The following is a 54,791-nucleotide window of genomic DNA, read 5'->3' on the forward strand; positions in this document are numbered from 1 at the left end:
CGCGCGCACCGGAAACTGCGACCAGCGCCGCAGCGGAGCCGAGAAGAAGGCTCTTGATGTTCATTTTCTGACCTCCAGTCAAAAGTTAAAAAACGGGTCTGGGTATTCTTTGCTGAAGGACAGCGTTCCCTGCCCCATCCCCACTACCGAAAAAGATGCGCACCGCGCCGCTCCTTCGAACTCGACATTACCCATGAGGCGGCGGCGTTCAACCACCATCGTACCGGCAAAAGGGCTGTGCGGGTGCTATCCCCAAACGTTGTTGCACAAATGACACGATTTGGCCTCACTCAGAAAGCTCCCGTTAACCATCGCCTCGCTTGCGAGCCCTTGCAATCCGGCCGATTCCGGCGATAGCCCGTCGGAATTGCGACGATGCGCCGAGTCGCCGGCCAACGGATTGCCGCAGAATCGCCGCATCGCGAAAGCGCCGTTTCGACAGAAGCCGGTTTTTTCAATGATAATGGCGCAGGCTTGTTGATTGTGCCGGCGCTTTTCTTTATCCACCGGCGCAACGGAGAGGTGGCCGAGTGGTCGAAGGCGCTCCCCTGCTAAGGGAGTAGAGGTCAAAAGCTTCTCGTGGGTTCGAATCCCATCCTCTCCGCCATTCTGATTTGCGCCTCGCGCTTCGCAGGGCAAGTCCGGCGAATTCTTCTCGTGACTCCCTTGCAAAGCCTGGTTTCGAAGCCTTCCCGGCCTCGTCATCCCAGGGCGAAGCAGGAGCGAAGCGACGTCGCGAAGACCCTGGGATCCATGCCATGACATCAGCCAAAGAATGCAGCGGCTCAGGATGGCCGTTCGACGAGTGCAGTCGCCAAGGGGTGCGCTGAACTGAAACAGAGCTTGCACCGTTGCGACACGTAAACATCACGGCATGGATCCTGGGGTCTGCGCTGCGTCGCTTCGCTCCTTGCTCCGCCCCAGGATGACGAAGGGAGAAATGCCTCGGCCAATCTCCAGAGTGTGCGATCGCCACCGACAAAGGGGGCCAATCTGTCAAAACTTCCTGTGTCAAAGAGCTAATTAGCAGCGCCTTTTTTGGCGCGCTCTTCGCCCAAGAACGTCTGCGGGGATGTTTTCCACGACCGGCGCAAAATCCCACGATTCTCCGAAAAATGCAGCAATAACAATTCGCTACCGTAGAAACAGCCGTCGCCGATCCGCTGTTTTGTTCGATTCTGACTGGAGGTCAGAAAATGAACATCAAGAGCCTTCTTCTCGGCTCCGCTGCGGCGCTGGTCGCAGTTTCCGGTGCGCGCGCCGCCGACGCCGTCGTCGTCGCCGAGCCGGAACCCGCTGAATACGTTCGCATCTGCGACGTCTACGGCGCTGGCTACTTCTACATCCCCGGCACCGAAACCTGCCTGCGCATCGGCGGCTATGTCCGCTACGACATCGGCGTCGGCGACGTCGGTACGTTCACTGGTGCAACGTCCGGCGACTACGAGGACGGCGGCGAGAACGACACCTACTGGAAGCGTGCTCGCTTCACGCTGAAGACCTGGACCGGCCAGGAAACCGAGCTCGGCACCTTGAAGACCTTCACCGAGACCCGCTTCAATTTCGGCAACAGCCAAGGCAGCGCCGATTTTGTCAACACCCCAGGTGGCCCGATCTTCTTCCCCAACGAGGCCGGCAACACAGGCGTTTCGCTGAACTTCGCCTGGATCCAGCTCGGTGGTCTGCGCGTCGGTAAGGACGAATCGGCCTTCGATACGTTCATCGGCTACGCCGGCAACGTCATGAACGATACGCTGGTTCCCTATGGCGGCTTCGACACCAATGTCGTCCAGTACTACTTCGATGCCGGCAACGGCTTCTCCGCCGTCGTCTCGCTCGAAGAAGGCTACGGCGACTTCACGATCGACAGCTACGTTCCGCATGTCGTCGGCGGCGTGAAGTGGACGCAGGGCTGGGGCGCGATCACCGGCGTCGTTGCTTACGACAGCAACTACGAAGAGGTGGCCGGTAAGGTTCGCCTTGACGTCACGCCGATGGAGAACCTGTCGCTGTTCATCATGGCCGGCTACGGCACGGACGACAACTACACGGATACGTCATATGTATTCGACGCCAACGGTCGCGGCATGTACAAGCTGTGGAGCGGCAATTGGGCAGTCTGGGGCGGTGGCACCTACACCATCAACGAGAAGACCTCGTTCAACACCCAGGTCTCGTATGACGAGGGCAAGAATCTCGGCGTCGTGGCGAACATCGCCTATGACATCGTCCCCGGCCTGACGATCACGGCGGAGGCCTCCTACTTCAGCTTAGGCGAGGATTCTGTCTCCAACTGGACCGGTGCGGACGACGACGACAGCTTTGGCGGCCAGCTCCGCTTCCAGCGCTCGTTCTAAGGGCTGGGCTTAAAACAAGTGAAATTCCAGCCCGGGCGCTTCAATGCCCGGGCTGTTTTGTTTCGTGACCTGGATCAAGGCAAACAGAAGGAACAGGGGGTAACGGTAGCTGAATAAGGTCCGTGGGAAGATTTCGTGGGATTCGTTGATGGCGGATGAAATCACAACTGCGTGATCAAAACTCTTGAAAGGACGCTCCCAGGCAGATAGGGCTGACCTATCCACTCCGGGGGTGTGGCAAGACAATGACAAACGAAGCGATTCAAGAGGGTGCTCCCTCTGACCATTTTTCGATGTTTTCTTCTCAAAACGCAAAAATAAAATACAGTTATAACAAGATCAGAGAAGTAAAGTCGTACAAGGTCGGGGAGCTGTTTTCAGCATACCGAGACATACTTTGGGATGATGGGCGGCATAAATACAATGTCAGCTCCTTCATCGGCGAAATAGACGAGATTCTCCTTGGGGAGCGTTTCAGCGCCTTTGACCAGAGTACCCTGGACAATCTTATCGGCACCTTGCGCCAGCGCGGCAACAGCAACGCAACCATCAATCGAAAGATGGCTGCTCTCAGCAAACTGCTGCGCAAGGCTCACAAGATGGGGGATATCCACAGCCTGCCCGAGTTCCGCCGCCAGAAGGAGCGGGCGGGACGGATTCGCTTCATCGAGCGGGATGAGGAAGCCCAGCTGTTCGCCGCCATAAAGAGACGCAGCGAGGACGCTTACCGGCTTTCGGTCTTTCTCGTCGACACCGGCTGTCGCCTCGGCGAGGCGCTGGGCTTGATCTGGAATGATATCCAGGAGCATCGCGTCAGCTTCTGGATCACCAAATCCGGCCGCAGCCGCACCATTCCACTCACTGCCCGGACCAAAGAGGTGATCAAGCTGCCGGTCACCGAGGGCCGTCGGCCCAAAGGTCCTTTCACCAAGCTCAGCCAGGCGCAGTTTCGCGCCATCTGGAACGATGCGAAGGCCGAGGTCGGTCTTGGCGCCGACGAACAGGTCGTGCCGCACATATTGCGCCACACCTGCGCCTCGCGTCTTGTCCAGGGCGGCATCGACATCAGGCGTGTGCAGATGTGGCTTGGCCACCAGACGCTTTCGATGACCATGCGTTACGCGCATCTTGCCACGAACGACCTCGACGGCTGCGTCGTCGTGCTGGAAACGCCTCGGTGCAATGGATCGGAGGCGGAAAGCCCTCTGTCTTCTGCGGAACCAAGGAGCGAGCCGGTCGCGGCGAAAGCCTCGTCCAAGGCGCCCCGGAAAAATTCGAAGTCCGCGTAAGCCAAATTCAAGTAAAAACCTCCAGGATCGAAGTCGATCCTGGAGGTTTTACTTTGAGCCGAATTGTTGTTCGGCCGTATCCAGAAAAGCGGCGATGGCGCCGGGCAGGCCGCCGGTCTCGAGGAAAGGCGCATGGCCCTGGTCCTCGACCGTGATCGTCTCGATACAAGGGTGACGCTTTCGCATCTGTTCGAGCGTCTCGGTGGACAGCAGCTTCGAATTGGCGCCGCGGATAGTGAGCATCGGCATGGCCGTCAGTGCCTCGAACTGTGGCCACAGTGCCGGCAACGGCTGGGTGAGATCGAGACCCGCCAGCGTGTCGACCAGCTTCGGGTCGAAATCCGGCACCAGCCCGTCATCCGTCTCTCGGTAGAGGGCCGATACCATGCGGTCCCAATCCGCCTCGGTCAGGGCTGGAAAGTCGCTGCCATGCGCGCCGCGCAGGGCGCCGACCGCCTCGGCATGGGTTTTCGGCTTTGGCGCGCGCTCGAGATAGGAGCGGATATGGGCGAGGCCGCCGGCCTCGACCACCGGGCCGATATCGTTGAGAACGATGGCCCTCAGGATGGTCGGTCGCATCGCGCCGAGCACATGAATGATCAGCCCGCCACGTGACGTGCCGATGAAGCCCGCTTCCTCGATATCAAGCGCCGCCAGCCCGGCGAGAACATCACCGGCCTCGACGCCGACATTGTAGTGGCCGATATCGGGGTCGTAGGCGGACTGCCCGCGCCCGCGATAGTCGAAGGCGACGATTTTGCGCGGATTTTTCGCTCGTCGCGACAGGTGCAGCGCCAGCTCATGAAAGTCGCGGCTATTGCGGGTGAGGCCGGGCAGGCAGACGACCGGCCAGCGTCCGGAGTTCGCTTCGCCGTAGATACGGGCGTGGAGTTGCAGCCCGTCCGGCGAAGCGTAGAAGAAGTCGGAAAAACCGCTCGACATTTGGACTCGATTCCTCGCCGTTGCCGGATCGTCCCGACTGCTACAGGCGAGGGCAGGTAGGGTCAAATCGACTTAGCCGTCGGCAGGACAGAGGGGGCGCGAAGGATCGCCAGCCTCTGGCTTAACCTGCCTTCCTTGGTTCAACTCCGCCCGTTCACCAGGTCGCCCACAATGTCGTATTTGCCGGAAATACGCATCTTGTAGACTTCGTAATTCTCCATCACGCGCTGGACGTAACTTCTTGTTTCCGTGTAGGGAATCCGTTCGATCCAGTCGACGACGGCGTCGATGTCCTTGCCGCGCGGGTCGCCGTATTTCGCCACCCACTGGGCGGCGCGGTTGGGGCCGGCATTGTAGCCGGCAAAGGTCAGCACGTAGGAGCCGTCGAAGCGGCCGAGCTGCTCGCCGAGGAAGGCGGCGCCCAGCGTCGCATTATAGCCGGCGTCGGTGGTCAGCCGCGCTTGCGAGAAAATCATTCCGGCCTTCTTTGCCAATTGCTTGGCGGTCCCCGGCATCAGCTGCAGCAGCCCGCGCGCGCCGGCGCTGGAGACGGCGCCGATGTTGAACTCGCTTTCCTGGCGGGCGATCGCATAGGCCAGCGCCTTGCCCGAGCCGGAAATGTTGGCGGTGTCGGGAATGACGCCGAGCGGATGCGACAGCGCGCCGACATCGATGCCGCGCGCGCCGGCGATCTTGCCGACTTTCAGCGCCAGGAAATGATTGCCCTGCTTTTCCGCCATCATGGCCAGCAGCGCCAGCTCTCCGGGACTGCTTAACTGTCCGGCGAGGTCGCGGTAAAGCGTGTCGGCATAGCGCTCATAGCCCGCCTCCTGCAGCCGCCTGATGGCGCTGACAGCTTCGCGGCCGGCGAAATTGCGGCGGTCGGTGGTATCAGGCGAGGGATAGGCGATGTTGAGCACCTGCCGGCCGACGCGCTCGCCGGCGAGTTGGCCGTAGAACGTCGTGCCATAGGCGGCGGCACGGGTGAAATGATCCTTCGCATTGCCGGGACCACCGACTTCGGCTGCACGGCCGAGCCAATAATAGGCGCGCGACAGCGATATCGGCCCCTGAGTGAGATCGGCGATCCGCGCGAAATGCTTGGCAGCGGTATTGGGGTCGTTGAGGCCGCGCAGCGCGTACCAGCCGGCATGGAACTCCGCATCCGCCGCATTGGCGGCACTTTCGGCGGCATGTGCTGCTACGATCCTGTAGGCGGTCTTCATGTCGCCCTGGTCGACCAGTTCGCGCGACAATACTCGACGCTCGGCCCACCAGGCATCCGGGTCGGCCAGCGCGTTGCGGTCGCTCGGCGCCTTCATCACCATTGCGACGGCGTCGGAAAGCTTGTCTTGCTTGCGCAGATATTGGGCTTGCGCAAAGAAATAGCCGGCCGAACGCTGCGCGGCGGGCACGGCCTTCAGCAGTTTGGCCGCGTTCTTGTCGCCCTTGGCCGCCGCCGCCCAGGCGTCGGCCAGTTGCTGGGCGTCGGCAAGGCCGGCGACGCGCAGCGCGGAATTGACCCGGTCGGCATAGAACATGCGCTCCATGCGGAAGCGGTGGTCGGCTGCGGGGATCAGCTTGCCGAATTCCTGGATGATGTCAGCTTCGTCCTTGGCTTCCAGTTTTTCGATGCGCCAGAAAGGCGACAGCACCGAGCGCGCCGCCTTGACGTCGCCCCGCGACACATACGAGCGGGCGAGGATCACCACGCCCTCGACTGTTTGCGGCTGGCTGCCGCCGAATGCCTGCACCACGATCTCAGGCGCGGGGTTCTCGCGATAGAGCGCGCGCTCGCTGTTCTTGCGCAAGGCGATCATGCCCGGCCAGTTCGGCAACATCTTCGCAGCATCGGCGATGTCGCCGCTTGGCACCTTGTCGCCGCCATAGAGCGCGATCGCCCAGGCAAGGATGTGCCGGTCGAGCGACTTGACCGGCAGAGCCTCGCGCACTTGACGCGCTCCGGCAACGTCGTTTGCCGCCAGCGCGTCAAGGCCGCTCTTCAGCCTGGCGACGCTGGCGGATGGGGATCTCGTATCCTGCAGGCCCGTACCCTGCAGGTGGGGCATCGGAATGGCCGACGTGACCTGCACATCGATCTTGCCGGCGGCCACGCCGCTCGGCATCAGCAGGAGGATTGCGCCAAGCAGCGCAAAAAAATGAGGCTGCTTGGTCGGCATGGTCTTCATCATTTCCTGTCTACACATTACCAACAGGCACAGATCAACTGAAGCCTAGTTGGCTGCTATGAAGAGGCCGTAAACAAAGCGCTACCAAGGTCGTTCAAATTGCGCTTGCTGGCACTACTGCCATGCTTGCCGCGCAACGGTGTCGAGACTATGGTGCGCCGCTTCGCTTTCGGCTAGAAGGCGCGCACGACAAACCCGAGAAGTCAAAACCCGAGAAGTCCCAAGGAGTTGGACGACATGCTGAGAGGCTCGCTTACCGCGCTCGTGACACCGTTCGAAAAGAGCGGTCGTTTCGACGAGAAAGCCTTTCGCGCCCTCGTTGCCTGGCAGATCGCCGAAGGCACGACCGGTTTGGTTCCTGTCGGCACGACAGGCGAGTCGCCGACCCTGTCGCATGACGAGCACCGCCACGTCGTCAAGGTGTGCATCGAGGTGGCCAAAGGCCGCGCTCCGGTCGTCGCCGGCGCCGGCTCCAACAACACCGAAGAGGCGGTTGGCCTGGTGCAATATGCCGAGAAGGCGGGCGCCGACGCGGCACTGGTCGTCACGCCTTATTACAACAGGCCGACGCAGCGCGGCCTCTATGAACATTTCGCCGCCGTCGCCAGGGCGACCAGTCTGCCGATCATCATCTACAACATCCCGCCGCGCTCGGTGATCGACATGATGCCCGAGACGATGGGCCGGTTGGCTCACGACTTCAAGAATATCGTCGGCGTCAAGGACGCCACCGGCAAGGTCGAGCGGGTTTCCGAGCAGCGTGCGACCTGTGGCAAGGATTTCATCCAGCTTTCGGGCGAGGATGCCTCGGCGCTCGGCTTCAACGCCCATGGCGGCGTCGGTTGCATCTCGGTGACGTCGAATGTCGCACCTAGGCTGTGCGCCGAATTCCAGGAGGCGACGCTTTCCGGCGACGGCGCCAAGGCGCTGGATTTGCAGGACCGCCTGCTGCCGCTGCACAAGGCGATCTTCATTGAACCCGGCGTGTCCGGCGCGAAATATGCGCTGTCGAAGCTCGGCAAGGTCGAGAACGTGCTGCGCTCACCGCTGGTCACCGTCGAGCAGTCGACCGCCGAAAAGATCGATGCGGCCATGAAGCACGCCGGCTTGATTAACTAGCGAGCCCGTTTGGAAATTCTACTCCTGCGGCCATCTGAAGGCGTCACCTGCGCTTCCGGTGCTCACGTACTATATGTACGCTCCGCTCCGGGTCTCGGTGCCACCATCATCTGACTCGCAGGAGCGAGTTTCGAAACGGACTCTAGACGTCATGAATCAAGTCAGAAAAGCCGATCCCAACAACAAGACCGTTGCGGAAAACCGCAAGGCACGGTTTTCCTATGAGGTGCTCGACACGATCGAGGCCGGCCTGGTGCTGACCGGCACCGAGGTGAAGTCGCTGCGCCAGGGCCAGGCCAACATCCAGGACAGTTACGCCTCGGTCGAGGGCGGTGAGATCTGGCTGATCAACTCCTATTTGCCAGAATATCTGCAGGCCAACCGCTTCAACCACGAGCCACGCCGGCGCCGCAAGCTGCTGCTCAACAAACGCGAGATGGCCAAGCTGTCGCAGAGCGTCGATCGCGAAGGCATGACGCTGGTGCCGCTAAAAATCTACTTCAACGACCAGGGCCGGGCCAAAGTGCTGCTCGCCGTTGGTCGCGGCAAGAAACTGCACGACAAGCGCGAGACCGAAAAGCAGCGCGACTGGTCGCGCGAGAAAGGCCGGTTGCTGAAGGAGCGTGGGTAGGCTGGGAACCACTCTTTTGAAGAACCGGATCGTTCTTTGGGGTGCGGCCAGCCTGATCCTCGTGTGCGTCGTCGCGGCCGTCGGCTATTTCTACTTCCAGACGTTTTCTCCGGACCGAAGCAAATATCCGGTCAGAGGTATCGACGTTTCCCATCATCAGCGGCAGATCGACTGGCGCCGTGTTGCCGCCGACGATGTCGCCTTCGCCGTCATCAAGGCGACCGAGGGCGGCGACCATGTCGACGACGCCTTCGCCGCCAATCTGCGTGAGGCGCGTGCGGCCGGGCTGGCGGTCGGTGCCTACCATTTCTTCACCTTCTGCAGGCCTGGCGCCGATCAGGCGCGCAATTTCATCTCCGTCGTGCCGCGCGATCAATCGCTGCTGCCGCCGGTGGTGGACATAGAATTTGTCGGCAATTGTCCGCGGCGGCCATCGCCCGAAGAATTGAATGTCGAACTCTCGGCTTTCCTGCGCCCTGTCGAGGCAGCTTTCGGCAAGACAGCGATCCTCTATGTGACCGACGAGGCTGCGCGGGTCTATGCCGGTCAGATCGTCGGCCGACCGCACTGGGTTCGTTCGCTGGCGCTGTGGCCAGGTCATGACGACTGGATCTATTGGCAGTACCACGACAGGGGTCGCGTCGACGGCATCAGTGGCGATGTCGATCTGAATGTCCTTCAGGGCGGGCAGGAGAAATTGGCCGAGCTGTTTGCGCCACCGCCCGAATCTATCTCTCCAGAAACGCGGCTATATCACTGAACACGTTGACGAACATCGTTTCCGTCAGCACGCCGGTGTTGGTGTTGTAGCGCGAGCAATGATAGCTGGAGAACAGCGTGACGCCATTGGTTTGCTGCTGTCCGCCGTGGCGGAAGGGATAAGCGGCAACACGCCCACCCAGCGCCCGCACGGTCGACTGGTGCGCGATCGAGCCCAGCGCCAGCACGGCGCGCAGGTTTTTAAACCGCGCGATCGTCGGCACCAGGAACGTCCGGCAGGTGGCAATCTCGGCGCCGACCGGCTTGTTGTCCGGTGGCACGCAGCGCACCGCATTGGTGATCGCCGTGCCGACAAGCTCCAGCCCGTCATCGGGCCGCGCCTTGAATTGGCCGCGCGCAAAGCCGTGCGCGATCAGCGTGTTGTAGAGCAGGTCGCCGGCGTAGTCGCCGGTGAAGGGACGCCCCGTCCTGTTCGCCCCACGCAGGCCTGGCGCCAGCCCGACGATCAACAGTTTAACGGCATCCTCGCCCTCGGGCGGCAGGAAGGTCGGCACCGGCGCATTGAACCAGGACGGCTCGCGCTGCCGCCATTGCGCGATAAAATCATGCAGCCGCGGGCAGAGCGGGCAGTCGCGATCAGGCTCGGGGGATGCGACCAAGGGAGCGGTCAAGACCGCCGCCGTCAATAGTCGTCCTCGTCGACTTCGGCCGGCTCGGGCCGGCGCACCGGCCGCTCGGACGGATCGCGGCCGACCTCGCTCTTCAGCGTCATCAGGTCGATGAAATGGTCCGCCTGGCGGCGCAGATCGTCGGAAATCATCGGCGGCTGTGAAGCCATGGTGGAGACGATCGAGACCTTGCGCCCGCGCCGCTGCAGCGCCTCGACCAGCGTGCGGAAATCGCCGTCGCCGGAAAAGATGACATAGTGGTCGACGACATCGGCAAGTTCCAGCGCATCGACCGTCAGCTCGATGTCCATATTGCCCTTGATCTTGCGGCGGCCGGTCGAGTCGGTGAACTCCTTGGCCGGCTTGGTCACCACCTTGAAGCCGTTATAGTCGAGCCAGTCGATCAGCGGCCGGATCGAGGAATATTCCTGATCCTCGACCAGCGCGGTGTAGTAGTAAGCACGCAGCAGGTAGCCGCGCTTCTGGAAGCTCGACAAAAGCTTGCGGTAGTCGATGTCGAAGCCGAGCGCGCGCGACGTGGCGTAAAGATTGGCTCCGTCGATGAAAAGAGCGATTTTTTCACGAGGGTCGAACATGGAAAATATTCCTTTTCGAAAATAAGCGGCCGTCTAAATGCGCGTGACTATCGGTCGGCTTGAAATAACCGGCTGACCTTCGTCATTCGAGATAACGCCGGTTTTACGGCAATCCAAGGATATGATGCTGCATAGCAAGCAATTGTGATCGGTGCCGTATCGTCGCAGGCGACGCGCGCCCAGACCACGCCTTGGCCGGCCCCGGACTTGACCCGGACCTGGCCCCGGACTGATATTGCCAAAAAGCTTGTATTTTGGCGGCGTTCAGGTTATGGACCGCGCCTGTTTTCCATTAAATCCAGGCATGAAAGGGGCAGCTCATGGCCCGCGTAACCGTTGAAGATTGCATCGACAAGGTCGACAACCGCTTCGAGCTCGTGCTCCTGGCCGGCCACCGTGCCCGTCAGATCAGCCAGGGCGCGCAGATCACCGTTCCTCGCGACAACGACAAGAATCCGGTCATCGCGCTGCGCGAGATCGCCGAAGAGACGCTGTCGCCCGACGATCTCAAGGAAGACCTGATCCACTCGCTGCAGAAGCATGTCGAGGTCGATGAGCCGGAAGCCGATGGCGAGGCGATCGCCGACCAGACCGGTGCCGCCGCTGTGGCTACCGATGCCGACGACACCGAGGACAACATCACCTTCGACCGCATGACCGAGGAAGACCTCCTGGCCGGCATCGAAGGTCTGGTACCGCCGGAAAAAAGCGACGATTATTAATCTTCGCAACGACTGCCGACACTTTCGCGTCGGCGGTTTCGTGGTTATCTATGACATGCGCCGTACGCCAGTGCGGCGCATGATTCATTTCAGCACTGCGAGATCCCGCCCATGATGCGTCAGTATGAGCTTGTCGAGCGCGTCCAGCGCTACAAGCCTGACGTCAACGAGGCGCTGCTCAACAAGGCCTATGTCTACGCCATGCAGAAGCATGGCCACCAGAAGCGTGCCTCCGGCGACCCTTATTTCTCGCATCCGCTCGAAGTCGCCGCCATCCTCACCGAAATGCACATGGATGAGGCGACCATCGCGGTTGCGCTGCTGCACGACACGATCGAGGACACCACGGCGACCAGGGCCGAGATCGACGAGCTGTTCGGTCCGGAAATGGGCAAGCTGGTCGAAGGCCTGACCAAGCTGAAGAAACTCGACCTCGTCTCCAAGAAGGCCGAGCAGGCGGAAAACCTGCGCAAGCTCTTGCTGGCGATCTCGGAAGACGTTCGCGTGCTGCTGGTCAAGCTTGCCGACCGCTTGCACAACATGCGCACGCTCGACCATGTGCCTGAAGCCAAGCGCCTGCGCATCGCCGAGGAAACGATGGATATCTATGCGCCGCTGGCCGGGCGCATGGGCATGCAAGGCATGCGCGAGGAACTCGAGGAGATCGCCTTCCGCTTCATCAATCCGGAAGCCTACCGCGCTGTCACCGCGCGGCTCGCCGAAATCTTCGAGCGCAACAAGGATGTGCTGTCCGAGATCGAGAAGGCGCTGTCCGCGCTGTTCGAGAAATATGCGATCAAGGCCGAGGTCAAGAGCCGCCAGAAGAAGCCGTGGTCGGTGTTCCGCAAGATGGAAGCCAAGGCGCTGTCCTTCGAGCAACTGTCCGACATTTTCGGCTTTCGCGTCGTCGTCGATACCGTCGAGGACTGCTACCGGGCGCTCGGCGCCATCCATACGACATGGTCGATGGTGCCAGGCCGCTTCAAGGACTACATCTCGACGCCGAAGCAGAACGACTACCGTTCGATCCACACCACCATCGTCGGGCCGTCGCGCCAGCGCGTCGAGCTGCAGATCCGCACCTACCAGATGAACAAGATCGCCGAATATGGCGTTGCCGCGCATTCGATCTACAAGGACAGCGGCGGCAAGGTGAACGGCACCGCCCATGCGATCTCGAAGGAGACCAACGCCTATGCCTGGCTGCGGCGCACCATCGAGCAGCTTGCCGAAGGCGACAATCCCGAGGACTTCCTCGAAAACACCAAGCTGGAACTGTTCCAAGACCAGGTATTCTGCTTCACGCCCAAGGGCATGCTGATCGCGCTGCCGCGCGGCGCCACGCCGATCGATTTCGCCTACGCCGTGCACACCGATGTTGGCGACACCTGCGTCGGTGCCAAGGTAAACGGCCGCATCATGCCGCTGATGACCGAACTGAAGAATGGCGACGAGGTCGAGATCATCCGTTCCAAGGCGCAGGTGCCGCCGGCGGCGTGGGAATCGGTCGTCGTCACCGGCAAGGCGCGCTCGGCGATCCGCCGCGCCACCAAGAATGCCATCCGCAAGCAATATTCGGGTCTCGGCATCCGCATACTGGAACGCGCCTTCGAGCGGTCCGGGAAGACCTTTACCAAGGAGAGCCTGAAGTCGGTGCTGCATCGGCTGGCGCGCAAGGACATCGAGGATGTGCTGGCTTCGGTCGGCCGCGGCGAACTTGCTTCCACCGATGTCATGAAAGCGGTGTTTCCCGACTACAAGGACGAGCGCGTCACGCTGGCCGCGCCCAAGCAGCGCGAGGAGGGCTGGTCGAAGATCCGCAACGCCGCCGGAATGCTGTTCCAGATTCCGGGACGCGCGGCACGCAAGGATAAGGACCAGCCAAGGGACGGCGCCGTGCCGATCCGTGGCGTGCGCGGCGACCTGCCGGTGCGCTTCGCGCCGGAAGGTGCTGTGCCCGGCGACCGCATCGTCGGCATCGTGCAGCCGGGAACCGGCATCACGATCTATCCGATCCAGTCGCCGGCGCTGCAGGCTTTCGACGACCAGCCCGAACGATGGATCGACGTGCGCTGGGACATAGACGAGCGCACCAAGGAGCGGTTTCCGGCGCGCGTCTCGGTCACCGCCATCAACGCGCCGGGCTCGCTGGCCGACATCGCGCAGGTCGTTGCATCCAACGATGCCAACATCCATACATTGTCGATGGTGCGCACCGCGCCTGATTTCACTGAAATGCTGATTGATCTCGAAGTCTGGGATCTGAAGCACCTGAACCGGCTGCTGTCGCAGCTCAAGGACAATTCGAGCGTCAGCGATGCAAGGCGCGTGAACGGCTAAAAATCACTAGCGTGCTGGAGACAAGCGTGTTGGAGACAGGGCAGAGATGAACACCGACGAAGTGCTGGGCATTTTCCGTGAAGCCGGTGCCGTTTTGGAAGGGCATTTCATCCTGACGTCGGGTTTGCGAAGCCCGGTCTTCCTGCAGAAAGCACGGGTCTTCATGCATGCCGACAAGACCGAGCGCCTGTGCAAGGCGCTGGCCGAAAAGATCCGCGCAGCTGTGTCCGGCAAGATCGACTATGTCGTCGGCCCGGCGATCGGCGGGCTGATCCCGGCCTACGAGACTTCGCGCCATCTTGGCGCACCGGCGATCTGGGTCGAGCGGGAAGGGGGCGAGTTCAGGCTCCGCCGCTTCGAGATCGCCAAGGGTTCGCGCGTCGTCATCGTCGAGGACATCGTCACCACCGGACTGTCGATCCGCGAGACCATCGATTGCCTGCGCGCGCTTGGCGCCGAGGTCGTTGCCGCCGCCTGCATCATCGACCGCTCGGCCGGCAAGACCGATGTCGGCGTGCCGTTGATAGCGCTCGCCGAATATGAGGTTCCGGCCTATCCAGCCGATAGCCTGCCGCCCGAGCTCGCCGCCATTCCGGCGATCAAGCCGGGCAGCCGCAACATATAACGGAGGCGCTGCCGTGATCGCCGGCATCGATCATTTCGTGCTGACGGTTCGCTCCGTCGATGACACCTGCGCCTTTTATCAGCGCGTGCTCGGGTTCAGGCGTCTCGACACACCGAACCTGCCGACGGCACTGCTTTTCGGAACGCAGAAGATCAACGTGCATGAGGTAGGGCGCACCTTCGAGCCCAAGGCGAAAGCGCCGACTCCGGGCACCGCAGATTTCTGCCTGGTCGCCGCCCGTCCGCTCGCCGAGATATGCGCCAGTCTGGAGGCCAATGGCGTTGCCGTCGAAGTCGGGCCGGTCGAGCGGATCGGCGCCCGTGGCCCGATGATGTCGGTCTATTTCCGCGACCCGGACGGCAACCTCGTCGAGGTCAGCGACTATGGGCTGTAGATAGCTTGCGGGTTGCTGCTGATCTCCGCGCCGAACTCGCCTCCTCAAATCCGCCGCGATTGTACTGTGTTCGAAACGGCGAAACGCCGGCGCCGCAAGGTCGCTGCAAGCGGGCGCCCGACGAGTTCCGGTTGTTCTGCGGCCGGCGTATCGCTATATCAAGGTCGTTGTTGCCTTTCGACGGCCGCAAAGCGCAAGATGTGGCTGTCACGCCCGGCCCGGGATGGTCAGAGCGGCAGCTTTGGATATCAGGACAGGAACAGAGTGCTTTTTCGACGCCGCAATCCTGATGGTTTTCTCGAGCGGGTGCGTACCTATCTGTGGCCACGCCGCTCTTTCTCGCGTTCGCTGCGATACTTTTCCAAGCGCATCCTGCGGCTGAAGGCCACTCCGCACGCCGTGGCCGCCGGTGTCGCGGCGGGCGTGTTCGCATCATTCTTTCCGCTCGGCTTTCACTTCATCATCGCCTTTGCCGTCTCTTGGCTAATCGCCGGGAATCTGGTCGCGGCAGCGCTCGGCACGGTTGTCGGCAATCCGCTGACCTTCCCGCTGCTGTGGGGCGCGTCGTGGGAGACCGGCAAGCTGGTCCTGCACGAGCGCCTGCCGGCGCATGGGCCGCCCGCGCATCTCGGCGAGATGCTGCACAATCTTTCGTTTTCGCAATTGTGGGGACCGGTGCTGAAACCGATGACCGTCGGCGCCGTGCCGCTTGGCCTGATCTTCGGCCTCTTGTTCTACGGCATCACGCGCTGGGGCATGGCCACCTTCCGCGAACAGCGGCGCATGCGCCTGGCGGACAGAGCTGGAACGGCCGGACGGGAAGTTCCTGCCGAATGATCATTGGCATCGGCAGCGACCTGATCGATATCAGACGCATCGAAAAATCGCTGGAGCGCCATGGCCAGCGCTTCATTCAGCGCATCTACACCGAGGTCGAACAGGTCCGCTCCGAAAGTCGCGGCGCCCGCGCCGCCTCCTATGCCAAGCGTTTCGCCGCCAAGGAAGCCTGCGCCAAGGCGCTGGGCACCGGTATGGCGCAAGGTGTTTTCTGGCGCGATATGGGCGTCGTCAACCTGGCCAGTGGCAAGCCGACCATGGCACTGACCGGCGGGGCGGCGGCGCAACTGGACAAAATCCTGCCTGAACGGCACAGGGCGGCAATCCATCTCACCATCACCGACGACTTTCCGCTTGCTCAAGCCTTTGTGATCATCGAGGCGTTGCCCGTCGAAGAAGCGCCATATTGATTGCATCTGACCACCGGCATGACGTTGCCCAGCGCGCGCCGAGCCCCTATACCAACCAACGCATAATCGAGGACGACATGAGCGTGGCTGAAAAATCCCAGAAGAAATCCGGCGGGCTTGGCGAAACCGTCAGCGTCATCGTCCAGGCGCTTTTGCTCGCTCTGGTCATCCGCACGCTCCTTTTTCAGCCATTTTCTATCCCGTCCGGGTCGATGCGGCCGACCTTGCTCGAAGGCGACTATCTCTTCGTCACCAAATGGTCCTATGGCTTCTCCCGCTATTCGCTGCCGTTCGGGCCGGACCTCTTTTCGGGCCGCATCTGGGGCGCCGAGCCGAAGCGCGGCGACGTGGCGGTGTTCAAGTTCCCGCCGGACCCCTCCGTCGACTACATCAAGCGCGTCGTCGGCCTGCCGGGGGACAAGATCCAGGTCAAGGACGGCCAGCTCTTCATCAACGGCGTTGGCGTGCCGCGCCAGAAGGTCGGGCAGATCGACAATCGCGACATCACCGAGGAGAGCGGGCCGGTCGACGTCTATCGTGAGACTTTGCCGAACGGCGTCAGCTATGACACGCTCGACCTGACGCCGAACTCGATCGGCGACAACACCCGCGAATTCGACGTGCCGCCCGGCCACTATTTTATGATGGGCGACAACAGGGACAATTCCTCGGACAGCCGCTTCACCGTCGGTTTTGTGCCCGACGAGAACCTGGTCGGCCGCGCCAACCTCATCTTCTTCTCGATCGGTGGCAGCGCCAGCCCGCTCGAAATCTGGAAATGGCCGTCGCTGATGCGCGCGTCGCGCCTGCTCCATTTCGTCAATTAGGATCATGGCCGCGACAAAACGGTTGACCGCGGACGCGCTCGCCAAAGCGCTCATGGAGCGCACAGGCCACGCCTTTGCCGACCACCAGCGCTTGCAGCGTGCGCTGACCCATGCCAGCGCCCGCAGCAGCCATGCCGGCATCGACTATGAGCGTTTCGAATTCCTGGGTGACCGCGTCCTCGGCCTGGTCGTCGCCGACATGCTGCTGGCGGCGTATCCGGACGCTGCCGAGGGTGAGCTTTCGCTCAGGCTCAATGCGCTGGTCAATGCCGAGGCGCTGGCGGAGATCGCCGAGGAGATCGGCCTGCCGGAGCTGATCCGTGCCGGCTCGGACGTGCGCGGCCTCGACGGACGCAAGCGCGTCAATCTACGCGCCGATGCGCTGGAATCGCTGATCGCCGTGCTCTATCTCGACGGCGGGCTGGAGGCAGCCAGCGCCTTCATCCACAAATACTGGCGGCCGCGCTCGCAGGCCATCGGTGCCGCCCGCCGCGATGCCAAGACCGAACTGCAGGAATGGGCGCATCAGGCGGCAGGCGCCGTGCCGGTCTACATAATTGACAGCCGCGAGGGACCGGACCACGATCCGCTGTTCACCATCAGCGTCAAGGTCGGCGCCTATCCGCCGGCGACCGGCAGTGGGCGCTCCAAGCGCGAGGCCGAGCAGGCCGCCGCCACCGCACTGCTGTTGCGCGAAGGCATCTGGCTAAATAAGGGGAGCGCGGCATGACCGCCACCGACGACGTCCCGCCGGCAACAGAAGCCGCCGTCACACACTCCGGCTTCGTCGCGCTGATCGGCGCGCCCAATGCGGGAAAATCGACGCTGGTCAACCAGCTGGTCGGCGCCAAGGTGTCGATCGTCACCCACAAGGTGCAGACGACGCGCGCCATCGTGCGCGGCATCGCCATCCACAACAACGCACAGATAGTTTTCGTCGACACGCCGGGCATTTTCAAGCCGAAGCGGCGATTGGACACGGCAATGGTGACGACCGCCTGGGGCGGCGCCAAGGACGCCGATATCGTGCTGTTGCTGATCGACGCCGAGCGCGGCATCAGGGGCGACGCCGACGCCATCCTCGAACGGCTGAAGGATGTCCGCCAGCCGATGGTGCTGATCCTCAACAAGGTCGACCGGGTCAAGCCCGAGGCGCTGCTGGCCCTGTCCGCGGCAGCCAACGAAAAGGTGCCCTTCAAGCGCACCTTCATGGTCTCGGCGCTAACTGGGTCGGGCTGCAAGGACCTGCTCGACTATCTCTCGGAAACCCTGCCTGCCGGCCCCTGGTATTACCCGGAAGACCAGATCTCCGATCTGCCGATGCGACAGCTGGCGGCCGAGATCACCCGCGAAAAGCTCTATCTCAGGCTGCATCAGGAACTGCCCTATTCTTCCCACATCGAAACCGAGAAATGGGAAGAGAAGAAGGACGGCTCGGTGCGCATCGACCAGACCATCTATGTCGAGCGTGACAGCCAGAAGAAGATCGTCCTCGGCCACAAGGGCGAGACGATCCGTGCCATCGGCCAGGCGGCACGCATGGAGATATCAGGTATCCTCGAACAGAAGGTGCACCTTTTCCTGTTCGTCAAGGTGCGCGAGAACTGGGGCGACGACCCCGAGCGCTACCGCGAGATGGGGCTGGAGTTTCCGCATTAGAGCATGTTCCCGAAAAGTGGGAACCGGTTTTCGAAAAAGATCATGCTCAAGCAAGAAGTCACTATCGACACAGCTCTGGTGAGCCGGCTGGTCGCCACCCAATTTCCCCGCTGGAAGGATCTTGCCGTCAGGCCGGTTGCATCAGGCGGATGGGACAACAGGACCTTTCATCTCGGAGACGATATGCTCGTGAGGCTGCCGAGCGCGGCGGCCTATTCCTTGCAAGTGGAAAAGGAACATCGCTGGTTGCCACGGCTTGCGCCTCTTCTGCCGCTGCCTGTCCCGGTTCCCCTGGCGATGGGAACCCCGGCCGACAACTATCCCTGGCATTGGTCCGTCTACCGCTGGATCGAAGGCCGCAATTCGCGGCCAGCCTGGCCCAGTTCCTGGTCGCCCTGCAACGGATCGATCCCGCCGGCGGACCGGCGCCAGGGCAGCACAACTTTTTTCGAGGCGGACCACTGAGCGTCTATGACGGTGAAACCCGGCAAGCCATTGCAGCCCTCGGCGGCAAGATTGACATACGTGCCGCGAGCACGGTGTGGGAAGCGGCGCTTGCCGCGACTTGGCACGGCGCGCCCGTCTGGTTCCACGGTGACGTCAGTTGGGGAAACCTGTTGGTCAGGCAAGGCAGCTTGAGCGCCGTGATCGACTTCGGGACTTCCGGCGTGGGCGATCCCTCGTGCGATTTGGCGATTGCGTGGACACTCTTCGAAGGGAAAAGCCGAGAGGTGTTTCGCGCGGGTCTTCAGGCCGATGAGGCAACCTGGGCGCGAGGCCGTGGTTGGGCGCTATGGAAAGCGCTGATCACGGTCGCTGGACATATAGACATCAATCCAGTCGAAGTTGAAAAGTCGCGACGCGTGATCGATGAAGTGCTTGCCGACCACCAGCGCGCGGACGGCTGAAAGCCTAATCTTGATTTCGCCACCGAAGCGGTGACAAGCTCCGTTCATGGAATGGCGCGACGAGGGAATCATTCTCGGCACCCGCAAGCATGGCGAAACCAGTGCCATTCTTGAGGTCATGACGCGTGCGCATGGCCGCCACCTCGGCCTCGTGCGCGGTGGCCGCTCGCGCAAGCAACAGCCCGTTCTGCAGCCCGGCAACCGTGTCGACCTTTTGTGGCGGGCGCGGCTTGACGAGCATCTCGGCACCTTCCAGGCCGAGGCCATCGAGATGAATGCCGCCCGTCTCATCGACAGCGCCGTCGCCATCTATGGGCTGCAGACCATGGCCGCGCATCTGCGCCTATTGCCCGAGCGCGACGCCCATGGCGGCCTCTACGAGACGCTGGCCGTGATGATCGCCCACCTCGACGATGCGGATGTCGCCGGCGAGCTGGTGGCGCGCTTCGAGCTGCTGGTTCTCGACGAGCTCGGTTTCGGCCTCGATCTCAGCCAGTGTGCCGCGACCGGCACCAGGCAGAACCTTGCCTATGTCTCGCCGAAATCCGGGCGTGCCGTGTCGCGCGCGGCAGGCGCGCCATGGCGCGATAAGATGCTGGTGCTCCCCGCCTTCCTGCAGCGCGGCTCCGGCCTGCGCGCCGATCCGGCGGCGATCGAGGACGCCTTCCGACTGACCGGCTTCTTTTTTTCCCGCCATGTCTACGAGCCGCGCGGCATAGAGGCTCCCGGCGCCCGCGCCGGCTTCCTCGCCGCCTTGCGCAAGCACCACGCGCCCGGCAAGACCCTGATCGAAGAACCCGCCGCCGGAGAAATCACCAGATGAGCGAAGTGGAGCTCTATCCCGGCCGGGTCTCGCCGCTCGGCCTCGGCACCATTCCGCACGGCGACATTCTCGAGTATACCGGCCTGGAATTGCTCCAGCGCATCATCGACAACAAATACCCGGCGCCGCCGATTTCCTTCCAGCTCAGTTTCGACCTGACCGAAGTGTCGGAAGGACGTGCGGTGTTCCGCGGCATGCCGAACGAGCGCTATCTCAACCCGCTGGGTGGGGTGCATGGCGGCTGGGCCGCGACGCTGCTGGATTCGGCTCTTGCCTGTGCGGTGCAAACGCTGCTCGACAAGGGCGAGGCCTATACGACGGCGGAGTTCAAGGTGAACCTGACACGGCCGATCACGCCGAGGACCGGCGAAGTGGTGTGCGAGGGCAGGGTGGTGCACAAGGGCCGCACCCTAGCGGTCTCGGAAGCGACGCTGAAGGATGCCAACGGCAAGCTGCTGGCTTTCGGCACCGAAACATGCTCGATCTTTCCGGCCGCCAATCTGGCGGCGCGCTGACCCGGCCGGCCGTCTGGCCGCCGCATTTGTCAGTAATTACTGGCCTGGTTTGGGGGAACCGCCATGTTCGAAAGCCTGATCGGCCTAGTCGCGATCATCGCGCTGTTCGTCATTATCTCGCGCCAGCAGAGCCGCATCGGCCTGATCGAGCGCGAGCTTGGTGCGCTGCGCAGCCTCGTGCTTTCGGGCGCGCATGTGGCCCCGCCGCAGCCCAAGCCGGTAGAACAGGCCGCAAACGACAGCAAGCCAGCGGGCGCGGCAGTTGCGGCAGTGACCGACATTGCCCCGCCATCGGCGGGCGAGGCTGAGGGAAAGCCGTCCACAGAGGTTGAAGCCGGCGAGACTGCATCCGGACCGTGGGCTGCGGGCGAAGCGGCGCCGGCTGGATCTGCACCTGCGCAACCGGCCGCAGCGACGGCGAAAGCGGCTCAAAAACCCGACATTGAAACGGCGCTCGGCACCCGCTGGGCAGTCTGGGTCGGCGGCATCGCGCTGGCGCTGGGTGGCTTGTTCCTGATCCGCTACACCATTGAGGCGGGTATCTTCGGTCCCGGCGTGCGGCTGAGCATGGCAGCAATGCTCGGGCTGGTGCTGGTTGCCGTCGGCGAGTTCATCCGCCGTACCGGCTTCAGGGTGCCGGTGCAGGGCGTCGCCGGCGCCTACATTCCGGCGATCCTGACAGCGGCCGGTGCTTTCATCCTGTTCGGCACGGTTTATGCCGCGCATGGCGTTTACGGCTTCATCGGGCCGGCGCTTGCTTTCACGCTGCTCGGCGCCATCGGTGTGGCGACCATCGCAGCCGCCCTCATCCACGGCCAGGCGCTGGCCGGCATCGGCCTGCTCGGCGCGGTGGTGACGCCGATGTTGGTCGCTTCGCAGGCGCCCAATCCCTGGGCGCTGTTCGGCTATCTCGCGATCGTGCTAGCCGCCACCAGCGTCATCGCCCGCCTGCGCGACTGGAAATTGTTGATGGCGGCAGCGTTCGTCGGCACTGGCCTCTGGACCGTTCTCTACATGACCGATGCGCCGGGCGCCAACCTGCCTGTCATCCTCTTTATCAATGCGGTGACCTTGGCCGTGCTTGCCTTCGTCTGGCTCGGCCGTCGCGGTGGCGAAGCTGAACCCGCGGGGGGCTTCGACTGGCCGTCGATCGCACCGGGCTTCTTCGTCGGCCTTTCGGCGATGGCGCTGTTCGTCGACCCGGCATACGCTGCCAGCGATGCTCTGCCGGGAGCAGCCCTTATCACAGCCCTGGTCGCGGTGGCGCTCTATAGGCCGCTGGCGCTGGCGCTTCTGCATGCCGCAGGGCTGGCGACGGTGCTGGTCTATCTCGGCATCATTCCGCCAACCTCGATTGCTTCAGACCTTTCCGGCGGCCTGGGTGTCGATGGTCTGACGGCGGCAATATCCGATACGCTGATGCTCAGGATCGGCATCGCACTCGGGCTTGTCTTCATCGGTGCCGGCTTCTGGGCGGCGCGCAGATTTGCAGCATCGGCTCACATCCGCGCCGCCTCATGGGCGGCATGGGGCGTTATCGCACCGCTGGTCATTTTGTTGGCGCTCTGGTTCACTTTCGGCAATCTCGACCGCGATCTTGCCTACGCGGCGGTAGCAGCCCTTCTGGTCGTGGTCTTCGCCGTCGGCGGCGAGTGGATCGCGCGCGGTGAAGAGCCGCCGCTGCAGGGCGGGGCGGCCGTCTCGTTCGCGCTTGGCGGAGCAGCAGTCGCCGCCTTGCTGATGCTCTACATGGCCTTCGGATCCGGCTGGACCACCATCCTTCTGGGTGCCGCGGCCATCTTGCCGGCACTGGCCACCCGCTGGCGCGCCTATCCGGTGCTCGGCTGGATTTCGGTTGGCGCGGTCATCGCGGTGCTCGGCCGTGTCGCCTTCGATCCGACAATCGTCGGCGCCGAATTCCTGTCGACGACGCCGGTGTTCAACTGGCTGCTGCCGGGATACGGCGTGCCGGCGCTCGCCTTCGGCTTTGCCGCCTGGCAACTCGCTCGCACCACCAATGGCCAGCCGCGCCTTGCCATGGAAGCGGGCGCCGCGCTGTTTGCGCTGCTCACAGTTGCCATTCTGGTGCGCCATGCCATGCATGGCGGCGTCATCGACACAGGGGCTGCGACGCTCGCCGAACAGGCGATCTACACGTTGATCGCCATCGGCGCCGGCGCCATCCTGGTCGCCATCGACATGCGCTCGCCAAGCTCGGTGCTGCGCTATGGTTCGCTTGCCGCGGGCGTGGTCTCGGTCGCCTTCATCGTCGTCCAGCATTTCCTGGCGCTGAACCCGCTGTTCACTGACGAATCGACCGGCCGAATCCCTGTGTTCAACCTCCTGTTCCTCGCCTATCTCTTGCCGGCGTTCGCTGCCGGTGGCCTCGCGCTCTATACCAGAGACAAGCGGCCGAAATGGTACGCCGCGATGCTGGCTCTGGTGGCGGCTCTGCTTGCATTCACCTATGCGACGCTGTCGGTGAGGCGACTGTTCAAGGGCGAGTTCATCGGCCTGTGGAGCGGCCTCGGCCAGCTCGAAACCTACACCTATTCCGCACTGTGGCTGATCATCGGCGTGGCGCTGCTCACCGCCGGCGTCTGGCTGAAGTCGCAGGTGCTGCGCGTCGCGTCGGCCGCGCTGATCTCGGTCGCCGTGCTGAAAGTCTTCCTCTTCGACATGTCGGAGCTCGAAGGCGTGCTGAGGGCGCTGTCCTTTATCGGCCTCGGCGCGGTCCTGATCGGTATCGGCCTGTTCTACCAGCGGCTGCTGACGCGCGCGGCCAAATCCGAACCCGGATAGTATTCAGGCAAGATCGGTCTGCAAGAAACCATTGCCCTTGTAGAGCAGGGGTACCCGGTAGGCCTTGGCACATGCATAGCTGAAGCAGTCGCCGAAGTTCAGCTTGGCGGGATGGCCGACATATCGACCGTAGTCGCGGGCGGCTTTGACTGCGAGTTCGCGAATGGCGGTATCCAGCGGAACTTCCACGGCCTTGAGTTCGGCCAGGAAGCCAATGACAATCGTTTGGCATTGATCGATCAGAGCAGGCGGTGTCGGAGCTTGATCGCCACTTTCAGCTACAGATTTTCTGCGGGCTATCCCCAGGATCGCTTCAAACGCGGAACTCGGCGAGAAATAAAGCGTCTCGGCGGTTTCAATCCTTCTCAGCAGACGATCCGCATCTGCCTCTCTCAAAATCAGCGCAATAATGACGGAAGCATCAAGAAACATCGGGTTCCCCCCAAGCCTCGTCCATGAATTTCTTCATATCGAAGGTGGGGTCATCGGGACCAAGTGCGCTCGCGGCATCCTGATATTTTTTGATACGCTCTCTCAGCGGAAGGACAGAGTTCGCTCGTTCAAGCTCGCGCTTGAGAGCGATCCGCACTGCTTCAGTCTTCGTGGGAGCCCTGATGGCGGACTGTAACTGACGAGCCAGGGCGTCGACCTCGTTATCGCGGATGTACAGAGACATATCGATTTCTCCGAACGTATATTCCAAGTCGAATATACCAAATATATGACTTTGAATATACGTCCTTTAGGGTGTGTTCTCAACCTCAGGCTTCTCATTCATGGCGTGCGGCGCCTTAACAGGTGGCCCTAGCCCGGCCGGGAATAAACCGGTCCGCGCCAGCGTTATTGCATTGCTTGGGTGACCGGGGCGGCGGACCGCTTCGCGCCGGCCACTTGCGCCGCGCCGTGAAGGCGCGTTCAATCGGGATGAACAAGGCACCTCAGAACCAGCGGTCATGGACGCAAAGAAGGCAGCAATCCTTGGCGAAATACCGCGTCTGCGCCGTTATGCGCGCTCTCTGTTGCGCGACCGCGATTCCGCCGACGATCTGGTTCAGGACTGTCTCGAACGGGCGCTTGTGCGGCTCGACAATTGGCAGACTGGAGAAAGCCCCAGGAGGTGGCTGTTTACGATCATGCATCATTTGTTCATCGACCAGATGCGCAAGGTGAACCGGCGCGGCGAGGGAGCGATGCTGCCGCTGGAAGCGGGCGAGGCGCAGGCAGCACCTGCCGAGCAGGTGGAGAGCATCGCGTCACGCGAGATTATCGACGCATTGCAGGCGATCAGCCCCGACCGGCGCGCAGCACTCGTCATGGTCGCCATCGAAGGCTTTTCCTATGCCGAGGCCGCCAACATCCTCGGCGTGCCGGCCGGCACGCTGATGTCGCGCATCGCGCGCGGCCGTGATGAGTTGCGCGGGCTGCTGGATGACGCCGCGCGTCGCCGAGCGATAAGGATCGTCGAGAAATGACCCGGCGCGATTTTTCCGAACGCGACATCCATATGGCCCTCGATGGCGAGTTGCCGGTTGACGAGCACGTGGCTTATGATGCTTGGCTCGATGCCAATCCCGAAATGAAGGCGAGGGGCGCCCGCTATGTCGCCGACCGCGCAGCGCTGCGCGCCGCCTTCGCCGGCGTGCTCGACGAGCCGGTGCCGGCGCGGTTGCAGAAGGTCGTGTTCGGTGAGGCGCCGGTCAAGGCGGCAGTATCGCGCTCGCGCTGGTGGCTTGCGGCCGCCGCAGCCGCGGTGCTGGCCATTGGCGGTGTTGGCGGTTACGTCGCAGGCATCGGCCATTTTGGTCTGGAAGACCCTGCCAAGGACCAACTCGCAGAGCAGGCGATCGCAGCCCATGTCATCTATGCCGCCGAAAAACGGCATGCGGTGGAAGTGCCCGCCAGCGACAAGGATCATCTGCAGACCTGGCTGTCCAATAGGGTCGGCCTGAAGCTGGTCGCACCGGATCTGGCGGCGGAAGGATTCCAGCTCGTCGGTGGCCGGCTGCTGCCTGCAGGCGAGAACAAGGCCGCGATGCTGCTTTATGAAGACGAGAAGGGCGAGCGCATCTCGCTGTTCGTCACGGCTGAATCGGCCGAGAAGGCCAAGGGCACGTATGGGTCGGAAGAAGGCGGCCCCGAGGCGATTTACTGGCTGGACAAGGGCTATGGCTGCGCCGTCGTCGGCTCGCTGCCGCGCGCGCAGATGACTGCGGTGGCGAAGAGCGCCTACAGCCAGCTTCTGGCCGGGCTGGACAGCTGAACCGCGCCTGTTTTCCGAAGCTGGCCCACGGTCGAAACAGCGATCCCGTTCAAGCCCTTGCACTGATCTACAGTGCTACGTGCCCTCATGCGCCGGGCCGAAACTGTCACAATTCGGCCCGAATCGAGGTGCGATAGCGCTTGACGGATGCTGGCGCTTCGGCTGGTGTTATTAACGTTTCGACCAGGGCCTTCTCCACAACCCAATCGAGGTTTTCCGAGCCCGCATGCCTGCCGAGATTCGCACGGCCCGCGCGTCCGACGTCGATGACCTCGCCGTCATCGAGAAGGCTGTTTTTGCGACCGACCGCATTTCCCGCCGCTCCTTTCGCCAGTTGATCGAACGCGAAAGCGCCGAGCTGCTGGTCGCCGAAAACGACGGCCGCGTCGCCGGCTATGCGGTCGTGCTGTTCCGCAAAGGCAGCGGCGTCGCGCGGCTATATTCCATCGCCATCGGCCCTTTTTTTGGCGGGCTCGGCATTGGCCGCATGCTGCTGGCATCGGCGGAAGAGACCGCCTTCAAGCACGACCGCATGATGCTGCGCCTAGAGGTGCGCGAGGACAACAGCCGAGCCATCCGCATCTACGAGCAGAGCGGCTACCGCAAGATCGGCCGCGAACCGGGCTATTACGAGGACGGCGCCACGGCGCTGCGCTACGAAAAGACCTTGCGTGGCGACATTCCGGTCGCCACCAAGGTGCCGTTCTATCAGCAGACCTGCGAATTCACCTGCGGCCCATGCTGCCTGATGATGGCGATGGCCAATTTCGATCCCGGCTTCGTGCCCGATCCGGTCATGGAGATCCGCTTGTGGCGCGAGGCGACGACTGTTTTCATGATGTCGGGGCCGGGCGGCTGCGAGCCGTTCGGTCTCGCCGTTGCCGGTCACGAAAGCGGGCTCTCTGCCGAGATATATGTATCCTTCCATGGCGCGCTGTTCCTGCAGTCGGTGCGCAGCCAAGACAAGCGCCGGGTCATGGAACTGGCGCAGGTCGACTTTCGCCGGCGCGCGGAACGTTACGGCATCCCGGTGAATTACCGTCCATTCGCCATCGACGATATCCGCACCGCGATCGCAGAAGGAAAACTGGTGTTGGTCCTGATCAGCGGCTTCCTGATGTTCGGCAAGAAGGTTCCGCACTGGGTGCTGGCCATCGGCGACGACGGCGACCATATCCTGATCCACGATCCCTGGGTCGAGGACGAGAGACAGGAGACCATCCTTGATGCCGCCAACATTCCCGTGCCTTACGGCATCTTCATGAACATGGCGCAGTTCGGCCGCGACGGATTGCGTGCCGCCATCACCCTCGGAAAGCGCGACAGACAATGACCTGGGTCATCCTTACCGGCAGGCAGAACGATCTCGATCAAGTGGCGACACCGCACAAGATCATCACCAACCGCGATTATCTTGCGCATCCGGCGCTGTTTCGCGGCCAGCGGCCGAAGGTCATCAACCTGTCGAACAATTACGGCTATCAGAGCCGCGGCTACTATGCCTCGCTGCTCGCCGGCTCGCGCGGCCACAAGGTGATCCCGACGGTTGAGACGATGATCGACCTGTCCGAGCGCAAGCTCTACGAGCACGCACTGCCGGAGCTGGAATTGGCGCTCAACAAATGCCGCAAGGATCTGGGCGGCGCCTTTCCGCAAAAGGTCTGCATCTTCTTCGGCATCGGCCCGTCGAAGATATGGGATCGCTTCGCCAAGCTTCTGTTCGACTGGTTCCGAGCGCCGGCGCTGGAGGTCCACGTCACGGACAGCGCCGAATGGGCGTCGATCCGCAAGATCGGCTTCCATCCGCTGGCCAGAATGACCGAGGAGGAAGAGAAGCGCTTCCTTCAGTGCCTTGAGACCTACACCAACCGCGAATGGCGCGACACCAAGGGCCGCACGCCGGCACGCTACACCTTCGCCACGCTGGTCGACCCACATGAGGAACTGCCGCCGTCGGAGATTTCGTCGCTGCGCTATTGGGCCAGGATCGCCGAAAAGATGGGCGTCGAAATCGAGCCGATTACCAAGAAGGATCTGGCCAAGCTCGCCAATTACGACGCACTGTTCATCCGCGAGACCACCTCGATCTCCAACCATACCTACCGTTTCGCCCGCCGCGCCCAGCAGGAGGGTATGCCGGTCATCGACGATCCGCTGTCGATGATCCGCTGCACCAACAAGGTCTATCTCAATGAACTGATGACTTATAACAAGGTGCCGGTGCCGCCCACCGTGATGATCGCGGGCACGTCCGACCTTGAGCTGGCGGCGCAGACGCTGGGTTTCCCGCTGGTGCTGAAGATCCCGGACTCGTCGTTTTCGCGCGGCGTCAAGAAATGCGCCACCTTCGAGGAGCTGAAGACGCTGGCCACCGAATGGCTGGAGGATTCTGACCTTCTGATCGCGCAGAAATTCATTCCGACCGAATATGACTGGCGGGTCGGCGTGCTCGGCGGCCAGCCGCTGTTTGCCGTGCACTATCTGATGGCCAAGAAGCACTGGCAGATCGTCAACCACAAGGCCAATGGCAAGCCCGATCAGGGCGGCATCAAGACCTTCACGCTGAAGGAGGCGCCGGCCCATGTCGTCGAGACGGCGGTGAGGGCGGCGCGGTGTATTGGCGACGGTCTCTATGGCGTCGACCTCAAGGAGACCAACGATGGCGTCTTCGTCATCGAGGTCAACGACAATCCCAACCTCGACCACGGCTGGGAGGACTCTGGCGAAAAAGACGAGGTCTGGGTACGGCTGACGCAGTGGTTCCTGGAGCGGCTCGACCGGCCGGGACGGTAATCATCCGAGTAGGGGACAGATGCTGTTTTTTGTGACCGAGGATTTTCGCGGCTGTGACCGCAAGGAGATCTACCGTCGCTTCCGCGACCAGGGCCGGCCGCATGACCCCCAAAATCGGAATCGATTTTGGGAAAGGATCATGCGCAAAATCAAAGTGCTACAGCGTCCTTTGCGCGTCCAATTGGACGCGCGGCGCTGTAGTGCCGGACGCGCTTCTCGTGCACCACAGCTGGATCGCGGCGGATATGAGTCGCTGCTTCCTGCTGGTGGAGGCCGATGACGTCACACTCCTGCAGCGGTGGGTCGTCGAATGGGCGGATCTGGTCGAATTCGAGATCGTTCCCGTTGCGACGAACAAGGACATGGTAGAGGCATTGAGCGGACACCTCTGACCCGGCGGGAACCTCCGGCTCGCCGAGAAATATGTATCGAAGCATTGCGCTGATGGCGGGTGTCTGACGTCGAGCTGATGACTGGCTCGGCCTGTCGCACTCAGCCTGATTGCCTGATCCCTGCGCGCGACTCCAGCAAGCGAGCGATATCCGCCGCCTTCGACGGTATGCCTATCAGGTAACCTTGGGCCTCGACACAGCCTTCCTTTCTCAGGAACTCAAGTTGCGCTTCGGTTTCGACGCCTTCGGCCGTGACGGTCGTTCCAAGCTGCGCACCGAGCCCGATGACCGTGCGCACAATCGCGGCCGTGTCGCGGTTGTCGATGTCGCGGATAAAGGAGCGGTCGATCTTGATCTTGTCGACCGGGAAGCGGCGAAGATAGCCGAGCGACGAATAACCGATGCCGAAATCGTCCAGCGCGATACGGACGCCAAGATCGCGCAACTGCCTGAGCGTCTTGAGCACCGTATCGCTCTCGTCCATCAGCACTGTTTCGGTGATTTCCAGTTCAAGCCGATTGGCCGGCACGCCGGAAAATGCCAGCGCGGAGATGACGCTGCGGGCAAAGGTGCCGCTTTTGATCTGCACAGCCGAGACATTGACCGCGATACGCAGCCCATGCGGCCAGCCCGCCGCAACCGTGCAGGCTTTCCTCAGCGCCCATTCTCCCAGCGGCACGATCAGCCCAATCTCTTCGGCGACCGGAATGAAGTCGTCTGGCGGCACCAAGCCGCGTGCCGGCGAGTGCCACCGCATCAGGGCTTCGGCGCCGACGATTTCGCCGGAGGCGATGTTCATGATGGGTTGGAAATCGAGTTCGAATTCCCGCCGCCGCAGCGCTGCCTCCAGATCGGTTTCGAGCGCGCGTCGTGCCCGCACCATCGCATCCATGCCGGGCTCGAAGAAACGATAGACGTTGCGTCCTTCGCTCTTCGCCCTGTAGAGGGCCATGTCGGCGTTTTTCAGCAGCGTGTCCGCATCCCTGCCGTCATCGGGGGAAAGGGCGATGCCCACGCTGATGCCGACATGCATGTCGCGGCTTTTGTCGCGAAAGGGTTTTCCGATGATGTCGACGATGCGTTTTGCCAGTTTTTCCGCATCGCCAGCACCTTTGGGATTGAACTGGATGATGACGAACTCGTCGCCTCCGAAACGAGCGACCACATCCGTTTCGTTGCGTAGGCAACGTTGCAGCCGCTCGGCCACGCATTTCAGCAGCCAGTCGCCCGCCGGGTGCCCCCAGGTGTCGTTGACGGCCTTGAAGCGGTCGAGGTCCAGAGAGAATATCGCCAGGTCCGTGGCCTCGCCCAAGGCCTGGTCGAGCCGTTCGCGGAACATCGAGCGATTGGGCAGGTTGGTCAGAGTGTCGTGATGCGCAAGGTGGGTCATGCGCTCTTCGACGCGCCTGCGCTCGGTGACGTCGTCGAACGTTGCGACCCAGCCGCCGCCACTCATCGGCTGCCGTACCACCAAAAGGGTCCTGCCATCGGCAAGATGGCGGTAGGTCGACCGCATTTCCCCGGCTTGAAGGCAGGCTGCGGTTTTCGAGATTTCGCCGTCGATATCGATTTCTGCATAGATACCCAGGCGGGCGAGCTGCTCGAGCGCGTCGCGGTGGCTCATGCCAAGCGGAAAATCGGCCGGCGTCACGTGGTAGAGTTCCAGGAAACGTTCGTTGCGGACGATCAGCCTGCCGTCGGCGTCATACATCAAAAGGCCTTGCGACATGTTGGCCAGTGCTGCGTCGAAGCGGCGGTGCTGCTCCTTCAGCTCCTGCTCGGCACGCCGTTGCTCGGTAATGTCCTCATAGATCGACACCCAGCCACCCGAAGCCAGCGGCCGGTGCGAGATGTTGATAATGCGGCCATCCGACAGCGTTTCCTCGTAGGTCGAGGGTTTCGCCCGGTCGATGTAGGGCTTGCGGATGGCGTAGAGTTCTTCGGCGCTGTGCGAGGCGACACCGATGTCGACGCTGTGCTGAAGGATGTCGAAAAACCGGATGCCGGGCTGCACGATCTCGGCGTTGAGGCAGAAGATGCTGATATAATTGCCGTTGCAGATGATCATGCGCTCGTCGGCATCGAACATGCACAAGCCATGCGACATGTTCTCGACGGCGGCCGAAAAACGATCATTCTGCTTACGCAGTTCGTCCTCTATCCGCGGCAGGCCTACGCCTTCGGCCCTCCGTCCGCGGACGGGCGAACCAGCCTTGACATGAGCGACGGACATGAGGCGTGCCTGCAGACCGTGATCGAACAAGGCACTGTTATCCCTTCCGGTTAATTTACCGTTTTTCAGTCGGCGGGCTGCACCGTTTGGCGCCGTGATTTCTCGATGGTCGCATACCGTTTGAGGAACGCGTCTTGCGCCCAGGTCACCGAACGCGGGGTGAAATCGAAGCGGTCGGCATTGAACCCGCGCGGCCGGCCGAAGAATTCGGTCGCCTCGGCGGTCGAAAAGCCGGCAAGCATTGTCGCCTCGAAATAGGCGGCGATCTGGTCGGCGCGCTTGATCTCCTTGCGCAGCTCTGCATCTGGTTCGACCGGCAGCGAAAAGCGCAGGTGGATGGCGCGCTGCAGCCTCAGTTCGCACTCCTTGTAGCTGCCGCCCATCACCGATTTGAACGGTGAGATCATGTCGCCGATGACATATTCCGGCGCGTCGTGCAGCAAAGCCGCCAGCCGCGCATCGGGCGGAGCGTCCGGCACCAGCTCGCTGAAAAGCGCCTCGACCAGCAGCGAATGCTGGGCGACGGAAAAGGCGTGGTCGCCGCTGGTCTGGCCGTTCCAGCGGGCGACGCGCGCAAGCCCATGGGCGATGTCCGAAATCTCGATGTCGAGCGGCGAGGGGTCGAGCAGATCGAGCCGCCGGCCCGACAGCATGCGCTGCCAGGCGCGCGGCGGCGCGCCGGGACGATCGGCCGCCATCAGGCCCCCTCCGTGCCGACGGGTTCCTGCGGGCCAGCAGTTTCCGGCGGAAAAGTGAACTTCGCCCAGGCGGGGATGGTGAGCGACACAGGGACATCATCCGCCATGATCGGCTGGCCGGCGTCGAGCGCTGCCTTGACGCGGTCGATACGGGCTACGGCGAGGCCTGTCTTGCCGGCGGTGGTGCCAAGCGTGCCGATCGGTCGCCCGGCAACGGTCAGTTCGGTGCCAGGAGCGGGCAGGGGCCGTTCTGCCCTGGCGATCAGCACCCGCCGTCTGGCAGTGCCGCGATGCTGCATGCGCGAGACCACCTCCTGGCCGACATAGCAGCCCTTCCTGAAGCCGACGCCGCCGGTCTCGTCGAGCAGCACATCGTGCGGGAAGGCATCGCCGAGCTGGTAGTCGCTGCCGCTCTCGGCGATGCCATGGGTAATACGCAAGCCCTGCCATGCGGCGAGGTCGCCGTCGTCTGCACCGCTCCCATAGAAGCGGCTGACGGCCACATCGCTGAAGCGCGCATCGGCAACCCTGGTTGAATCAAATTGTAAAGCGGTTGAATCAATGCCCCAGGCAACAGCGACAAGCCCTTGGTCGGCCTTGGCAATTTCGACCTTGGCGCGCAATTTGTAGAGCATCAGCCGGCGCACAAAATCGTCGGCGACATCGGCGCGACATTCGAGGTGGAAGGCATTGTCGCCGGCGCGCGAGATCAGGAAATCGAACAGGATCTTACCTTGCGGCGTCAAAAGCGCGCCTGGCTTTGCCTGGCCGGAAGCAAGCGTATCGAGATCGGTGGTGAGGATGTTCTGCAAAAAATGCTCGGCATCCGGGCCTGACACCGAAATGAGCGCACGGTCTCTAAGCAGGGAAAAGGGCATGGGCTGGAAAAAACCTGATCTTGCAAAACGGTCGGCCTTTACGTAAGCCGGCGACACTCCCCCCGCAAGAGACCGGATCGGCATGGCCACGACCTACGACCTCATCCTGACAGGCGGTATCGTGGTCAACCACGATGGCGAGGGTCGGCGCGACATCGGCATCAACGGCGGGCGCATCGCGGCAATGGGCAATCTCGGCCAGGCGTCGGCAGGCGAGACCATCGACTGCCGCGGCCTGCACGTCCTGCCGGGCGTCATCGACAGCCAGGTACATTTTCGCGAACCGGGGCTGGAGCACAAGGAGGACCTGGAGAGCGGCTCGCGCGCGGCGGTGCTCGGCGGCGTCACTGCTGTGTTCGAGATGCCCAACACCAACCCGCTGACCACCAGCGAGGCAGCCCTTGCCGACAAGGTGCGGCGCGCCACCGGCCGCATGCATTGCGACTTTGCCTTCTGGGTCGGCGGCACCCGCGAGAATGCGAGGGATGCCGGCGAGCTCGAGCGGCTGCCGGGCGCGGCCGGGATAAAAGTTTTCATGGGCTCGTCCACGGGCGACCTGTTGGTCGAGGACGATGAGGGCGTCGCCTCGATCCTGAGGAACACGCGCCGTCGCGCCGCTTTCCATTCCGAGGACGAATTCCGGCTGCGCGAGCGGCTTGGCGAGCGCATCGAGGGCGATCCGTCCTCGCATCCGGTGTGGCGCGACGAGATCGCGGCTCTGCGCTGCACCGAGCGCCTGGTGCGCATCGCGCGACAGGCCCGCGCCCGCATCCATGTGCTGCATATCTCGACCACGGAGGAGATTGCCTTCCTCGAACAGCATAAGGATGTCGCGACCTGCGAGGCGACGCCGCATCATCTGACGCTGAGCGCGGATGATTACGCTCGGCTTGGCACGCTGATCCAGATGAACCCACCGGTACGGGCAGTGCGCCACCGCGACGGCATCTGGCACGGCGTTGCGCAAGGTATCGTCGATGTGCTGGGTTCCGACCACGCCCCGCACACGCTGGCCGAGAAGGCAAAACCCTATCCGGCCTCGCCGTCGGGCATGACTGGCGTGCAGACACTAGTGCCGATCATGCTGGATCACGTCAATGCCGGCCGGCTGACGTTGCAACGTTTCGTCGACCTCTCCAGCCACGGTCCGCAGCGCATCTTCGGCATGGCCAGGAAAGGCCGCATCGCCGCCGGCTATGACGCCGATTTCACGATTGTCGATCTGAAGCGCCGCGAAACCATCACCAATGCCCAGGCCGGCTCCAAGGCCGGCTGGACGCCTTATGACGGAAGGAAAGTGACTGGCTGGCCGGTCGGCACAGTCGTGCGCGGCCGGCGCGTGATGTGGGAAGGCGAGATCGTCACCCCCAGCCAGGGCAGAGCGGTGGAGTTTTCGGAGGCGCTGGCGGTCTAGGCGGGCTTGTGGGCAGGGAGGGTGATGCCGCTCAATCCCCTGCGACGAAGAACGTCCACTGTCCGGCGGGCGTGATGCCGACGCGGTAGAAGATGTAGGCGCCGAACTGCTTCATGCTGTCATAGTCGCCAGCGGTGACGATCTTGAAAAGCTCGACCCGCTGCCTGGCGTCGAGCTTGTCCAGCGGCAGCGCGAAGAAATATGGCCAGACATAGAGCTCCTGCGGCGTGCCGGCATCGACATGGACATAGCCGGCATTGAGCACCTCTTCCAGGATGGCGAGGATCTCTTGGCCTTCCGCGTCGCCCGAAAGACCTTTCAGGAAGGTGATCGGGTCGCCTTCGATCTCGCTCAGCGACAATTGAGTCATCGTGTCGCCCTTGCCGATCAGTGGCCGGAGCCTTTCGATGTCGCCGCTCTTGCAGGCCTCGACGATCAGATCGTGCATGCGCCTGACCGGCTCCGGCAGCTTGCCGAGATCATAGACGACCTCGGGCAAGGGTTCATCCGGATCGGCATGCGGATTGGCCATGCCACCATCGTTCGTTGGTCCCTCTGGTTCGACCTGTTCCGGCTCGTCGGGCTGCGTCGGCTGGCTGGCCGCGGGCGGCGGCGTGCCGAGCGGGTCGGGCATCGGCACCGTCGTTCCGGGCGGCGATATGTCGTCATCGGCGGGCGGCGCGACCGGCGAAGGAAGGTCCTCGCGCTTGATTTCACTCAGCGTATAGGCGGGGCTGCTTGCGAGGCAAAGCGTGAGCGGAGCCGCGGCGCAAAAAGCAGCGAGCCGGATGCTGAGGGCCAAGCCACGCGGCTGGCCTGACATCGAAAAATTCACCGCCTGCCTCTCCATGATTCCCGGGCCCTTAGAGGAGCCCCAGGCCCTTACAGGTGCCACAGGCCCTTACAGGTGCCCAGGCCCCTTACAGGTGCCCCGGCCCTTACAGGTGCCCCGGGGCAATGATGCCCAAGCGGCACGTCCTCGTCAAAGAGCCTGATGCCGGTTCAGTGCCGCAGCCGTCCTGGTTCGAAGGCCCCGGCTATCACCTTTTCTCGCATGCGGTCGAGCAGGGCAAGGGCTGAGGTCTCGCCATTGGCGCGCAGCATTTCGCCGAAGGCGGTTTCGAGGGCCGCCTCGGCGATGATTTCCGGCTCGATTCCGGCCGAAAGCCCTTCCGCCCAGGCCTCGCTGTGGCTTTCCACTGCGGTCAGGCGCTTTTCTTCCCTGACCAGCGCGTCGATGTCGTTGACGCCATGTTCCATTGCGATGTCCACCCCTTTTCAAGCGGCGATCCGACAGATGCGGATCAGGCTTGGGCTGTCCTTTTTTACACGCAGGTTAAGTAAGTACTTGTAAATACGACATTTCTAGGGTCGCTTCCGACAAGTCTCGTCGCGTTTTGTAAACCTGCGCTCGATCCGATTCAAAACTTAGCCGATTAGGCCGGCGAGCGGGACGAAAACCTTCAGTTTGAGTTAATTCCACATCCGCGCGGTAACGTTTCGTTAATACCGTTGCAGAAGTGCAACACAAGGATTGCACTAAGATGCCACCGGACACAAGCAGGCCGGACACAAGCAGGCAGGTGTCAAGGTCAGTTGCCGTAGCGCGAGGCGATGTCGCGCGACAGCGTCTCGCCTTCCTTCATGTAGCGGCTGATGGCTTCGGTCGCCGAGGCGGTGCACTGCGTGTAGGTGCTGCCGAACGAGCGGTAGCCGCGGTTGAAGCTGGCGATGAAGCGGGCGCGCCGCTCTGGGTCCGGGTTTTCCGAAGCAATCAGCTTCTCCATCTCGACCCGCCACTGGTCGCCCTTCTCGCCGCATAGATTACGCAGAAAATGCAGCGACCCCAAAACCTCCGCCAGCCGCATCAGCCCCGGCTCGAATGGCGACTCGGCGGCCAGAGCCGGCTGCGGCCCGATCGCCGTGCTGGCGGCGAGGCAAGCTGCAAGGAAAAACGAGGCGCGGATCATAAGTCCTTGTGGCGAAACATACTGTCGCCTGCAAGGCGATTTTCGAGGCTATGCCCCTTCGTTCCTGAGCAATCCGTCGGCAACGGCAAACACCGAAGCGGCAAGCGGCAGCGCCGTCATTTCGCTGAGCGTATAGAAGGCGGCGGTCTCGGCGTCGTCGCTGGCCACGGGCTCGCCGCCGGCATAGGTGGCGCCGAACACCGTCAGCAGATAGTCGACCGGGTGCCCGTCGCTGTTGCCATCGATGTGGATTTCCCGAAGGAGGCGGTAGTTGTGCGCCTGCAATCCGGTTTCTTCCAGCAATTCGCGTTGCGCGGCTTCCTCCAGCGTTTCGCCGGCCTCGACCTTGCCGCCTGGAAACGCGTAAAATCCTTGCGAAGGCTGCCGCGCCCGTTTGACCAGCAGCACGGTGTCGCCGCGGACGATGGCGACTGAGACAGCCGGGAGTATTTTACGCATCTCGTCCATGGATCTCCGATCGTCATTTGCTGTGTCCGTTGTGGACCGGCCGGCGAGAAGAAGCATTAGCGGTTGCGCAACGCCGGTTCCATCGCCACCTTCGCATCCGACCAACTCAACGAGTTTTTAGCTTATGTGCGGACGCTTTGCCTTGACCGCCACGCCGGACCAGACCGCCGCTTTTCTCGGTCTGGCGGAGCTGGAGGATTTTCCGGCCCGCTACAACATCGCGCCGACGCAGCCGGTGCTGATGGCGATCGCCGGTTTGCCGAAGGCGCCAGGCTCGAATTTGCCCGACCGCCAGCCGATGCTGGTGCGCTGGGGGCTGATCCCGGCCTGGGTGAAGGACACGCGTGAGTTTCCGCTGCTGTTCAACGCCCGCTCGGAGGGAGCAACGGAAAAGGCCTCGTTTCGCACCGCTATGCGCCATCGCCGCGCTTTGGTCCCGGCCTCCGGTTTCTACGAATGGCGTCAATCAGGCGGCAAGAGGGGGCAGCCCTATTGGGTGCGGCCGAAGCATGGCGGGCTTGTCGCCTTCGCCGGGCTGATCGAGACCTATGCCGAGCCGGGCGGCTCGGAAATGGACACCGGCGCCATCCTGACCGTCAACGCCAATGCCGACATCGCCCATATACACGACCGGATGCCGGTGGTGATAAATCCGCAGGATTTCGCCCGCTGGCTGGATTGCCGCACGCTGGAGCCGCGCGATGTGGCCGACCTGCTCAGACCGGCACAGCTCGATTTCTTCCAGGTTGTCCCGGCTTCCGACCTGGTCAACAAGGTCGCCAACACCGGACCGGAGATTCAGGAAAGGGGCGTCGTGGGACCGGAGCCCGAGAAGGCCAGGCGCCAGAAGCCCGGCGCGGACAACGGGCAGATGACTTTGTTATAGCTGCTATTTTCCTGGCACCTTTCGGCACCCTCATTGCCGGCGCATGGCGTCGGCTGACGTCACATCAGGCAGCGCGCGGCGATGTGATCTTCTGCGCCGGCTTTTTCTTCTTCGCGGTATGGAGAAGGGCGGCGACGATCGCGGCCGGGCCGATCGCCCGGTATTGGTTGGCGAGCGCCGGTTGCTTGGCGCTGCTGGAGTCCTGCTTGGTTCGGGGCATTTTTCTCTTCCCTGGTAACGTCTTCGTGTCCGCGTTTGCTGGTCGAATCCGACCAAATCGTGACATCTGGTGATCTAGCCGGCGAATGTTTCATGACTGTGCCGACATGTTTAATAAAATGTTTCACTGCGTCATAACCTGTGAATCAACGACTCTTTTGCCGAAAGTTGCGACTTGACGGCAACACTGGCTGAGGCGATAAAGCCGCTCATGAGAACGTCTTTCGCCATTTGTGGCATTTGCATTATTGGCTAGCCTCGCGCTGGTCCGGACGTTTTCGCCTATCTTCCTTCTAGAGTGGACAAACGCCCCGGCCAGCAGGCTGGCGCCTGATTTGCGTCTCGGCGCAAGGAAGACTCCAGCTCGAACAAGAATATCGGACCGGAAGGCACGGAATGTCTGACGCATCGAAGGGCCTGCGCCTCTACAACACGCTGACGCGGACCAAGGAGGATTTCTTCCCGATCGATCCGCGCAATGTGCGCATGTATGTCTGCGGCCCGACGGTCTACGATTTTGCCCATATCGGCAATGCGCGGCCAGTGATCGTGTTCGACGTGCTGTTCCGCCTGCTGCGCCATCTCTACGGGCAAGCGCATGTCACCTATGTGCGCAACATCACGGATGTCGACGACAAGATCAACGCCCGCGCCTTGCGTGATTTCGGCGGCGAGATTGCCTCGGGAAAACTGTTGCTGAACGAGGCGATCCGTCGGGTCACCGAAAAGACCGCCGACCAGTTCCACAAAGATGTGGCGACGCTCGGCTGCCTGGAGCCGACAGTCGAGCCGCGCGCCACCGAATTCGTCGAGCCGCGCGCCGACGGCAAGGCCGACATGATCTCCTTGATTCAACGCTTGATCGAACGCGGCCATGCCTATGTTGCGGCAGGCGAAGTTCTGTTCGATACGGCCTCGATGCCGGACTATGGCCAATTGTCGAAGCGCAATCTCGACGAGCAGCAGGCCGGCGCCCGCGTCGCCGTCGATGCGCACAAGAAGAACCCTGGCGATTTCGTGCTGTGGAAGCTGTCCTCGCCGGAAGAACCGGGCTGGGACAGCCCGTGGGGCAGGGGCCGGCCGGGCTGGCACATCGAGTGCTCGGCGATGTCGGCCGCCTATCTCGGCGAGGTCTTCGACATCCATGGCGGCGGGCTCGACCTGATCTTCCCGCACCACGAGAACGAGATCGCCCAGTCGCGCTGCGCCCACGGCACCGAAACGATGGCCAAGGTGTGGATGCACAACGGCTTCCTGCAGGTCGAAGGGCAGAAGATGTCCAAGAGCCTGGGCAACTTCTACTCGATCAACGAGTTGCTGGAGACAGAGACCTTTGGTGGCCGCAAATGGCCGGGCGAGGTGCTGCGGCTGGCGATGCTGATGACGCATTATCGCGAGCCGATCGACTTTTCCGTGCGCAAGCTGGAGGAGGCGGAAAACACGCTGCGCAAATGGAAGCGGGCAGCGGACCTTGCGCCGGCAGCGGCAAAGCAATTGCCGGTGGACGTGGTGGAAGCCCTGTCGGACGATCTAGCAACCTATTCTGCGCTCCAGGTGCTGACGCAGTTGGCCGGCGAGGCTGTGGAATTCAATGCTGCTGCTGGCGGCAACGCTGGCGCAGCGGGCAACGATGCTGCCGCTTCGCTGAAGGCGGCGCTGTCGTTCCTCGGCTTCGACGTCGCGCCGGCCAAGGTCGATGAAGGCGAGATCGCCAGGGCGATCGCCAAGCGCCTGGAACTGATCGCCGCCAAGAACTGGGCGGAGGCCGATCGCATCCGCGACGACTTGCTGGCGCAGGGTGTTCAGTTGAAGGACGGCAAGGATCCAGTCACCGGCGAACGCGTAACGACGTGGGAGGTCAAGCGATGAGGATGGTGCCAAGCGCCCCCCTCTGGCCTGCCGGCCATCTCCCCCTCAAGGGGGGAGATTGGACGTCACTTCGGCTTTCGCCAATCGCCTACGTTGATGATTGGGCGCTGTCGGCGAAGCCGCCGATCTCCCCCCTTGAGGGGGAGATGGCCGGCAGGCCAGAGGGGGGCGCACTGCGATGACGCATTTCCCGGTACCCGCCAACAACCGCAGCAATGCGCGCAAGATGCGCGGGGCTATGACCGACGCCGAGCTGAAGCTTTGGAATGAGATTAGAGCGCACAGGCTGATGGGACTAGCCTTCAGGCGCCAGATGCCTATCGCCGGCTACATCGTCGATTTCGCCTGCCCCACCAAAAAGTTGATCGTCGAACTCGACGGCTCTCAGCACGCTCGGGCCGAAGCTTCAGCATCCGACGCTGCGAGAACAGCTAAGCTTGAGGCGCTGGGCCGGATCATCCTGCGCTTCTGGAACGACGACGTCATCCGCGATATCGACAATGTCTGCCAGCACATCGTGATCGAGGCCGGTCTGGCCCGTGCCGAAATGCCGGCCGACGAACATAGGAGGGAGGCAGTTCCATGATCGATCATCTCGGCATCACCGTTTCCGATTTTGACACCTCCAAGGCCTTTTACGACAAGGCGATGGCGCCGCTCGGTGCGTCACTCCTCTACATGGTGCCGCAGGAATATACCGGCGGCGCCAAGGTCGGGGGCTATGGCCGCGACCGGCCGGTGTTCTGGCTGCATGCCGGCAAGGACAAGCCGAAGGACCGCCAGCACGTCGCTTTCACCGCGCGCAGCCGCGCCGAGGTCGATGCCTTCCACTCAGCCGCCATCGCCGCCGGCGGCAAGGACAACGGCGCGCCGGGCCTGCGTCCGCACTATCATGCGAACTATTATGGCGCCTTTGTCTTCGATCCCGACGGCAACAATGTCGAAGCCGTCTGCCATGTTCCGGAGTGATCGATGATGAGCCTCGACAACAGACCGGTCTACACAGGCGGTTGCCAGTGCGGCGCCGTGCGCTTCCGTATCGAAGGCGCTCTGGGTGACGCCTCCGTGTGCCATTGCCGCATGTGCCAGAAGGCGAGCGGCAATTTCTACCTGCCGCTGGTGTCCGTGCGTGACGCAAAACTCGACTGGACGCGCGGTGAGCCCAAACGCTTCCGCTCGTCCAATGCCGCATTGCGCGGTTTTTGTGCCGATTGCGGCACGCCGCTGACCTTCGAGGCGCCCGACGGCATCGCGCTCGCCATCGCCGCCTTCGACGACCCGGAGGAGATCGCGCCGACCATCCAATGGGGCATCGAAGCAAAACTCCCCTATGTGGATCACATCCACGAATTGCCCGGCGAGGACACGATGGCCGACGTCTCGTCGGCCTCCTATCTTGCCGATCTCGTCTCTTACCAGCATCCCGACCACGACACCGAACAATGGCCGCCGGAGGAAAGATCATGACCGAAACCGTTCGAACCGGCGGCTGCCAGTGCGGCGCCGTCCGTTTCCGTATCCGTGGCGCACTCGGGCGCCCGTCCATCTGCCATTGCCGCATGTGCCAGAAACAGTTCGGTTCCTTCTTCGGCGCGCTGGTGACGGTGCCGAAGGACGGCGTCGAATGGGTCCGTGAGGAGCCGAGTTATTTCCAGTCGTCTGTCAACATCGATCGCGGCTTCTGCGCCCGATGCGGCACGCCGCTGACCTACAGGCAGCCCGGCGGGCTCGAGATCGCTATCGGCGCTTTCGACGACCGTTCCGACCTCGCACCGCAGATCCAGGTCAATTACGCCGCGCGGCTGCCCTGGGTGGAGAAGATCTTCGACGCGCCAGTCCACGAGGATCCTGAGTACTACACCCGGCAGGAATCGATCATCTCCTTCCAGCATCCGGATCACGAGACGGCCAACTGGCCGCAGCAGGGCCTGAAATTATGAGCAGTGAACTCCGCAACCTCTATCCCGAGATCGCGGCCTTCGAGTCCGGCATGCTCGATGTGGGCGACGGCCATCAGGTCTATTGGGAGCGTTCCGGCACCAGGGGCGCCAAGCCGGCTGTGTTCCTGCACGGCGGACCGGGCGGCACCATTTCGCCGAAGCATCGGCGCCTGTTCGATCCTAAGCTTTACGACGTCATCCTGTTCGACCAGCGCGGCTGCGGAAAATCGACGCCGAACGCCTCGCTCGAGGTCAACACCACCTGGCATCTGGTCGCCGACATCGAGCGCCTGCGCGACATGTGCGGCTTCGACAAATGGCTGGTGTTCGGTGGCTCGTGGGGCTCGACGCTGGCGCTGGCCTATGCCGAGACCCACCCCGAGCGGGTCAGCGAACTGGTCGTGCGCGGCATTTACACGCTGACGCGCGCGGAGCTCGAATGGTATTACCAGTTCGGCGTCTCGGAAATGTTCCCCGACAAATGGGAACGCTTCCTGGCGCCGATCCCCGAGGCCGAGCGCGGCGACATGATGGCCGCCTATCGCAAGCGGCTGGTCGGCAGCGACCGCAAGGCACAGGTCGAGGCGGCCCGCGCCTGGAGCCTGTGGGAAGGCGAGACGATCACGCTATTGCCCGAGCCGGAAACCAGCGGCCCGTTTGGCGAAGACGACTACGCAGTCGCTTTTGCCCGCATCGAGAACCACTATTTCGTCCATGCCGGCTGGCTGGAGGAAGGGCAGCTGCTGCGCGATGCGTTCAAGCTGAAGGACATCCCCGGCACCATCATCCACGGCCGCTATGACATGCCGTGCCCGGCGCGCTATGCGTGGGCGCTGCACAAGGCGTGGCCGAAGGCGGATTTCCACCTGATCGAGGGCGCCGGCCATGCATATTCGGAGCCGGGCATCCTCGACCGGCTGATCCGGGCGACCGACCGGTTTGCGGGGAAATGATGATGGCTATTCGTGCGCTACGGCGCCCCCCTCTGCCCTGCCGGGCATCTCCCCCACTTGGGGGGAGATCGGCAGCTTCGGCCTTGCCGCTTGTCCTGCAACCTCGAAGGTTTGCGAAAGCAGACGGGACAGCCAATCTCCCCACCCGTGGGGGAGATGTCCGGCAGGACAGAGGGGGGCGCGACGGATCGCGGCCTTTCGGGCCATCGCCATGAAAAAACAACGCCTCTATCTCTTCGACACCACTCTGCGCGATGGGCAGCAGACGCCCGGCATCGACTTTTCCGTCGAGGACAAGATCGCCATCGCCAAGCTGCTCGATGAGTTCGGCATCGACTATGTCGAGGGCGGCTACCCCGGCGCTAACCCGACCGACACCGCCTTCTTTGCCGAGCACCGCACGACTAACGCCAAATTCGTCGCCTTCGGCATGACCAAGCGGGCAGGGGTGTCGGCTTCGAACGATCCCGGGCTTGCCGCACTTGTTCAGTCGAAATCGGACGCAATCTGCTTTGTCGCCAAGAGCTGGGACTACCATGTCCGCGTCGCGCTGGGCTGCACCAACGAAGAAAACCTCGAGGCGATCAAGGCCTCGGTCGAGGCGGCGGTTGCTGCCGGGAAGGAAGCGCTGGTCGACTGCGAGCATTTCTTCGACGGCTTCAAGGCCAATCCCGATTATGCGCTGGCCTGCGCCAGGACCGCTTACGACGCCGGCGCGCGCTGGGTGGTGCTGTGTGACACCAATGGCGGCACGCAGCCCTCGGAAGTGCGCGCCATCGTCGAGAAGGCCATCGCCTCAGGCATTCCCGGAGATCATCTCGGCATCCATGCCCATGACGACACTGGCCAGGCGGTGGCGAATTCGCTGGCTGCCGTCGAGGCTGGTGTGCGCCAGATCCAGGGCACGCTGAACGGCATCGGCGAGCGCTGCGGCAACGCCAATCTGATCTCGATTGTGCCGACCCTGGCGCTGAAGCCAGCCTTTTCCAGCCGCTTCGAGACAGGCATTTCGGCCGAAGCATTGGCTGGGATATCGCGCCTTTCCCGCGCCTTCGATGAATTGCTGAACCGCGCGCCGGAAGCGCAGGCGCCCTATGTCGGCGCTTCCGCCTTCGCCACCAAGGCCGGCATCCATGCCTCGGCGCTGGCCAAGGAGCCGGCCACCTACGAGCATGTGCCTCCGGAAGCGGTCGGCAACCGCCGCCGCGTCATGGTCTCGGACCAGGGCGGCAAGGCCAATTTCCTCGCCGAGCTGAAACGGCGCGGCATCGACATGCCCCGGGACGACCACCGGCTCGACGCCCTGATATCGGTGGTCAAGGAGCGCGAGGCCGAGGGTTACGCTTATGAAGGCGCCGATGCCAGCTTCGAGCTTCTGGCGCGCAAGATGCTGCACGGCCTGCCGGAATTCTTCAGCGTCACCTCATTCCGCTGCATGGTCGAGCGCCGCTTCGACGCCAACGGCCAGCTGAAGACGGTCTCCGAGGCGATCGTCAAGGTGCTGGTCGACGGCGAGGAAAAAATGTCGGTGGCGGAAGGGCACGGCCCGGTCAACGCGCTCGATATCGCGCTGCGCAAGGATCTCGGAAAATTCCAGGACGAGATCGCCGACCTCGAGCTTGCGGACTTCAAGGTGCGTATCCTCAATGGCGGCACCGAGGCGATCACCCGCGTGCTGGTTGAATCGCATGACGGCACCGGCGCCCGCTGGTGGACGGTCGGCGTCTCCGAAAACATCATCGACGCCTCGTTCCAGGCGCTGATGGATTCGATCGTCTACAAGCTGATGAAGAACCGCGAGATGGCTGGGCTGGTCGCGGCGGAGTAAGATTGAACCATCAGCGAAAGTCCATTGATCCATCAGAACTTTGCGATGGTCTTGGCACGGCGGCTGGCGCATAGCGTTGGGCCATGGCCACGCAAGCAATTCAGCTCGAAGCAGACTCAAAGGCCCGGCGTGGCTTTCTGCTGGCGCTGGGCGCCTATCTCCTGTGGGGGTTGCTGCCTTTCTACATGAAGGCGGTCGCGCATCTGCCGCTGGCCGAAGTCATCGCGCACCGCATCGTCTGGTCTGTGCCGATCGCTGCGGCCGTTTTGATCTGGGCCGGCCGCACGGCGGACTTCAAGGCCGCAATCCGTTCGCCGCGCATCATTTCGATGGCGGCGCTGACGGCCGCGTTGATTTCAGTCAACTGGGGTATCTACGTCTGGGCGATCGCGGTCGACCGCACCATCGAGACCGCGCTAGGCTACTACATCAACCCGCTTGTCAGCGTCGTCGTCGGTGCGCTGCTGCTCGGCGAACGGCTTGATCGGCTGCAAATCGCGGCGGTGGTGCTGGCGGCGATCGCGGTCGCAGTGCTGACGATCGACGCCGGCAAGCTACCCTGGGTATCACTGGTGCTGGCGTTTTCCTTTGCCGCCTATGCCTTCTTCCGCAAGACGCTGCCAATCGGTCCGAGCCAGGGCTTTCTGCTCGAAGTGCTGTTGCTGTCGGTGCCGGCGCTCAGCTACATCATCTTCCTCATCGTCACCGGGCAGGACCATTTCGTCTCCAGTTCCCTGGACGATACGGCGCTGCTGATCGGCTGCGGCCCGGTCACCGCCATACCGTTGCTGCTGTTTGCCTTCGGGGCCAAGCTGCTGCGTCTCTCCACCATCGGCATCATGCAGTATATCGCGCCGACCATTGTGTTCCTGATCGCCGTGCTGATTTTCGGCGAACCCTTCGGCAGCACCCAGGCCATCGCCTTCGGCCTGATCTGGACGGCGCTGGCGATCTATTCCTGGTCGATGTTCCGCGGTCGCGAGATCCGGCCGGCAGTGCGTTAGGGGGATTTTCGATGTACTTGCTGCACATAGCAAACAAGAATTATTCCTCGTGGTCGCTGCGGCCCTGGGTGCTGATGCGGACATTGGACGTCTCCTTCGAGGAGCGGCTGACACCGTTTCCGACCGGATCGAGCTGGAGCCTCTACCGGCCGTTCTCGCCCAGCGGCCGCGTACCTTGCCTGATCGACGACGGCTGGGCGGTTTGGGATTCGCTCGCCATCGCCGAATATCTGGCCGAGCGCCACGCCGGCGTCTGGCCTGCCGACGCGAAGGCGCGAGCCTGGGCGCGGTCGGCTGCGGCCGAAATGCATTCGAGCTTCACCGCCTTGCGCGGCTCCTGTCCGATGAACTGCGGTGTCCGCATCGCGCCGGTGCCGATCTCCGATGAGCTGAAGCACGACCTCTTCCGTCTCGGCGATCTCTGGGACGAAGGGCTGCGCCGCTTCGGCGGACCGTTCCTGGCTGGCGATCGCTTCACCGCCGTTGACGCCTTCTTTGCCCCGGTGGCGTTTAGGGTTCAGTCCTACGGACTGTCTTTCGAGGGCGCAGCTGCCGCCTATCCGGCGCGATTGCTTGCTCAACCGGCGATGCGCGAATGGTACGCGGCAGCCCTTGCCGAGACGTGGCGCGAGCCGAACCACGAAGCGGAGGTGCGCGCCGCCGGCACTGTCATCGAGGACTTTCGCGCAACCTTGTAACGGTTGCCGCTACATCCCGCGCCCCAGCCGCCTGACGAACAGGTAGACGACCGCCGCGACTGCCAGCGATATCGCCGACACCACCCAAAAACCCATCGGCGTGTCGACCAGCGGCAGGCCGCCGACATTCATGCCGAACAGGCTTGAGATGATTGTCATCGGCAACAGCACCGCCGTCATCACCGACAGCATGTAGAGCAACTGGTTCGACTGCGTCGTCAGCTTGGCCATCAGCTCGTCCTGCAAGAGCCGGGCGCGGGCCTGCAATTGCTCGCCGTCATGATGCAATGTGTGGGCGCGGTGCGAAAGCCGCGCCGCCATGTCGTTGATTGTGTCGGGCAAATCGTTGCGATGCGAATGGTCGAGATGACGGAACAGGCTGGTCAGCGCCGCCATCTGCCGGTGGATCACCACCAATTGCCGGCGTGCATCGACCAGAGCCTGCCGCTCACTGTGCCATGCATCGCAGACGATGCGGTCCTCGATGCCGTCGAGCGCATCGCCAAGGCTACCGAGCTCCGTCGCCATGCCGTCGAGCGACTGGCCCATGACAGCCTCGATGAGTTCGGCAGGAGAGCGGAACTTGCGCGAGCCGTTGTCAATCGCCTTGCGGACATTGTCGACCGACCGGAGCGGCTGCTTGCGGCCGCCGATCAGCATCGTGTCGTTGAAAGCGAAGCGGAAATGGCCGAGCCCACGTGCCTCGGCTGAATAGTCGTGGCGCAGGTCCGGCAGATCGCCGTAGAGCCAGTCGCCCTCAAGGTCGATATGGCAGCCATGGCCGGCCGACAGGAAGGCATCGCGCACCGGCGGCGGCAAAGCCGGCTCGGCGGCGATCTCGTGGCGGGCGCGCATGTCGGAAAGCTGATAGCTGCGCCATGTCCAGTGTGCGGCGGCCGGGTCTTTGGTTCGCACGCCTTCGGCGGTGAAGCGATAGATGAAGAACAGCCCATGCTCGTCGGGCAGGTACGGCGACAGGTCGGTGCCTTCCGGGTTGAGGGCGATGTTCATGGTCGCTTGGCCAGCTTTTTGAAAACGCCGCGCGGCAGCGGCCGGTGATTCCTAGCACGGGTGCTCCCGGTTTCGTGTGACGGTTTCTTGACACTTTGACCGTGGTCCGAGGCGCGCCTACGAACGCCGCTGTTTGGAGGCAATTTGGAATAATACGCCGTTGACTGGCGTTTACACAAAGAGCACGACGCAAATCCATGCGGAGGACGTCCGATGCATGCCGGCTTCCTACGAAGCGTAGTCATAGCGGTATTGGGAGCCGTGATGGCGAGCTGCGCCGGCTTTCCAGTGCAGAAAACGGGGGCAGTAACCGGCTATGGCCCCAACCCCACTTTACCGAAGCCAAGACCGACGCTGATCCCGACCGTCAACATCGCCGAGGCGAAAGGCTGGCAGGAGGATGGTATGCCGACCCCGGCGAAGGGGCTGACGGTGAGCGCCTTCGCCACCGGCCTTGACCATCCGCGCTGGCTGCATGTGCTTCCGAACGGGGACGTGCTGGTTGCCGAAACCAACGCCCCTGCCAAGCATGACGAAGGCTTCAGCATTAGAAAGGTCTTCATGGACCTGGCTATGAAGCGCGCCGGCGCCGCGACTAAAAGCGCCAACCGCATCACGCTCCTGCGCGACACCAATGGCGACGGCGTTGCGGATGTGCGCAGGACGTTCGCGGAAGGCCTCAATTCACCCTTCGGTATGACGCTGTCCAAAGGCAAGCTCTACGTTGCGAATACCGACGCGCTCGTCGCTTTCCCCTACTCCAATGGCCAGACCCGAGTCACCACGCCGCCGGAAAAGATCATCGACTTGCCGGCCGGAGACCTCAACCATCATTGGACCAAGGACGTGATCGCAAGTCCGGATGGACGCAAGCTCTATGCCACCGTCGGGTCCAACAGTAACGTTGGAGAAAACGGCATGGTCGCGGAGAAGAACCGCGCCGTCGTCCTTGAAGTGGATTTGTCCACTCGCCGCACCCGGGTCTTCGCGTCGGGGCTGCGCAACCCGAACGGGCTCTCCTGGAACCCTGAAACTGGCGAGCTTTGGGTCGCCGTGAACGAGCGTGACGAGATCGGCGACGATCTCGTGCCGGATTACATGACCTCGGTTCGTGACGGCGCGTTCTACGGCTGGCCTTACAGCTACTACGGACAGAACGTCGACGAACGCGTCAAGCCGCAGCGCCCCGATCTCGTGGCGGGGGCGGTCAAGCCCGACTATGCCCTGGGTTCCCATACCGCCTCGCTGGGACTGACCTTTTCCAAAGGCGCGTCGCTCGGTCCGGCCTACGGCAACGGCGCCTTCGTCGGCCAGCACGGCTCGTGGAACAGAAGCGTGCACAGCGGCTACAAGGTGATCTTCGTGCCGTTCCGCGGTGGTAAACCGAGCGGTCCCCCGAAGGATGTGCTCACTGGCTTCATTGGGCATGATGGCAAGGCGATGGGCCGTCCGGTCGGCGTTGCTATTGATCAGACCGGCGCACTGCTCGTCGCCGACGATGTCGGCAATGTCATCTGGCGGGCCAGCCGGGCAAGTCGCCGACTTGCGGGGGCAGTAGGGCAGTAGGGCAGTAGGGCAGTAGGGCAGTAGGGCAGTAGGGCAGTAGGGCAGTAGGGCAGTAGGGCAGTAGGAGAGTGCCTCATCATGAGCGCGGCATTCACTACATACTGCCCTACTGCCCTACTCCCTTACTCCCCTAAAGCTTGTCGATTACCGACTGCACACCCTCGGTCGGCGCATCGACCGACGATCCAGCGACCATGATGGCGGCGACGATTGCTTCCGGATCGTCGACCACCAGCGGCTTGACCCGCTGCGCGGTGTGGATGAAGCCTTCGGCCATCATATGGTCGAGCAGCGCCAGCATCGGGTCCCAGAATCCCCCAACATTGCCGAAGACGATCGGCTTGCGATGATGGCCGAGCTGCGCCCAGGTCATGATCTCGATGATTTCCTCGACCGTGCCGATGCCGCCCGGCAGCGCCACAAAGGCGTCGGATTTCTCGAACATGGCGTGTTTGCGCTCGTGCATATTATCGGTGATCACGAGCTCGTCGAGCCGGTCAAGCGCGGTTTCGGTGGCCTCCCTGTTGATCAGGAAGCGCGGAATGATGCCCGTCACCTTGCCGCCGGCTCGCAATGCGCCTTCGGCAACGGCTCCCATGATGCCCCTGGTGCCGCCGCCATAGATCAGACGCAGGCCGGACTTGGCAATCGAGCGCCCGAGCAGGTGTCCTGCCTTGGCATAGGTCTGATCGCGGCCCGGCGATGAGCCGCAATAGACGCAGACGGATCGAATCGTATTCATGAGATGATTGGTGATTGGGTCTTTATTCGTGGTCAAGCCCGCGGCGGGCTTTTTCTTGCCGGCCCCGTTTTCTTGCCGGCCCGTTTTTCTTGTCGGCCCGTTTTTCTTGTCGGTTTGGGCAAAACAGGCTAGACCGGCATTAGGTGGCTAAGGGCAGGGAAATATGGCAATTAATCCATTGAAGGCGTTTTTGTTCGCCGCCGGCGGCTCCGTCGCCGCGGCGGGGACCGCCTATGTGTCGGGCGCGCTCGATCCGTATCTCAATCGCACGCCACCGGCGGAGGTGGTATCGCTGACGCCGCCGGTGCAGAAGCCGGCCGAGCCAGGGACCGATGGACCGCTTTCGCCCGCGCCGGCCACAGATGCTATGGCACCGGCAGCGCCGGCCACGGCCGATGCGATCGCGCCGACCTTCGATATCGTTCGGGTTGAAATCAAAGGCTCTATCGTCGTCGCCGGCAATGCCGCACCCAACGCCAAGGTCGAGATCCTCAACGGTTCGACGGTTCTCGGCTCGACCGTCGCCGGCGCCGATGGCGCTTTCGCCATCGTTCTCGACGATCCGCTGAAACCCGGCGATTACACGATCGCGCTGCGGTCAATGACCGGCAATGTCGTGACCCCCTCTGTGCAGACAGCCGTCGTCTCGATCCCCCAGAGTCCCGCTGGCCAGGTGCTGGCGATGATCGAAGAACCCGGCAAGCCCTCCGAATTGCTCACCGTTCCTGCACCCGAGAAGAAGCCTGAATCGCCTGCCGGCGACAAGGCGGCCGCTCCGGCTGCCGAGGACCCCGCTGCCACGGCACCGGCCCCAGCCGCACCGGCGGCACCGGCCACTGTCGATGCCGCCCCCGCCGCTCCTGAAGTGCCGGTCGCACCCGCAACGCCAGCCGCAGGGCCAAAGATCGTCGTCGAAGCGATCGAGATCGACGGCAGCAAGATCTTCGTCGCAGGGCTCGCCGATCCCGGCCGCAAGGTACGCGCCTATGCCAACGATATCTTGCTCGGCGACGCGAAGACATCACCCGACGGCCATTTCCTGGTCGAAGCGACGCGCAACATTCCGGTCGGCACCTACACCATCCGTGTCGACGCGCTCGATGCCGATGGGATCAAGGTGGTGGCCCGTGCCGCCGTGCCGTTCGAGCGCGAGCCGGGCGAGTCGGTCGCCGCCGTGGCGAAGCCGGCCGCGCCTGCAACCGACCCCGCCACGCCGCCTGCGGCCGCTGACGCGACGACGCCTGCGGCTCCTGCTGCCGAGGCTCCGGCCGATGCAGCGGCTGCGACGCCCCCGGCTGAAGTGCCCGAGACCGCGGCGCCGAAACTCGAACACGCCGACAGCGCCGTCATCATCCGCCGCCACGATACGCTGTGGCGGATTTCGCGGCGGGTCTACGGCCAAGGTGTTCGCTACTCGACCATCTACCTCGCCAATCAGGATCAGATCAGGAATCCCGATCGCATCTGGCCGGGGCAGGTCTTCAAGGTCCCGGAAACGTCGAAGGAAGGCGAGGCCGCCGACTTCAAGGCAATGGGCGACCAGATGACGACGGCCCCGAAAAAGGCCGATTAGAAATCCTTTTCTTCTTTCCGACCTCTTGCGGAAAGTTCGTTCATCGCCTATCGCCGATAGACGATGAATACTCCCCTGATCGAGAAGACCTGCGGCGTCGCCGATAGTCGCGCCGTGGCCGCGAAGCTCGCCGCGCTTTCGCACCCGGCGCGGATCGAGATCCTTAGGCATCTTTCGGCCAGCCGCTCCTGCTGCTGCCGGGAGGTCGTCGACCATCTCGACCTGGCACAGTCCACCGTCTCCCAGCACTTGAAGATATTGGTCGACGCTGGGCTCGTCCGCTACGAACCGGACCGGCAACGCTCGCGCTATCAGGTCGACGGCGATGCGCTAGCTGATGTTTCTGCATCGCTGGCCGCGCTCGTCAATTCCTGCTGCTCTGGCCGCTAAGAAATACGAAAAGGCATAGAAATGGCCGAAAAAACCGTCTCCGCCGATTCCGGCTCGACCTTCAGGACATTGCGCAATCTGTGGCCCTACATGTGGCCGGCCGACCGTGCCGACCTTAGGGCGCGGGTGGCATGGGCGACAGTGCTTCTGGTCGTCGCCAAGCTGACACTGGTTGCCGGTCCCTATTTCTTCAAATGGGCTACCGATGCTCTGGCCGGCGACGCCAAGTCGGTGCCGCCATTGCCGACCTTCCTGCTGGCGCCGGTCATGCTGGTCGTCGCCTATAATGTCGTGCGGCTGGTGCAGCTCGGTTTCAACCAATTGCGCGACGCGCTGTTTGCCCGCGTCGGACAATATGCGGTGCGCCAGCTCGCCTTCCGTACCTTCATCCACATGCATCAGCTGTCGCTGCGCTTCCATCTCGAGCGCCGTACCGGAGGTCTGTCGCGCATCATCGAGCGCGGCACCAAGGGCATCGAGACGATCGTCCGCTTCACCGTCCTCAACACCTTGCCGACCATCCTCGAATTCGCGCTGACAGCCGGCATCTTCGCCGTCACCTATGGCTGGAAATACGTGGCTGTGGTGGCGGTGACGGTCTGGCTCTACATCTGGTTCACCATAAGGGCGAGCGACTGGCGCATCGTCATTCGCCGCGACATGAACGACAGCGACACCGACGCCAGCACCAAGGCTATCGACTCGCTGCTCAATTTCGAGACGGTCAAGTATTTCAACAACGAGAGCATGGAAGCCGAGCGCTTCGACCGGTCGATGGCGCGCTACGAGATATCAGCCACCAGGATCTGGACCTCGCTCGGCTGGCTGAACTTCGGCCAGGGCGTCATCTTCGGTCTCGGCACGGTCGTCGTGATGTGCCTTTCGGCGCTGGAGGTGCAGGCCGGCACGCAGACGGTTGGCGACTTCGTCTTCATCAACGCCATGCTGATGCAGCTTTCGGTGCCGCTCAATTTCATCGGCTTCATCTATCGCGAAATCCGCCAGGGGCTGACCGACATCGAGCAGATGTTCGATCTGCTCGATGTGCCGCAGGAGATCGTCGACAGACCGGGTGCCAAGCCGCTGGCCGTCGGCGCCGGCAAGGTCGAGTTCCGCGACGTGCACTTTTCCTACGATCCCAACCGTAAAATCCTGAAAGGTATCAGCTTCGAGGTGCCCGCAGGAAAAACGGTTGCCATTGTCGGGCCGTCGGGCGCCGGCAAATCGACCATTTCGCGGCTCCTGTTCCGCTTCTACGACATTCAGGGCGGCAAGATCCTGATCGATGGCCAGGACATTCGCGACGTAACGCAGGAGAGCCTGCGCGCTGCGATCGGCATGGTGCCGCAGGACACCGTGCTGTTCAACGACACCATCGCCTACAACATCCGCTACGGTCGCGTCGATGCCAGCGAAGAGGACGTCCGCAAGGCGGCCGAGCTCGCTCAGATCGGGCCGTTCATCGAGCGGCTGCCCGACGGCTACCGTTCGATGGTCGGCGAGCGTGGGCTGAAACTGTCCGGCGGCGAGAAGCAACGCGTGGCGATCGCCCGCACGATCCTGAAGGCGCCGCCGATCCTGATGCTCGACGAGGCGACCTCGGCGCTCGACAGCCATACCGAACAGGAGATACAGGCAGCGCTCGATCTCGTCAGCCAGGGGCGCACCACCATCGTCATCGCCCATCGGCTATCGACGGTGATTTCGGCCGACGAGATCATCGTGCTGCAGGACGGCCAGATCGCCGAGCGCGGCACGCATGCCGCCTTGATGGGCAAGGCCGGTCTCTACGCCTCGATGTGGGACCGCCAGCGCGAGGCGACCGAGGCTGAGGAGCGGCTGCGCATTGCTCGCGAAAGCGATGAGTTCGGCGTTGTCGTCCGCCGCCGCCCCTCGGAGGTGAATTGAGGTGTCGAGAATGAGTTGAATTTTCCGCTTGACCTCAACCTAAGTTGAGATCGTAGACCGCCGATCGAAGGGGCACGGTGCGCCTGTTTGCGGTCGGAGAGCGGAAATGGAACAGCTAAATCAACAACATGGCAGTGGTAGCGTGTTCAGGGTCGACAAGTTCGTAGTCCCTAGCGAAGCCCGCGAAGAAATCATCGCCAAGGTCAGGATGACGCACGAATTGTTGCGCCAGCAGAAAGGCTTCGTTCAGGATTTCTTGCTCGAGCAATTCTCCGGGCCGGGGGAGTTCAACCTCGTGACCATTGTCGAATGGGAAAGCCAGGCAGCCATCGACAATGTGGTGCCGATCGTCAAGGCCGCGCATGAGCACATTGCCTTCAACCCGCAGGAGACGATAGCCCGGCTCGGCGTCAGGGCCGACATCGCCAACTATCAGCGGATTCCCGGCGTGTAGGCTCTACGGCCAGCCGGCACCCGGTGCCGGAGCCTCGATGCTGAGCAATTGGCCGGTGCGGGCATCGCTGATCATGTATTCGAAGCCGCGCCATTCGGCGGCGACGATGAACAGCGTCTTGCCTTCAGCGCCGCCGAGCATGCAGGCAAAGCAGCCGCGATCGGCGTCGACGCTCTCGAGCATTGCGCCGCCTTCTCTCACGCGCACGCAGTGCCGGTTGGGCACGTCGGCATACCAGATGGCGCCCTCGGCATCGAGACAGATACCGTCGGGAAAGCCGTTGCCGAGGTCGGCCCATCGCCGCCGGTTGGCAAGGCTGCCATCGGCGGCGATGTCGAAGGCGGTTAGCCTGTTGGCGTGGGATTCGGCGACGATCAGCGTCTTGTTGTCAGGCGTCACCGCCATGCCATTGGCGAAGGCGATCTTGTCCGCCACCTGCCGCACCGACCCGTCCGGCGCAATCAGCACGATGGTGCCGGGGCCGAAATGCTGGCCGGGAGCCGGCGCCGGCCCGCCGCCATTGACGTAGATGTTGCCTCGCCCGTCGACGACGATCTCGTTCCAAGGGTTCTCTGAGAGGTGTCGCAGATCGGCGTGCGTGACCAGCCTCCCGTCTGCTTCTTGCCGCAGCACCAGCCCTTCACGCCCGCAGACGACGACCAGGCGGCCATCCGGCAGCCAGTCGATCGAATAGGGCAGGGTGGCCGGCACGGTGAGCATGATCTCACTGTTGCCGTCGGCATCGACGGCGATGACCTGGCCGGTTCCCCAGTTGCAGAACCAAAGCCTGCCGTCATGCCAGCGCGGCGACTCGCCGAAGGCCAGGCCGTTCATGACGATGTGCGCCTGTTTGGCTGCTGATTTTTGTGACGGCATTCGTTAGCTCCAGCTGTCGTTCGGCGGCCGCTTCGATAAAGGCACCGTATCTCCAAGGACGAGCGAGGCCGGATCGCCCCGACAACAGTCACAGTTTTTTCGGACAGGCTCATTGGGTCCCTCCAACGCCTGCGATCGACAAACGCTGACGGGACCCAGCCAAGCCGGCCAGCCCTCATTGCCGCGTTGCGGCCACGGGGGCTTTCCGCTATTGAGGCCGGACCTGAAACTAGGGCTGTTCCCATTCCATGGACCTCGTCGACACGATCAAGAAAACGTTCGTTCCGATCCATCGCGAAGGCTATCCGTTCATCGCCGCCTTCGCAGCGGTGACGCTTTTCCTCGGCTATTTCTCTTCGATCCTGTTCTGGGTCTGCCTCATCCTGACGGCCTGG

Annotated in this window: 58 protein-coding genes, 1 tRNA gene and 1 pseudogene (1 of these 60 running past the window's edge); 43 read left to right on the forward strand and 17 right to left on the reverse strand. The window is 62.8% G+C overall.

Annotation, left to right across the window (positions count from 1 at the left end):
- The 5 genes from CIT25_RS37090 to CIT25_RS03195 form a co-directional block, all read left to right on the forward strand.
- A partial coding sequence (locus CIT25_RS37090) for a hypothetical protein (RefSeq protein WP_206072911.1) occupies positions 1-274 on the forward strand: 274 nt, incomplete at its 5' end.
- Between the two features lie 101 nt (positions 275-375).
- Entirely contained in the window at positions 376-555 is a 180-nt protein-coding gene (locus CIT25_RS03180; RefSeq protein WP_095483127.1) for a hypothetical protein, read from the forward strand.
- Positions 517-607, forward strand: a tRNA-Ser gene (locus CIT25_RS03185). Before CIT25_RS03180 ends, CIT25_RS03185 begins: the two co-directional genes overlap by 39 nt.
- 589 nt (positions 608-1,196) lie before the next feature.
- Complete coding sequence (locus CIT25_RS03190; protein WP_095483128.1) at positions 1,197-2,357, forward strand: porin; 1,161 nt, start codon at positions 1,197-1,199, stop codon at positions 2,355-2,357.
- A gap of 293 nt (positions 2,358-2,650) precedes the next feature.
- Positions 2,651-3,646: a tyrosine-type recombinase/integrase gene (locus CIT25_RS03195; RefSeq protein WP_245329752.1), complete on the forward strand. Its 996-nt coding sequence runs from the start codon at positions 2,651-2,653 to the stop codon at positions 3,644-3,646.
- A 48-nt stretch (positions 3,647-3,694) separates the two neighbouring features.
- Here CIT25_RS03195 and CIT25_RS03200 read toward each other — a convergent pair whose 3' ends face one another.
- Both CIT25_RS03200 and CIT25_RS03205 read right to left on the reverse strand, forming a co-directional pair.
- Positions 3,695-4,588, reverse strand: a complete 894-nt coding sequence (locus tag CIT25_RS03200; protein ID WP_095483130.1) for an alpha/beta fold hydrolase — start codon at positions 4,586-4,588, stop codon at positions 3,695-3,697.
- A gap of 140 nt (positions 4,589-4,728) precedes the next feature.
- Positions 4,729-6,768 carry a lytic transglycosylase domain-containing protein gene (locus CIT25_RS03205; protein ID WP_095483288.1) on the reverse strand — a complete coding sequence of 680 codons (2,040 nt, stop codon included), beginning with the start codon at positions 6,766-6,768 and terminating at the stop codon, positions 4,729-4,731.
- Between the two features lie 246 nt (positions 6,769-7,014).
- Here CIT25_RS03205 and dapA point away from each other — a divergent pair, with 246 nt between their 5' ends.
- The 3 genes from dapA to CIT25_RS03220 all read left to right on the forward strand — a co-directional run bounded on the left by dapA (position 7,015) and on the right by CIT25_RS03220 (position 9,287).
- On the forward strand, positions 7,015-7,896 hold the full coding sequence (gene dapA / locus CIT25_RS03210) for a 4-hydroxy-tetrahydrodipicolinate synthase (protein ID WP_095483131.1): 882 nt from the start codon (positions 7,015-7,017) through the stop codon (positions 7,894-7,896).
- Positions 7,897-8,047: 151 nt separating this feature from the next.
- Positions 8,048-8,527, forward strand: a complete 480-nt coding sequence (smpB, locus tag CIT25_RS03215) for an SsrA-binding protein SmpB (RefSeq protein WP_023719895.1) — start codon at positions 8,048-8,050, stop codon at positions 8,525-8,527.
- Between the two features lie 16 nt (positions 8,528-8,543).
- Positions 8,544-9,287 (forward strand): glycoside hydrolase family 25 protein, encoded by a 744-nt coding sequence (locus tag CIT25_RS03220; protein WP_095483132.1) that lies wholly within the window; start codon positions 8,544-8,546, stop codon positions 9,285-9,287.
- Here CIT25_RS03220 and CIT25_RS03225 read toward each other — a convergent pair.
- Complete coding sequence (locus tag CIT25_RS03225) at positions 9,256-9,933, reverse strand: uracil-DNA glycosylase (protein WP_370453327.1); 678 nt, start codon at positions 9,931-9,933, stop codon at positions 9,256-9,258. The genes CIT25_RS03220 and CIT25_RS03225 overlap by 32 nt on opposite strands.
- Complete coding sequence (locus CIT25_RS03230; RefSeq protein ID WP_095483134.1) at positions 9,930-10,511, reverse strand: LabA-like NYN domain-containing protein; 582 nt, start codon at positions 10,509-10,511, stop codon at positions 9,930-9,932. Before CIT25_RS03230 ends, CIT25_RS03225 begins: the two co-directional genes overlap by 4 nt.
- A 320-nt stretch (positions 10,512-10,831) precedes the next feature.
- Here CIT25_RS03230 and rpoZ point away from each other — a divergent pair, with 320 nt between their 5' ends.
- The 13 genes and pseudogenes from rpoZ to CIT25_RS03295 all read left to right on the forward strand — a co-directional run bounded on the left by rpoZ (position 10,832) and on the right by CIT25_RS03295 (position 23,373).
- Positions 10,832-11,233 carry a DNA-directed RNA polymerase subunit omega gene (rpoZ, locus tag CIT25_RS03235; protein WP_095483135.1) on the forward strand — a complete coding sequence of 134 codons (402 nt, stop codon included), beginning with the start codon at positions 10,832-10,834 and terminating at the stop codon, positions 11,231-11,233.
- 111 nt (positions 11,234-11,344) lie between these two features.
- A complete protein-coding gene (locus tag CIT25_RS03240; RefSeq protein WP_095483136.1) occupies positions 11,345-13,573 on the forward strand; it encodes a RelA/SpoT family protein in 2,229 nt (742 codons plus the stop codon).
- 46 nt (positions 13,574-13,619) lie between these two features.
- Complete coding sequence (pyrE, locus tag CIT25_RS03245; RefSeq protein ID WP_095483137.1) at positions 13,620-14,198, forward strand: orotate phosphoribosyltransferase; 579 nt, start codon at positions 13,620-13,622, stop codon at positions 14,196-14,198.
- 13 nt (positions 14,199-14,211) lie between these two features.
- Positions 14,212-14,592, forward strand: coding sequence for a VOC family protein (locus CIT25_RS03250; RefSeq protein WP_206072912.1), 381 nt, complete (start codon positions 14,212-14,214; stop codon positions 14,590-14,592).
- A gap of 264 nt (positions 14,593-14,856) precedes the next feature.
- Positions 14,857-15,429 (forward strand): DUF2062 domain-containing protein, encoded by a 573-nt coding sequence (locus CIT25_RS03255; RefSeq protein WP_095483139.1) that lies wholly within the window; start codon positions 14,857-14,859, stop codon positions 15,427-15,429.
- Positions 15,426-15,839 carry a holo-ACP synthase gene (acpS, locus tag CIT25_RS03260; RefSeq protein ID WP_095483140.1) on the forward strand — a complete coding sequence of 138 codons (414 nt, stop codon included), beginning with the start codon at positions 15,426-15,428 and terminating at the stop codon, positions 15,837-15,839. Before CIT25_RS03255 ends, acpS begins: the two co-directional genes overlap by 4 nt.
- A 77-nt stretch (positions 15,840-15,916) precedes the next feature.
- Positions 15,917-16,666: a signal peptidase I gene (lepB, locus tag CIT25_RS03265; protein ID WP_095483289.1), complete on the forward strand. Its 750-nt coding sequence runs from the start codon at positions 15,917-15,919 to the stop codon at positions 16,664-16,666.
- 4 nt (positions 16,667-16,670) lie between these two features.
- Positions 16,671-17,396 (forward strand): ribonuclease III, encoded by a 726-nt coding sequence (gene rnc / locus CIT25_RS03270; protein ID WP_095483141.1) that lies wholly within the window; start codon positions 16,671-16,673, stop codon positions 17,394-17,396.
- The gene (gene era / locus CIT25_RS03275) at positions 17,393-18,325 is read left to right on the forward strand and encodes a GTPase Era (RefSeq protein WP_095483142.1); all 933 of its coding nucleotides are present in this window, start codon (positions 17,393-17,395) and stop codon (positions 18,323-18,325) included. Before rnc ends, era begins: the two co-directional genes overlap by 4 nt.
- 183 nt (positions 18,326-18,508) lie before the next feature.
- Positions 18,509-19,233: pseudogene (locus tag CIT25_RS03280) on the forward strand (aminoglycoside phosphotransferase family protein).
- A gap of 46 nt (positions 19,234-19,279) precedes the next feature.
- Complete coding sequence (recO, locus tag CIT25_RS03285; protein WP_095483143.1) at positions 19,280-20,056, forward strand: DNA repair protein RecO; 777 nt, start codon at positions 19,280-19,282, stop codon at positions 20,054-20,056.
- Complete coding sequence (locus CIT25_RS03290; protein WP_095483144.1) at positions 20,053-20,571, forward strand: PaaI family thioesterase; 519 nt, start codon at positions 20,053-20,055, stop codon at positions 20,569-20,571. Before recO ends, CIT25_RS03290 begins: the two co-directional genes overlap by 4 nt.
- A 63-nt stretch (positions 20,572-20,634) precedes the next feature.
- The gene (locus tag CIT25_RS03295; RefSeq protein ID WP_095483145.1) at positions 20,635-23,373 is read left to right on the forward strand and encodes a DUF2339 domain-containing protein; all 2,739 of its coding nucleotides are present in this window, start codon (positions 20,635-20,637) and stop codon (positions 23,371-23,373) included.
- Between the two features lie 3 nt (positions 23,374-23,376).
- Here the strand turns inward: CIT25_RS03295 and CIT25_RS03300 are convergent, their stop codons facing one another.
- Both CIT25_RS03300 and CIT25_RS03305 read right to left on the reverse strand, forming a co-directional pair.
- Positions 23,377-23,805 carry a type II toxin-antitoxin system VapC family toxin gene (locus tag CIT25_RS03300; protein WP_095483146.1) on the reverse strand — a complete coding sequence of 143 codons (429 nt, stop codon included), beginning with the start codon at positions 23,803-23,805 and terminating at the stop codon, positions 23,377-23,379.
- Positions 23,795-24,049 (reverse strand): type II toxin-antitoxin system VapB family antitoxin, encoded by a 255-nt coding sequence (locus CIT25_RS03305; RefSeq protein WP_095483147.1) that lies wholly within the window; start codon positions 24,047-24,049, stop codon positions 23,795-23,797. Before CIT25_RS03305 ends, CIT25_RS03300 begins: the two co-directional genes overlap by 11 nt.
- 277 nt (positions 24,050-24,326) lie before the next feature.
- Between CIT25_RS03305 and CIT25_RS03310 the strand changes: the two genes are divergently transcribed.
- The 5 genes from CIT25_RS03310 to CIT25_RS03330 all read left to right on the forward strand — a co-directional run bounded on the left by CIT25_RS03310 (position 24,327) and on the right by CIT25_RS03330 (position 28,818).
- Positions 24,327-24,845, forward strand: coding sequence for an RNA polymerase sigma factor (locus tag CIT25_RS03310; protein WP_095483148.1), 519 nt, complete (start codon positions 24,327-24,329; stop codon positions 24,843-24,845).
- A complete protein-coding gene (locus CIT25_RS03315; protein ID WP_095483149.1) occupies positions 24,842-25,633 on the forward strand; it encodes an anti-sigma factor family protein in 792 nt (263 codons plus the stop codon). Before CIT25_RS03310 ends, CIT25_RS03315 begins: the two co-directional genes overlap by 4 nt.
- A 226-nt stretch (positions 25,634-25,859) precedes the next feature.
- Complete coding sequence (locus CIT25_RS03320) at positions 25,860-26,966, forward strand: peptidase C39 family protein (RefSeq protein WP_095483150.1); 1,107 nt, start codon at positions 25,860-25,862, stop codon at positions 26,964-26,966.
- Positions 26,963-28,426 (forward strand): RimK family protein, encoded by a 1,464-nt coding sequence (locus CIT25_RS03325; protein ID WP_095483151.1) that lies wholly within the window; start codon positions 26,963-26,965, stop codon positions 28,424-28,426. The genes CIT25_RS03320 and CIT25_RS03325 overlap by 4 nt, the downstream gene beginning before the upstream one ends.
- Before the next feature lie 101 nt (positions 28,427-28,527).
- Positions 28,528-28,818: a DUF3303 domain-containing protein gene (locus CIT25_RS03330; protein WP_245329753.1), complete on the forward strand. Its 291-nt coding sequence runs from the start codon at positions 28,528-28,530 to the stop codon at positions 28,816-28,818.
- A gap of 100 nt (positions 28,819-28,918) precedes the next feature.
- Here CIT25_RS03330 and CIT25_RS03335 read toward each other — a convergent pair whose 3' ends face one another.
- The 3 genes from CIT25_RS03335 to ygfZ form a co-directional block, all read right to left on the reverse strand.
- Positions 28,919-31,051 (reverse strand): putative bifunctional diguanylate cyclase/phosphodiesterase, encoded by a 2,133-nt coding sequence (locus tag CIT25_RS03335; RefSeq protein ID WP_095483290.1) that lies wholly within the window; start codon positions 31,049-31,051, stop codon positions 28,919-28,921.
- A 65-nt stretch (positions 31,052-31,116) separates the two neighbouring features.
- Positions 31,117-31,749, reverse strand: a complete 633-nt coding sequence (locus CIT25_RS03340; RefSeq protein WP_095483152.1) for an HD domain-containing protein — start codon at positions 31,747-31,749, stop codon at positions 31,117-31,119.
- Entirely contained in the window at positions 31,749-32,627 is an 879-nt protein-coding gene (ygfZ, locus tag CIT25_RS03345; protein WP_095483153.1) for a CAF17-like 4Fe-4S cluster assembly/insertion protein YgfZ, read from the reverse strand. Before ygfZ ends, CIT25_RS03340 begins: the two co-directional genes overlap by 1 nt.
- An 82-nt stretch (positions 32,628-32,709) precedes the next feature.
- Here ygfZ and CIT25_RS03350 point away from each other — a divergent pair, with 82 nt between their 5' ends.
- The gene (locus CIT25_RS03350; protein WP_095483154.1) at positions 32,710-34,041 is read left to right on the forward strand and encodes a dihydroorotase; all 1,332 of its coding nucleotides are present in this window, start codon (positions 32,710-32,712) and stop codon (positions 34,039-34,041) included.
- 31 nt (positions 34,042-34,072) lie between these two features.
- Here the strand turns inward: CIT25_RS03350 and CIT25_RS03355 are convergent, their stop codons facing one another.
- From CIT25_RS03355 to CIT25_RS03370, 4 genes are all read right to left on the reverse strand, one after another.
- Positions 34,073-34,876 (reverse strand): hypothetical protein, encoded by an 804-nt coding sequence (locus tag CIT25_RS03355; protein ID WP_164547248.1) that lies wholly within the window; start codon positions 34,874-34,876, stop codon positions 34,073-34,075.
- A gap of 167 nt (positions 34,877-35,043) precedes the next feature.
- Positions 35,044-35,301 (reverse strand): hypothetical protein, encoded by a 258-nt coding sequence (locus tag CIT25_RS03360; RefSeq protein WP_077381793.1) that lies wholly within the window; start codon positions 35,299-35,301, stop codon positions 35,044-35,046.
- 332 nt (positions 35,302-35,633) lie between these two features.
- Positions 35,634-36,011: a TIGR02301 family protein gene (locus CIT25_RS03365; RefSeq protein WP_095483155.1), complete on the reverse strand. Its 378-nt coding sequence runs from the start codon at positions 36,009-36,011 to the stop codon at positions 35,634-35,636.
- 48 nt (positions 36,012-36,059) lie between these two features.
- Positions 36,060-36,479 carry an NUDIX hydrolase gene (locus CIT25_RS03370; RefSeq protein WP_095483156.1) on the reverse strand — a complete coding sequence of 140 codons (420 nt, stop codon included), beginning with the start codon at positions 36,477-36,479 and terminating at the stop codon, positions 36,060-36,062.
- 124 nt (positions 36,480-36,603) lie between these two features.
- On the opposite strand from CIT25_RS03370, the gene CIT25_RS03375 reads away from it, so the two are divergent.
- The gene (locus CIT25_RS03375; protein ID WP_095483157.1) at positions 36,604-37,365 is read left to right on the forward strand and encodes an SOS response-associated peptidase; all 762 of its coding nucleotides are present in this window, start codon (positions 36,604-36,606) and stop codon (positions 37,363-37,365) included.
- 64 nt (positions 37,366-37,429) lie between these two features.
- On the opposite strand, the gene CIT25_RS03380 is transcribed toward CIT25_RS03375, so the two are convergent.
- Positions 37,430-37,585 carry a hypothetical protein gene (locus CIT25_RS03380; protein WP_095483158.1) on the reverse strand — a complete coding sequence of 52 codons (156 nt, stop codon included), beginning with the start codon at positions 37,583-37,585 and terminating at the stop codon, positions 37,430-37,432.
- Between the two features lie 395 nt (positions 37,586-37,980).
- Here CIT25_RS03380 and cysS point away from each other — a divergent pair, with 395 nt between their 5' ends.
- The 9 genes from cysS to CIT25_RS03435 all read left to right on the forward strand — a co-directional run bounded on the left by cysS (position 37,981) and on the right by CIT25_RS03435 (position 45,876).
- A complete protein-coding gene (gene cysS / locus CIT25_RS03385; RefSeq protein WP_095483159.1) occupies positions 37,981-39,453 on the forward strand; it encodes a cysteine--tRNA ligase in 1,473 nt (490 codons plus the stop codon).
- Between the two features lie 178 nt (positions 39,454-39,631).
- Positions 39,632-40,039 (forward strand): endonuclease domain-containing protein, encoded by a 408-nt coding sequence (locus CIT25_RS03395; RefSeq protein ID WP_095483161.1) that lies wholly within the window; start codon positions 39,632-39,634, stop codon positions 40,037-40,039.
- Positions 40,036-40,422 carry a VOC family protein gene (locus CIT25_RS03400; protein WP_095483162.1) on the forward strand — a complete coding sequence of 129 codons (387 nt, stop codon included), beginning with the start codon at positions 40,036-40,038 and terminating at the stop codon, positions 40,420-40,422. Before CIT25_RS03395 ends, CIT25_RS03400 begins: the two co-directional genes overlap by 4 nt.
- A 6-nt stretch (positions 40,423-40,428) precedes the next feature.
- Positions 40,429-40,920, forward strand: coding sequence for a GFA family protein (locus CIT25_RS03405; RefSeq protein WP_095483293.1), 492 nt, complete (start codon positions 40,429-40,431; stop codon positions 40,918-40,920).
- A complete protein-coding gene (locus tag CIT25_RS03410; protein ID WP_095483292.1) occupies positions 40,917-41,393 on the forward strand; it encodes a GFA family protein in 477 nt (158 codons plus the stop codon). Before CIT25_RS03405 ends, CIT25_RS03410 begins: the two co-directional genes overlap by 4 nt.
- A complete protein-coding gene (gene pip, locus CIT25_RS03415; RefSeq protein WP_095483163.1) occupies positions 41,390-42,346 on the forward strand; it encodes a prolyl aminopeptidase in 957 nt (318 codons plus the stop codon). The genes CIT25_RS03410 and pip overlap by 4 nt, the downstream gene beginning before the upstream one ends.
- 211 nt (positions 42,347-42,557) lie before the next feature.
- On the forward strand, positions 42,558-44,174 hold the full coding sequence (gene cimA / locus CIT25_RS03425; RefSeq protein WP_095483164.1) for a citramalate synthase: 1,617 nt from the start codon (positions 42,558-42,560) through the stop codon (positions 44,172-44,174).
- An 83-nt stretch (positions 44,175-44,257) separates the two neighbouring features.
- A complete protein-coding gene (gene rarD / locus CIT25_RS03430; RefSeq protein WP_095483165.1) occupies positions 44,258-45,178 on the forward strand; it encodes an EamA family transporter RarD in 921 nt (306 codons plus the stop codon).
- A gap of 11 nt (positions 45,179-45,189) precedes the next feature.
- Positions 45,190-45,876, forward strand: coding sequence for a glutathione S-transferase family protein (locus CIT25_RS03435; RefSeq protein ID WP_095483166.1), 687 nt, complete (start codon positions 45,190-45,192; stop codon positions 45,874-45,876).
- A 9-nt stretch (positions 45,877-45,885) separates the two neighbouring features.
- Here CIT25_RS03435 and CIT25_RS03440 read toward each other — a convergent pair whose 3' ends face one another.
- Positions 45,886-46,887: a transporter gene (locus tag CIT25_RS03440; RefSeq protein WP_095483167.1), complete on the reverse strand. Its 1,002-nt coding sequence runs from the start codon at positions 46,885-46,887 to the stop codon at positions 45,886-45,888.
- Between the two features lie 213 nt (positions 46,888-47,100).
- Here CIT25_RS03440 and CIT25_RS03445 point away from each other — a divergent pair, with 213 nt between their 5' ends.
- Positions 47,101-48,453: a PQQ-dependent sugar dehydrogenase gene (locus CIT25_RS03445; RefSeq protein ID WP_095483168.1), complete on the forward strand. Its 1,353-nt coding sequence runs from the start codon at positions 47,101-47,103 to the stop codon at positions 48,451-48,453.
- A gap of 130 nt (positions 48,454-48,583) precedes the next feature.
- On the opposite strand, the gene CIT25_RS03450 is transcribed toward CIT25_RS03445, so the two are convergent.
- On the reverse strand, positions 48,584-49,195 hold the full coding sequence (locus tag CIT25_RS03450; protein ID WP_095483169.1) for an LOG family protein: 612 nt from the start codon (positions 49,193-49,195) through the stop codon (positions 48,584-48,586).
- Between the two features lie 163 nt (positions 49,196-49,358).
- On the opposite strand from CIT25_RS03450, the gene CIT25_RS03455 reads away from it, so the two are divergent.
- The 4 genes from CIT25_RS03455 to CIT25_RS03470 all read left to right on the forward strand — a co-directional run bounded on the left by CIT25_RS03455 (position 49,359) and on the right by CIT25_RS03470 (position 53,520).
- A complete protein-coding gene (locus CIT25_RS03455) occupies positions 49,359-50,768 on the forward strand; it encodes a LysM peptidoglycan-binding domain-containing protein (protein WP_095483170.1) in 1,410 nt (469 codons plus the stop codon).
- Positions 50,769-50,831: 63 nt separating this feature from the next.
- Complete coding sequence (locus CIT25_RS03460; protein ID WP_095483171.1) at positions 50,832-51,158, forward strand: ArsR/SmtB family transcription factor; 327 nt, start codon at positions 50,832-50,834, stop codon at positions 51,156-51,158.
- 21 nt (positions 51,159-51,179) lie between these two features.
- A complete protein-coding gene (locus CIT25_RS03465) occupies positions 51,180-53,066 on the forward strand; it encodes an ABCB family ABC transporter ATP-binding protein/permease (protein WP_095483172.1) in 1,887 nt (628 codons plus the stop codon).
- Positions 53,067-53,172: 106 nt separating this feature from the next.
- Entirely contained in the window at positions 53,173-53,520 is a 348-nt protein-coding gene (locus CIT25_RS03470) for an antibiotic biosynthesis monooxygenase (protein WP_095483173.1), read from the forward strand.
- A gap of 3 nt (positions 53,521-53,523) precedes the next feature.
- On the opposite strand, the gene CIT25_RS03475 is transcribed toward CIT25_RS03470, so the two are convergent.
- Complete coding sequence (locus CIT25_RS03475; RefSeq protein WP_095483174.1) at positions 53,524-54,396, reverse strand: SMP-30/gluconolactonase/LRE family protein; 873 nt, start codon at positions 54,394-54,396, stop codon at positions 53,524-53,526.
- Between the two features lie 248 nt (positions 54,397-54,644).
- On the opposite strand from CIT25_RS03475, the gene CIT25_RS03480 reads away from it, so the two are divergent.
- Positions 54,645-54,791, forward strand: partial view of a phosphatidylserine decarboxylase gene (locus CIT25_RS03480; RefSeq protein WP_095483175.1) — the beginning only. The gene runs 552 nt beyond the window's last position; 147 of the gene's 699 nt are visible here — the first part of the coding sequence; the start codon lies at positions 54,645-54,647; its stop codon lies beyond the right edge, outside the window.

This window comes from Mesorhizobium mediterraneum (assembly GCF_002284565.1).
Lineage (GTDB): Bacteria > Pseudomonadota > Alphaproteobacteria > Rhizobiales > Rhizobiaceae > Mesorhizobium > Mesorhizobium mediterraneum.

Coding starts and splice junctions, on each gene's coding strand:
- CIT25_RS03350 (WP_095483154.1), top strand. CDS start 32,710: ATGGCCACGACCTACGACCTCATCCTGACAGGCGGTATCGTGGTCAAC.
- CIT25_RS03305 (WP_095483147.1), bottom strand. CDS start 24,049: ATGTCTCTGTACATCCGCGATAACGAGGTCGACGCCCTGGCTCGTCAG.
- CIT25_RS03405 (WP_095483293.1), top strand. CDS start 40,429: ATGAGCCTCGACAACAGACCGGTCTACACAGGCGGTTGCCAGTGCGGC.
- CIT25_RS03300 (WP_095483146.1), bottom strand. CDS start 23,805: ATGTTTCTTGATGCTTCCGTCATTATTGCGCTGATTTTGAGAGAGGCA.
- CIT25_RS03335 (WP_095483290.1), bottom strand. CDS start 31,051: ATGTCCGTCGCTCATGTCAAGGCTGGTTCGCCCGTCCGCGGACGGAGG.
- CIT25_RS03295 (WP_095483145.1), top strand. CDS start 20,635: ATGTTCGAAAGCCTGATCGGCCTAGTCGCGATCATCGCGCTGTTCGTC.
- cimA (WP_095483164.1), top strand. CDS start 42,558: ATGAAAAAACAACGCCTCTATCTCTTCGACACCACTCTGCGCGATGGG.
- CIT25_RS03410 (WP_095483292.1), top strand. CDS start 40,917: ATGACCGAAACCGTTCGAACCGGCGGCTGCCAGTGCGGCGCCGTCCGT.
- CIT25_RS03440 (WP_095483167.1), bottom strand. CDS start 46,887: ATGAACATCGCCCTCAACCCGGAAGGCACCGACCTGTCGCCGTACCTG.
- ygfZ (WP_095483153.1), bottom strand. CDS start 32,627: ATGCCCTTTTCCCTGCTTAGAGACCGTGCGCTCATTTCGGTGTCAGGC.
- dapA (WP_095483131.1), top strand. CDS start 7,015: ATGCTGAGAGGCTCGCTTACCGCGCTCGTGACACCGTTCGAAAAGAGC.
- CIT25_RS03310 (WP_095483148.1), top strand. CDS start 24,327: ATGGACGCAAAGAAGGCAGCAATCCTTGGCGAAATACCGCGTCTGCGC.
- CIT25_RS03315 (WP_095483149.1), top strand. CDS start 24,842: ATGACCCGGCGCGATTTTTCCGAACGCGACATCCATATGGCCCTCGAT.
- CIT25_RS03360 (WP_077381793.1), bottom strand. CDS start 35,301: ATGGAACATGGCGTCAACGACATCGACGCGCTGGTCAGGGAAGAAAAG.
- CIT25_RS03450 (WP_095483169.1), bottom strand. CDS start 49,195: ATGAATACGATTCGATCCGTCTGCGTCTATTGCGGCTCATCGCCGGGC.
- CIT25_RS03240 (WP_095483136.1), top strand. CDS start 11,345: ATGATGCGTCAGTATGAGCTTGTCGAGCGCGTCCAGCGCTACAAGCCT.
- CIT25_RS03320 (WP_095483150.1), top strand. CDS start 25,860: ATGCCTGCCGAGATTCGCACGGCCCGCGCGTCCGACGTCGATGACCTC.
- CIT25_RS03195 (WP_245329752.1), top strand. CDS start 2,651: ATGTTTTCTTCTCAAAACGCAAAAATAAAATACAGTTATAACAAGATC.
- CIT25_RS03200 (WP_095483130.1), bottom strand. CDS start 4,588: ATGTCGAGCGGTTTTTCCGACTTCTTCTACGCTTCGCCGGACGGGCTG.
- lepB (WP_095483289.1), top strand. CDS start 15,917: ATGAGCGTGGCTGAAAAATCCCAGAAGAAATCCGGCGGGCTTGGCGAA.
- CIT25_RS03465 (WP_095483172.1), top strand. CDS start 51,180: ATGGCCGAAAAAACCGTCTCCGCCGATTCCGGCTCGACCTTCAGGACA.
- CIT25_RS03340 (WP_095483152.1), bottom strand. CDS start 31,749: ATGGCGGCCGATCGTCCCGGCGCGCCGCCGCGCGCCTGGCAGCGCATG.
- pyrE (WP_095483137.1), top strand. CDS start 13,620: ATGAACACCGACGAAGTGCTGGGCATTTTCCGTGAAGCCGGTGCCGTT.
- cysS (WP_095483159.1), top strand. CDS start 37,981: ATGTCTGACGCATCGAAGGGCCTGCGCCTCTACAACACGCTGACGCGG.
- CIT25_RS03190 (WP_095483128.1), top strand. CDS start 1,197: ATGAACATCAAGAGCCTTCTTCTCGGCTCCGCTGCGGCGCTGGTCGCA.
- CIT25_RS03330 (WP_245329753.1), top strand. CDS start 28,528: ATGACCCCCAAAATCGGAATCGATTTTGGGAAAGGATCATGCGCAAAA.
- CIT25_RS03400 (WP_095483162.1), top strand. CDS start 40,036: ATGATCGATCATCTCGGCATCACCGTTTCCGATTTTGACACCTCCAAG.
- CIT25_RS03205 (WP_095483288.1), bottom strand. CDS start 6,768: ATGCCGACCAAGCAGCCTCATTTTTTTGCGCTGCTTGGCGCAATCCTC.
- era (WP_095483142.1), top strand. CDS start 17,393: ATGACCGCCACCGACGACGTCCCGCCGGCAACAGAAGCCGCCGTCACA.
- CIT25_RS03180 (WP_095483127.1), top strand. CDS start 376: ATGCGCCGAGTCGCCGGCCAACGGATTGCCGCAGAATCGCCGCATCGC.
- CIT25_RS03435 (WP_095483166.1), top strand. CDS start 45,190: ATGTACTTGCTGCACATAGCAAACAAGAATTATTCCTCGTGGTCGCTG.
- CIT25_RS03290 (WP_095483144.1), top strand. CDS start 20,053: ATGAGCGAAGTGGAGCTCTATCCCGGCCGGGTCTCGCCGCTCGGCCTC.
- rpoZ (WP_095483135.1), top strand. CDS start 10,832: ATGGCCCGCGTAACCGTTGAAGATTGCATCGACAAGGTCGACAACCGC.
- CIT25_RS03370 (WP_095483156.1), bottom strand. CDS start 36,479: ATGGACGAGATGCGTAAAATACTCCCGGCTGTCTCAGTCGCCATCGTC.
- CIT25_RS03460 (WP_095483171.1), top strand. CDS start 50,832: ATGAATACTCCCCTGATCGAGAAGACCTGCGGCGTCGCCGATAGTCGC.
- recO (WP_095483143.1), top strand. CDS start 19,280: ATGGAATGGCGCGACGAGGGAATCATTCTCGGCACCCGCAAGCATGGC.
- smpB (WP_023719895.1), top strand. CDS start 8,048: ATGAATCAAGTCAGAAAAGCCGATCCCAACAACAAGACCGTTGCGGAA.
- CIT25_RS03365 (WP_095483155.1), bottom strand. CDS start 36,011: ATGATCCGCGCCTCGTTTTTCCTTGCAGCTTGCCTCGCCGCCAGCACG.
- CIT25_RS03325 (WP_095483151.1), top strand. CDS start 26,963: ATGACCTGGGTCATCCTTACCGGCAGGCAGAACGATCTCGATCAAGTG.
- pip (WP_095483163.1), top strand. CDS start 41,390: ATGAGCAGTGAACTCCGCAACCTCTATCCCGAGATCGCGGCCTTCGAG.
- CIT25_RS03455 (WP_095483170.1), top strand. CDS start 49,359: ATGGCAATTAATCCATTGAAGGCGTTTTTGTTCGCCGCCGGCGGCTCC.
- CIT25_RS03470 (WP_095483173.1), top strand. CDS start 53,173: ATGGAACAGCTAAATCAACAACATGGCAGTGGTAGCGTGTTCAGGGTC.
- acpS (WP_095483140.1), top strand. CDS start 15,426: ATGATCATTGGCATCGGCAGCGACCTGATCGATATCAGACGCATCGAA.
- rarD (WP_095483165.1), top strand. CDS start 44,258: ATGGCCACGCAAGCAATTCAGCTCGAAGCAGACTCAAAGGCCCGGCGT.
- CIT25_RS03230 (WP_095483134.1), bottom strand. CDS start 10,511: ATGTTCGACCCTCGTGAAAAAATCGCTCTTTTCATCGACGGAGCCAAT.
- CIT25_RS03475 (WP_095483174.1), bottom strand. CDS start 54,396: ATGCCGTCACAAAAATCAGCAGCCAAACAGGCGCACATCGTCATGAAC.
- CIT25_RS03395 (WP_095483161.1), top strand. CDS start 39,632: ATGACGCATTTCCCGGTACCCGCCAACAACCGCAGCAATGCGCGCAAG.
- CIT25_RS03375 (WP_095483157.1), top strand. CDS start 36,604: ATGTGCGGACGCTTTGCCTTGACCGCCACGCCGGACCAGACCGCCGCT.
- CIT25_RS03445 (WP_095483168.1), top strand. CDS start 47,101: ATGCATGCCGGCTTCCTACGAAGCGTAGTCATAGCGGTATTGGGAGCC.
- rnc (WP_095483141.1), top strand. CDS start 16,671: ATGGCCGCGACAAAACGGTTGACCGCGGACGCGCTCGCCAAAGCGCTC.
- CIT25_RS03380 (WP_095483158.1), bottom strand. CDS start 37,585: ATGCCCCGAACCAAGCAGGACTCCAGCAGCGCCAAGCAACCGGCGCTC.